48 protein-coding genes and 1 other RNA gene (1 of these 49 only partly in view) are annotated in these 57,671 nt (G+C 49.3%); 23 read left to right on the top strand and 26 right to left on the bottom strand.

Going from position 1 to position 57,671, the window contains the following annotated elements:
• The 3 genes in view from BLR73_RS01535 to lon are tightly spaced (each overlapping or abutting the next) and all read right to left on the bottom strand, a layout consistent with a single transcriptional unit that may run on beyond the window.
• Positions 1-257: the start of an LptF/LptG family permease gene (locus BLR73_RS01535; protein ID WP_091858191.1), read on the bottom strand. 925 nt of this gene lie to the left of the window's left edge; only the first 257 of its 1,182 coding nucleotides appear in the window; the start codon lies at positions 255-257; the stop codon falls past the left edge of the window.
• A complete protein-coding gene (gene tgt / locus BLR73_RS01540) occupies positions 254-1,396 on the bottom strand; it encodes a tRNA guanosine(34) transglycosylase Tgt (protein ID WP_013065073.1) in 1,143 nt (380 codons plus the stop codon). The genes BLR73_RS01535 and tgt overlap by 4 nt, the downstream gene beginning before the upstream one ends.
• Positions 1,397-3,853, bottom strand: coding sequence for an endopeptidase La (gene lon / locus BLR73_RS01545; RefSeq protein WP_073042425.1), 2,457 nt, complete (start codon positions 3,851-3,853; stop codon positions 1,397-1,399).
• A gap of 102 nt (positions 3,854-3,955) precedes the next feature.
• Here lon and BLR73_RS01550 point away from each other — a divergent pair, with 102 nt between their 5' ends.
• Complete coding sequence (locus BLR73_RS01550) at positions 3,956-4,666, top strand: tRNA1(Val) (adenine(37)-N6)-methyltransferase (RefSeq protein WP_091858194.1); 711 nt, start codon at positions 3,956-3,958, stop codon at positions 4,664-4,666.
• 269 nt (positions 4,667-4,935) lie between these two features.
• Here the strand turns inward: BLR73_RS01550 and BLR73_RS01555 are convergent, their stop codons facing one another.
• Positions 4,936-5,319: a DUF3127 domain-containing protein gene (locus BLR73_RS01555; protein WP_033150841.1), complete on the bottom strand. Its 384-nt coding sequence runs from the start codon at positions 5,317-5,319 to the stop codon at positions 4,936-4,938.
• Between the two features lie 167 nt (positions 5,320-5,486).
• Here BLR73_RS01555 and dnaN point away from each other — a divergent pair, with 167 nt between their 5' ends.
• From dnaN to BLR73_RS01580, 5 genes are read left to right on the top strand one after another with little or no spacing between them, the layout of a single operon-like run.
• Entirely contained in the window at positions 5,487-6,611 is a 1,125-nt protein-coding gene (gene dnaN / locus BLR73_RS01560; RefSeq protein WP_013064994.1) for a DNA polymerase III subunit beta, read from the top strand.
• Between the two features lie 18 nt (positions 6,612-6,629).
• On the top strand, positions 6,630-7,487 hold the full coding sequence (locus tag BLR73_RS01565) for a 3'-5' exonuclease (RefSeq protein ID WP_033150840.1): 858 nt from the start codon (positions 6,630-6,632) through the stop codon (positions 7,485-7,487).
• Positions 7,484-8,389 carry a type IX secretion system protein PorD gene (locus BLR73_RS01570; protein WP_073042418.1) on the top strand — a complete coding sequence of 302 codons (906 nt, stop codon included), beginning with the start codon at positions 7,484-7,486 and terminating at the stop codon, positions 8,387-8,389. Before BLR73_RS01565 ends, BLR73_RS01570 begins: the two co-directional genes overlap by 4 nt.
• 38 nt (positions 8,390-8,427) lie before the next feature.
• Positions 8,428-10,086, top strand: coding sequence for a DNA repair protein RecN (gene recN / locus BLR73_RS01575; protein WP_091858197.1), 1,659 nt, complete (start codon positions 8,428-8,430; stop codon positions 10,084-10,086).
• 51 nt (positions 10,087-10,137) lie between these two features.
• On the top strand, positions 10,138-11,799 hold the full coding sequence (locus BLR73_RS01580; RefSeq protein WP_073042413.1) for a serine protease: 1,662 nt from the start codon (positions 10,138-10,140) through the stop codon (positions 11,797-11,799).
• Between the two features lie 3 nt (positions 11,800-11,802).
• On the opposite strand, the gene dnaB is transcribed toward BLR73_RS01580, so the two are convergent.
• Genes dnaB through BLR73_RS01595 form a run of 3 tightly spaced genes read right to left on the bottom strand, consistent with a single transcriptional unit; the run spans position 11,803 to position 15,244 of the window.
• The gene (gene dnaB, locus BLR73_RS01585; protein WP_013065678.1) at positions 11,803-13,311 is read right to left on the bottom strand and encodes a replicative DNA helicase; all 1,509 of its coding nucleotides are present in this window, start codon (positions 13,309-13,311) and stop codon (positions 11,803-11,805) included.
• A 36-nt stretch (positions 13,312-13,347) separates the two neighbouring features.
• Positions 13,348-13,962, bottom strand: a complete 615-nt coding sequence (locus BLR73_RS01590; RefSeq protein WP_013063344.1) for a trimeric intracellular cation channel family protein — start codon at positions 13,960-13,962, stop codon at positions 13,348-13,350.
• Positions 13,963-13,969: 7 nt separating this feature from the next.
• Positions 13,970-15,244 carry a replication-associated recombination protein A gene (locus BLR73_RS01595; protein ID WP_013064723.1) on the bottom strand — a complete coding sequence of 425 codons (1,275 nt, stop codon included), beginning with the start codon at positions 15,242-15,244 and terminating at the stop codon, positions 13,970-13,972.
• A gap of 109 nt (positions 15,245-15,353) precedes the next feature.
• Between BLR73_RS01595 and BLR73_RS01600 the strand changes: the two genes are divergently transcribed.
• From BLR73_RS01600 to BLR73_RS01610, 3 genes are read left to right on the top strand one after another with little or no spacing between them, the layout of a single operon-like run.
• Complete coding sequence (locus tag BLR73_RS01600; protein ID WP_049769076.1) at positions 15,354-16,178, top strand: hypothetical protein; 825 nt, start codon at positions 15,354-15,356, stop codon at positions 16,176-16,178.
• Between the two features lie 45 nt (positions 16,179-16,223).
• The gene (locus BLR73_RS01605; RefSeq protein ID WP_091858200.1) at positions 16,224-18,413 is read left to right on the top strand and encodes a sodium-translocating pyrophosphatase; all 2,190 of its coding nucleotides are present in this window, start codon (positions 16,224-16,226) and stop codon (positions 18,411-18,413) included.
• Between the two features lie 9 nt (positions 18,414-18,422).
• Positions 18,423-19,070 carry a M15 family metallopeptidase gene (locus tag BLR73_RS01610; RefSeq protein ID WP_091858203.1) on the top strand — a complete coding sequence of 216 codons (648 nt, stop codon included), beginning with the start codon at positions 18,423-18,425 and terminating at the stop codon, positions 19,068-19,070.
• On the opposite strand, the gene BLR73_RS01615 is transcribed toward BLR73_RS01610, so the two are convergent.
• Positions 19,057-20,001, bottom strand: a complete 945-nt coding sequence (locus tag BLR73_RS01615; RefSeq protein WP_074832535.1) for a D-alanyl-D-alanine carboxypeptidase family protein — start codon at positions 19,999-20,001, stop codon at positions 19,057-19,059. The two genes, BLR73_RS01610 and BLR73_RS01615, sit on opposite strands and share 14 nt — an antisense overlap.
• 103 nt (positions 20,002-20,104) lie before the next feature.
• Here BLR73_RS01615 and ruvC point away from each other — a divergent pair, with 103 nt between their 5' ends.
• Together ruvC and BLR73_RS01625 are read left to right on the top strand one after the other, a co-directional pair.
• Positions 20,105-20,674, top strand: a complete 570-nt coding sequence (ruvC, locus tag BLR73_RS01620) for a crossover junction endodeoxyribonuclease RuvC (protein WP_013064900.1) — start codon at positions 20,105-20,107, stop codon at positions 20,672-20,674.
• Positions 20,671-22,107 (top strand): ATP-binding cassette domain-containing protein, encoded by a 1,437-nt coding sequence (locus tag BLR73_RS01625; RefSeq protein ID WP_091858206.1) that lies wholly within the window; start codon positions 20,671-20,673, stop codon positions 22,105-22,107. The genes ruvC and BLR73_RS01625 overlap by 4 nt, the downstream gene beginning before the upstream one ends.
• Before the next feature lie 12 nt (positions 22,108-22,119).
• Here the strand turns inward: BLR73_RS01625 and BLR73_RS01630 are convergent, their stop codons facing one another.
• Both BLR73_RS01630 and lepA read right to left on the bottom strand, forming a co-directional pair.
• Positions 22,120-22,719, bottom strand: coding sequence for a Crp/Fnr family transcriptional regulator (locus BLR73_RS01630; RefSeq protein ID WP_033150833.1), 600 nt, complete (start codon positions 22,717-22,719; stop codon positions 22,120-22,122).
• Between the two features lie 16 nt (positions 22,720-22,735).
• Positions 22,736-24,517 carry a translation elongation factor 4 gene (lepA, locus tag BLR73_RS01635; protein WP_013064625.1) on the bottom strand — a complete coding sequence of 594 codons (1,782 nt, stop codon included), beginning with the start codon at positions 24,515-24,517 and terminating at the stop codon, positions 22,736-22,738.
• Between the two features lie 102 nt (positions 24,518-24,619).
• Here lepA and BLR73_RS01640 point away from each other — a divergent pair, with 102 nt between their 5' ends.
• Complete coding sequence (locus BLR73_RS01640; protein ID WP_033150832.1) at positions 24,620-25,006, top strand: hypothetical protein; 387 nt, start codon at positions 24,620-24,622, stop codon at positions 25,004-25,006.
• Positions 25,007-25,045: 39 nt separating this feature from the next.
• Here BLR73_RS01640 and BLR73_RS01645 read toward each other — a convergent pair whose 3' ends face one another.
• The 4 genes from BLR73_RS01645 to BLR73_RS01660 form a co-directional block, all read right to left on the bottom strand.
• Positions 25,046-25,783, bottom strand: a complete 738-nt coding sequence (locus BLR73_RS01645) for a YebC/PmpR family DNA-binding transcriptional regulator (protein ID WP_013065643.1) — start codon at positions 25,781-25,783, stop codon at positions 25,046-25,048.
• A gap of 45 nt (positions 25,784-25,828) precedes the next feature.
• Positions 25,829-28,291, bottom strand: coding sequence for a phenylalanine--tRNA ligase subunit beta (gene pheT, locus BLR73_RS01650; protein ID WP_091858208.1), 2,463 nt, complete (start codon positions 28,289-28,291; stop codon positions 25,829-25,831).
• Positions 28,292-28,382: 91 nt separating this feature from the next.
• A complete protein-coding gene (locus BLR73_RS01655) occupies positions 28,383-29,003 on the bottom strand; it encodes a cytidylate kinase-like family protein (RefSeq protein ID WP_041385660.1) in 621 nt (206 codons plus the stop codon).
• Between the two features lie 148 nt (positions 29,004-29,151).
• The gene (locus BLR73_RS01660) at positions 29,152-30,810 is read right to left on the bottom strand and encodes an NAD(P)/FAD-dependent oxidoreductase (RefSeq protein WP_091858212.1); all 1,659 of its coding nucleotides are present in this window, start codon (positions 30,808-30,810) and stop codon (positions 29,152-29,154) included.
• Between the two features lie 106 nt (positions 30,811-30,916).
• Here BLR73_RS01660 and BLR73_RS01665 point away from each other — a divergent pair, with 106 nt between their 5' ends.
• Positions 30,917-32,107, top strand: coding sequence for a phosphotransferase (locus BLR73_RS01665; protein WP_176763587.1), 1,191 nt, complete (start codon positions 30,917-30,919; stop codon positions 32,105-32,107).
• Positions 32,108-32,120: 13 nt separating this feature from the next.
• On the opposite strand, the gene BLR73_RS01670 is transcribed toward BLR73_RS01665, so the two are convergent.
• The 4 genes from BLR73_RS01670 to BLR73_RS01690 all read right to left on the bottom strand — a co-directional run bounded on the left by BLR73_RS01670 (position 32,121) and on the right by BLR73_RS01690 (position 35,265).
• Positions 32,121-32,573, bottom strand: a complete 453-nt coding sequence (locus tag BLR73_RS01670; RefSeq protein ID WP_091858218.1) for a YcbK family protein — start codon at positions 32,571-32,573, stop codon at positions 32,121-32,123.
• Between the two features lie 446 nt (positions 32,574-33,019).
• Positions 33,020-33,697, bottom strand: coding sequence for a hypothetical protein (locus BLR73_RS01680; RefSeq protein WP_091858223.1), 678 nt, complete (start codon positions 33,695-33,697; stop codon positions 33,020-33,022).
• A 90-nt stretch (positions 33,698-33,787) separates the two neighbouring features.
• The gene (locus BLR73_RS01685) at positions 33,788-34,303 is read right to left on the bottom strand and encodes a hypothetical protein (RefSeq protein ID WP_091858225.1); all 516 of its coding nucleotides are present in this window, start codon (positions 34,301-34,303) and stop codon (positions 33,788-33,790) included.
• Between the two features lie 65 nt (positions 34,304-34,368).
• Positions 34,369-35,265 (bottom strand): WYL domain-containing protein, encoded by an 897-nt coding sequence (locus BLR73_RS01690; RefSeq protein ID WP_091858227.1) that lies wholly within the window; start codon positions 35,263-35,265, stop codon positions 34,369-34,371.
• Between the two features lie 732 nt (positions 35,266-35,997).
• On the opposite strand from BLR73_RS01690, the gene BLR73_RS01700 reads away from it, so the two are divergent.
• Together BLR73_RS01700 and BLR73_RS14275 are read left to right on the top strand one after the other, a co-directional pair.
• Positions 35,998-36,549 carry an HU family DNA-binding protein gene (locus tag BLR73_RS01700; RefSeq protein ID WP_091858231.1) on the top strand — a complete coding sequence of 184 codons (552 nt, stop codon included), beginning with the start codon at positions 35,998-36,000 and terminating at the stop codon, positions 36,547-36,549.
• Between the two features lie 129 nt (positions 36,550-36,678).
• Positions 36,679-36,783 carry a smalltalk protein gene (locus BLR73_RS14275; protein WP_176763588.1) on the top strand — a complete coding sequence of 35 codons (105 nt, stop codon included), beginning with the start codon at positions 36,679-36,681 and terminating at the stop codon, positions 36,781-36,783.
• A gap of 92 nt (positions 36,784-36,875) precedes the next feature.
• On the opposite strand, the gene BLR73_RS01705 is transcribed toward BLR73_RS14275, so the two are convergent.
• From BLR73_RS01705 to BLR73_RS01715, 3 genes are all read right to left on the bottom strand, one after another.
• Positions 36,876-38,420 (bottom strand): clostripain-related cysteine peptidase, encoded by a 1,545-nt coding sequence (locus tag BLR73_RS01705; protein WP_176763589.1) that lies wholly within the window; start codon positions 38,418-38,420, stop codon positions 36,876-36,878.
• A gap of 22 nt (positions 38,421-38,442) precedes the next feature.
• Complete coding sequence (locus tag BLR73_RS01710) at positions 38,443-41,112, bottom strand: mechanosensitive ion channel family protein (protein WP_091858236.1); 2,670 nt, start codon at positions 41,110-41,112, stop codon at positions 38,443-38,445.
• Between the two features lie 139 nt (positions 41,113-41,251).
• Positions 41,252-42,253 carry a hypothetical protein gene (locus BLR73_RS01715; RefSeq protein ID WP_091858239.1) on the bottom strand — a complete coding sequence of 334 codons (1,002 nt, stop codon included), beginning with the start codon at positions 42,251-42,253 and terminating at the stop codon, positions 41,252-41,254.
• Positions 42,254-42,383: 130 nt separating this feature from the next.
• Between BLR73_RS01715 and BLR73_RS01720 the strand changes: the two genes are divergently transcribed.
• The 5 genes from BLR73_RS01720 to thrC all read left to right on the top strand — a co-directional run bounded on the left by BLR73_RS01720 (position 42,384) and on the right by thrC (position 49,352).
• Positions 42,384-43,379 carry a TlpA disulfide reductase family protein gene (locus BLR73_RS01720; protein WP_013064074.1) on the top strand — a complete coding sequence of 332 codons (996 nt, stop codon included), beginning with the start codon at positions 42,384-42,386 and terminating at the stop codon, positions 43,377-43,379.
• Positions 43,380-43,390: 11 nt separating this feature from the next.
• Positions 43,391-44,137, top strand: coding sequence for a peptidoglycan editing factor PgeF (gene pgeF, locus BLR73_RS01725; protein ID WP_091858243.1), 747 nt, complete (start codon positions 43,391-43,393; stop codon positions 44,135-44,137).
• A 129-nt stretch (positions 44,138-44,266) separates the two neighbouring features.
• Positions 44,267-46,699 carry a bifunctional aspartate kinase/homoserine dehydrogenase I gene (thrA, locus tag BLR73_RS01730; RefSeq protein ID WP_091858246.1) on the top strand — a complete coding sequence of 811 codons (2,433 nt, stop codon included), beginning with the start codon at positions 44,267-44,269 and terminating at the stop codon, positions 46,697-46,699.
• 38 nt (positions 46,700-46,737) lie between these two features.
• The gene (locus BLR73_RS01735) at positions 46,738-47,982 is read left to right on the top strand and encodes a cofactor-independent phosphoglycerate mutase (protein WP_091858249.1); all 1,245 of its coding nucleotides are present in this window, start codon (positions 46,738-46,740) and stop codon (positions 47,980-47,982) included.
• Between the two features lie 65 nt (positions 47,983-48,047).
• Positions 48,048-49,352: a threonine synthase gene (gene thrC, locus BLR73_RS01740; RefSeq protein WP_091858252.1), complete on the top strand. Its 1,305-nt coding sequence runs from the start codon at positions 48,048-48,050 to the stop codon at positions 49,350-49,352.
• Positions 49,353-49,435: 83 nt separating this feature from the next.
• On the opposite strand, the gene BLR73_RS01745 is transcribed toward thrC, so the two are convergent.
• Together BLR73_RS01745 and rnpB are read right to left on the bottom strand one after the other, a co-directional pair.
• Positions 49,436-50,359 carry a YihY/virulence factor BrkB family protein gene (locus BLR73_RS01745; protein WP_091858255.1) on the bottom strand — a complete coding sequence of 308 codons (924 nt, stop codon included), beginning with the start codon at positions 50,357-50,359 and terminating at the stop codon, positions 49,436-49,438.
• 11 nt (positions 50,360-50,370) lie between these two features.
• Positions 50,371-50,745, bottom strand: an RNA gene (rnpB, locus tag BLR73_RS01750) — RNase P RNA component class A.
• Positions 50,746-51,044: 299 nt separating this feature from the next.
• Between rnpB and BLR73_RS01755 the strand changes: the two genes are divergently transcribed.
• The 3 genes from BLR73_RS01755 (at position 51,045) to BLR73_RS01765 (ending at position 53,949) form a co-directional block, all read left to right on the top strand.
• Positions 51,045-52,556: a trypsin-like peptidase domain-containing protein gene (locus BLR73_RS01755; protein WP_033150947.1), complete on the top strand. Its 1,512-nt coding sequence runs from the start codon at positions 51,045-51,047 to the stop codon at positions 52,554-52,556.
• 110 nt (positions 52,557-52,666) lie between these two features.
• Complete coding sequence (locus BLR73_RS01760) at positions 52,667-53,527, top strand: sigma-70 family RNA polymerase sigma factor (protein WP_013064942.1); 861 nt, start codon at positions 52,667-52,669, stop codon at positions 53,525-53,527.
• Entirely contained in the window at positions 53,527-53,949 is a 423-nt protein-coding gene (locus tag BLR73_RS01765; protein WP_033150909.1) for a hypothetical protein, read from the top strand. Before BLR73_RS01760 ends, BLR73_RS01765 begins: the two co-directional genes overlap by 1 nt.
• 37 nt (positions 53,950-53,986) lie before the next feature.
• Here BLR73_RS01765 and BLR73_RS01770 read toward each other — a convergent pair whose 3' ends face one another.
• The 3 genes from BLR73_RS01770 to BLR73_RS01780 form a co-directional block, all read right to left on the bottom strand.
• Positions 53,987-55,297, bottom strand: a complete 1,311-nt coding sequence (locus tag BLR73_RS01770; RefSeq protein ID WP_091858258.1) for a pyridoxal phosphate-dependent aminotransferase — start codon at positions 55,295-55,297, stop codon at positions 53,987-53,989.
• A 120-nt stretch (positions 55,298-55,417) separates the two neighbouring features.
• The gene (locus tag BLR73_RS01775) at positions 55,418-55,990 is read right to left on the bottom strand and encodes an indolepyruvate oxidoreductase subunit beta (RefSeq protein WP_013063028.1); all 573 of its coding nucleotides are present in this window, start codon (positions 55,988-55,990) and stop codon (positions 55,418-55,420) included.
• 26 nt (positions 55,991-56,016) lie between these two features.
• Positions 56,017-57,618, bottom strand: a complete 1,602-nt coding sequence (locus BLR73_RS01780; protein ID WP_091858261.1) for a thiamine pyrophosphate-dependent enzyme — start codon at positions 57,616-57,618, stop codon at positions 56,017-56,019.
• Positions 57,619-57,671: the final 53 nt, after the last annotated feature.

Here is a 57,671-nt window from a genome sequence, read left to right on the forward strand (position 1 = left end):
TAGTAATCAAATACAATCGCCTTGAGCGGTGCGTTATAGGTAGAGAACTTAGCCAGGTTCTCGTTCACATCAAACACTATCGAGATAGAGATGATGAGGATAATCGAGAAGATGTAAGTACCAATAAACTTGGCTATGATGTAGCGGTCGAGCCTTTTAAGGTAGCTGAACGGATTCAGCACCTTGAGGCATCTCAGGCATTTAAGCCAGCGCAGCCATCGCAGCCAATGTTTTATCTTACGAAATGCTTCTTTCATCGTCTTCTTCCTAATTGATCGATAACCGAACGTTTCCACTGTACAAAGTCGCCTGCAATGATGTGCTGTCGGGCGTCGCCCACCAAGCGCAGATAGAATGCCAGGTTATGAATCGAGGCTATCTGCATGGCCAGCAGCTCCTGAGCCTTGAACAGGTGGTGCAGGTAGGCCTTGCTATGTATGCGGTCGATCTCGCAGCCATCTGGATCGATAGGCGAGAAGTCGTTCTCCCATTTCTTGTTACGCATGTTCATCGTACCCTCGTAGGTAAAGAGCATGGCGTTACGACCGTTACGGGTAGGCATTACGCAGTCGAACATATCCACACCGCGCTCGATACCCTCCAGAATGTTCTGAGGTGTACCAACACCCATCAGGTAACGTGGACGATCCTTAGGCAGAATCTCGTTAACCACCTCGATCATCTCGTACATCACCTCGGTAGGCTCGCCCACGGCCAGTCCACCAATCGAGGCACCACCGCCGTCGTTCAGCTTGGCCAGCACATCGCACACGTGCTTGGCAGCATCCTGGCGCAGGTCCTTATAGGTACAGCCCTGCACGATGGGGAACAACGTCTGGTTGTAGCCATACAGGGGCTCGGTTTCGTTAAAACGCTTTACGCAGCGCTCCAGCCATCGCTGGGTGAGTCGCAAGCTGTTCTCGGCATACTTATAGTCGCTCTGTCCCGGTGGACACTCGTCGAACGCCATCATGATATCGGCACCAATCACACGCTCGGTGTCCATCACGTTCTCGGGGGTAAAAATATGCTTCGAACCATCGATATGACTACGGAACTCACAACCTTCCTCACGAAGCTTACGAATGCCTGTCAATGAAAACACCTGGAAACCACCCGAATCGGTAAGGATAGGGCGATCCCAAGTATTAAACTTATGCAAACCGCCAGCCTGGCGCAGAATGTCGAGACCGGGACGCAGATACAGGTGATAGGTGTTACCAAGGATAATCTGTGCCTTAACCTGCTCGCGCAGTTCGCTAAAGTGCACACCCTTTACGCTACCTACTGTGCCCACAGGCATGAAGATAGGGGTCTGGATCTGTCCGTGATCGGTGGTAATCAATCCCGCACGGGCGTCGCTGGCTGCATCGGTATGTTGTACTTCAAACTTCATTTATTTCTTTTCTTTTTCTTCGGGAATGGTGAAATCAAGCGGATTCTTTACAACCTCATCGGTGAGGGCAAAATCCCATACATCCTGCACGTTCTCCACATAGTGGAAGTTAACGCCCTTCAGGTACATATCAGGAATCTCCAGGATATCCTTCTCGTTCTCCTGACACATCACAATATCGGTGATACCGGCACGCTTAGCGGCCAGAATCTTCTCCTTAATACCACCCACGGGCAGCACTTTTCCGCGCAGGGTAATCTCACCGGTCATAGCGGTGTTCTTACGCACCTTACGCTGGGTGAGGGCAGAGGCGATAGAAGTGGCGATGGTGATACCTGCCGAAGGACCGTCCTTAGGTGTAGCACCCTCGGGTACATGGATGTGGATGTTCCAGTTGTCGAACACACGGTAGTCGATGTTGAGCGTCTCGGCATGGGCCTTTACGTACTCAACAGCCAGGATGGCCGACTCCTTCATCACATCGCCCAGGTTACCGGTAAGTGTGAGCTTAGAGCCCTTGCCCTTTGAGAGCGAGGTTTCGATAAACAGAATCTCGCCGCCAACCGCAGTCCAGGCCAGACCAGTTACCACACCGGCATAATCGTTGCCCTGGTAGATATCGCGATAGAATGGTGGCTTGCCAAGCAGTCCCTCCAACTCGTTGGGGGTAATCTTCTTGTACTCAGCACCGTCCTCAATCTGACGCTTGAAGGCAATTTTACGCAGGGCCTTGTTAATCTGCTTCTCGAGCTGGCGCACACCGCTCTCACGGGTATAACGCTCAATAATCATCTCGATGGCAGCCTTATTGAACGAAGGCTTCAGGCTTGAATTGATATTCAAACCGGTATTATCCAGCTCGCGTGGTATCAAGTGACGCTTTGCGATTTCAATCTTTTCCTCTGTGATATAGCCACTTACATCGATAACCTCCATACGGTCGAGTAGGGGACGAGGAATAGTGCTCAGGTTGTTGGCTGTTGCGATGAACAGTACCTTAGAGAGGTCGTAATCCACATCCAGATAGTTATCGTGGAAGGCATTGTTCTGCTCAGGATCGAGCACCTCGAGCAGGGCCGATGCAGGGTCGCCGTTATGGGTATTCTGTGTTACCTTGTCGATCTCGTCGAGAATAAACACAGGGTTGCTAGAGCCAGCCTTCTGGATGCTCTTGATGATACGTCCGGGCATGGCACCGATGTAGGTACGACGGTGACCGCGAATCTCAGCCTCGTCGTGTACACCACCAAGCGAAACACGTACATACTTACGCTTCATGGCAGCGGCAATCGACTTACCCAGCGATGTCTTACCAACGCCTGGAGGGCCATACAGACACAGGATAGGCGATTTCAGATCGCCACGCAGGGCCAGCACAGCCATGTACTCAAGGATACGCTCCTTAACCTTCTCCATACCGTAGTGGTCCTTATCCAGAATACGCTTGGCACGCTTCAGGTTCAGGTCGTCAACGGTATATTCGCCCCAAGGCAGGTTTACCAGTGTCTGCAGGTAAGTAAGCTGCACGTTATACTCAGGACTCTGTGGGTTCAGGTTATCCAGCTTATCGCACTCCTTACGGAAATACTTGGCCATCTCGTACTTCCACATCTTGTAGCGGCCTTTGGTAAGCAGCTCGTGCTTCTCAGGCGACTCACCGTTACCCATCTCGGCCTGCATATTCTTAATCTGCTGCTGCAGGAAGTAGTTACGCTGCTGCTCGTCGATATCCTCACGGGTCTTGTTACGGATATCAGCCTTCAGGTTCTGCAGGTTAATCTCGCGGTTCAGCATCTTCATGGTGGTAAACAGGCGCTCCTTTACGAGACCGATTTCCAGCAGTTTCTGCTTCTCCTTGTAGTTGAACGGCATGTTGGTGCATACAAAGTTGAGCATCATCACCGTGTTCGAGATATTCTTGATAGCAAAGCTGGCCTCGTCGGGGATCTCATCCGATACCGTAACGTATTTGCTAACCATATCGCGAAGATCGGCCACAGCCGTATTAAACTCACGATCCTTTGGGTCGGGCAGATCCTCCTCGAGAGCCGTAACATCACCCTCAAGATAAGGCGAGGTAGATACAATCTCGTTCAACTCAAAACGTCCCAGGCCCTGCAGAATGGCGGTAATATTGCCATTGGGTAGGGTGAGGAGCTTCATCACCTTGGCATAAACACCCACCTCATACAGGTCGTGTTTATCGGGATAGTCCACATCAGGATCGCGCTGGGCTACAACGCCAATTATCAAACCTTTCTTCTCAGCTTTTTCAACCAAAGCTTTGCTGGCCTGACGACCAATAAGAATCGGCGTTACCACACCGGGGAACAGAACCATATTGCGCAAAGCCAGAATGGGCACACGGTCGGGCGTGTGAACATTCAAAAAATCCTTCAAATCTCCATCTACATCAGCAATCATCTGAAATGCTGAATTGTTATTCTGATTACTCATTTTCAAATTTATTAAATCGGGGTGCAAAGTTACTAATAAAAATTAAGAAATACGTACGAAAGGGGCAAGAATTAACAAATTATTAGTAACTTTGCCGCGATTATGGCAAAAAACAGCTTTCAATTCAAACAATTCACTGTTTATCAGGACCGTTGCGCCATGAAGGTGGGTACTGATGGCACACTGCTTGGCGCATGGGCAAATGCACCCGTTGCAGCAGCACGTATTCTTGACATTGGAACGGGCACCGGACTGGTAGCCTTGATGATGGCTCAGCGCTTTCCCGAGGCGCAGGTTACAGGCATTGACATCGACGAAGATGCCGCCCAGCAAGCCCAGGAAAATGTAGTAGGTTCTCCATTTTCCGACCGGATTATGATAAATAGAGAAGATGCTACAAAAATAGACGACAAAGCAGGGTATGATGCCATCGTGTGTAATCCGCCATATTTCGTTGATTCTCTCACGTGTCCTCAGGATCAGCGCACACTGGCCCGTCACGCTGTAAGTTTAACGTACGAGAGCTTGATGCACGCTGCCAGCAAACTGCTGAAACCAGACGGCATTCTGTCGCTGGTTATTCCTGCCAATAATCAGGATAACGTAGAGTCTGCCGCAGCTTTCGAGGGATTATTCCTAACTAGAATCTGTCTGATTAAAACTACGCCCAATAAACTCCCGAAACGTCATCTCGTAGAATTCAGAAAGCATCCCGTAGAACAAGTTAATTTCGAGGAGCAAGTATTAGAATCATGCCCAGGTCAGCGCAGCGATTGGTATCATAATCTTACTAAGGATTTCTACATCAAATAATCTAACAATGCTTCAAAACTTCGATATTTTGAACCAACCTGGCCATCGGCCCGAAATATCGCAAAAATAAAGCGCCATTTCGTGCCCTAAATCATCTTTCAAATAAGGCGCCTCATTCAGGCCTCAAACGTTCCTCCAAATAGGGCATCCAATTCAAGCCATCAATTCCTCTCTCAAATCCCTATTTATCATAATGCCGATTCTCGTAAAATAAGGCGATAGTCCCCACAAACGTGAGGACTATCGCCTTATTTCTTGGAATAAATCTCTTAGAATGGCAGATCGTCAGACGAACCCTCGCTAGCGGGCTCCTGTGCTGGTGGAAATGGCGATGTAGCTGCTGAAGGAGCTGCTGCTACAGGAGCACCGGCTACAGGCTGCTGACCACGAATAACGTTGTAAGCACGTACATCGTTATACCAACGACCGTTATATTCGCGAGCATCAATATCAAACTGGATGGTAAGCTCGTCACCATTCTGAATATTGAACTGATTGATTCTGTCCTCACCAAATACGTTAAATACGCAACGCTTAGGATACTGACCAGGAACCTCCAAAACGTACTCCTGAGTCTTCCATGAGTTGCCTGTACGGGCCGAAACACCTCCGCGGGCTTCCATTACCGCAATGATTTTACCTGTTAATTCCATTATCTTTTTTGTTTTATTTTGTTGAATTTATCGTTTTCAGAGTGCGAAATTACTAAAAATAGTTTGAATAACGCACATTTCTGCTCTTTTTTTTGCTCATTACAACTTTTTTTTGTAATTTTGTAACCAATAATATAATATGTAGAATAATAAAATAACTATAAACTATGCGTTTTACATTATCAAGCACAGCACTGAGCTCTAAGCTCGTTGCACTCTCGAGAGTGATTAACAGTAAAAATGCTCTACCCATCCTGGGTGACTTTTTATTCGAGATCGAAAACAATGTTCTGCATCTGACAGCATCAGATTCAGAGAACGTGATGAAGACACAGTTGGAGCTGACCGAAAGCGATGGAAACTTCCGCTTTGCTATCGGCAATCACGACCTGCTTGAGGCCGTAAAAGGCTTCTCTGAGCAGCCCATCACATTCGACGTGGATCTGGAGCAGAATCTGGTAAAGATCACTTACCAAAACGGTTTGTTCTCTCTGCCTGTCGACAACGCCGACGAATTCCCTGTGGCACAGCCAGTTAGCGACTTTGCTAAGAGCATCGTTCTGCCTAATGCCATCCTGGCCGAGAATATCAACCGCAGCATCTTTGCTACCGCTCAGGACGAGCTTCGCCCTGTAATGAACGGTATCTACTTCGATCTTACTCCCGATCACCTGGCAGTAGTTGCTTCTGACGGACACAAGCTGGTTCGCAACAAGATATTCACCATTAAGAGCGAGGAGCCATCGGCATTTATCCTGCCTAAGAAACCCGCTAACCTGCTGAAGAACCTGCTGGGTAAAGATGGTGGCGATGTTACCATCCGCTTCGACGAGCGCAACGCCGAGGTTAACTACGGCGATGGTGTGCTGCTGTGCCGCCTGATCGAGGGTCGCTACCCCAACTATAACTCAGTAATCCCACAGAACAATCCCAACGAGGTTCGTCTGGATCGCCTGTCATTGCTGGCTGCCCTGCGCCGCGTACAGCCATTTGCTAACGATTCGAGCAACCTGGTACGCTTCCACGTTGAAGGCTCTACATTCCAGCTGGATGCCGAGGACTACGACTTCTCGAAGACCGCTACAGAGCGCATGACCTGTGAGTATAACGGTACACCAATGAGCATTGGTTTCAAGGGTAACGCCTTTATCGAGATCCTGGGCAACATCGAGTGTTCTGACGTGATTATCCAGTTGGCCGACTCAAGTCGTGCCGGTTTGGTTCTGCCTTCAGAGCAGCCTGAGAATCAGGAGGTTGTGATGCTGATGATGCCTATGCTTATTAACGACTAAAAAGCGGGAGAAGTAAAGGTGAAACTGAATTTAACTAAACCTCTGGTAATATTTGATCTGGAAACTACGGGCCTTGACTTGGTTAAGGACCGTATTATCCAGATCTCGTATATAAAAGTATATCCCGACGGACACGAAGAGCGTGGCAACGAGTTGGTAAACCCCGAAAAGCCCATCGAGCCGATGATTACCCAGCTTACAGGTATCTCGAACGACGATGTAAAGGATAAGCCCACATTCAAGCAGTTGGGCGCCGTGCTGGCCGAGAAGTTTACCGGCTGCGACTTTGCAGGCTTTAACTCAAACCACTTTGATATTCCCCTACTCGCTGAGGAATTCCTGCGTGCTGGCGTAGATTTTGATTTCAGCAAGTGCAAGATGATCGACGCACAGACCATCTTCCATAAGATGGAGCGCCGTAATCTGGCTGCTGCCTACAAGTTCTACTGCGGACGCAAGATGGAGGAAGACTTCGAAGCACACCGTGCCGACCAGGATACCGAAGCCACCTACCGTGTGCTGATGGGCGAGCTGGACAAGTATGCACCAGGTGCTAACGAGGATCCCGAGAAGGTGCTTGAGAACGATATGAACAAGTTGGCCGAATTCTCACGTGTAAACAACAACGTGGATTTTGCCGGTCGTATCGTTTGGGGCGAGATGAAGGACCGCAACGGTAACACCCTACTCGACGAACAGGGCAACCCACGCCTCACCGAGGTGTTCAACTTCGGTAAGCACAAGGGCATTCCTGTAGCCGACGTGCTGCATATCGACCCAGGCTACTACAGCTGGATTCTGTCGGGCGACTTCACGTATAACACCAAGCAAGTACTTACAAGAATTCGTCTTCGCGAGTCAAAACTTAACGGATGATCAGGAATACTTGTTTAACCATACTAGCGCTACTTGCAGTTCTTGGCGTACATGCCCAAGAGCTGCAAGTTAAGGTTAGTGTGAACCACAGTCAGATACAAGGCACCGATAACAGCGTGTTTGAGAACCTGCAGCAAACCATCGAGCAGTTTATGAACGAGCGCGCATGGACCGACCTGCAGTTTCAGAAAAACGAGCGTATCCAGTGCAACCTGAACCTGACCGTAAACAAGTATCTTCGCGATGAGAACCGCTTTGAGTGTACCGCCCTTATACAAGCCAACCGCCCTGTTTTTAATGCAGCCTATAACACTACATTATATAATAATAGGGATGCCAACTTTAACTTCGTGTTCCAGCAGTTCGACCAGTTGAACTTTGCCGAAGAGAACATCGACAACCAACTGACCGCTCTCCTAGCCTACTACGCCCTGCTGATGATTGGTTTAGACCTCGACAGCTTTGCGCCCATGGGTGGAACCGATGTGCTGCAGCGCTGCCTGGTGCTGGTAAACAACGCTCAGAACCTGGGCTTTACGGGTTGGAAATCGTTCGAGGACAACCGCAACCGCTTTGCCGTTATCAACGACTATATGGACGAAGGCATGAAGCCCTTCCGCCAGTTGCAATACGATTATTATCGCAAGGGACTGGACGAGATGACCAATAATGCCGAACGTGGCCGAACAGAAATATCGGCAGCACTCGAGAACGACCTGAAGCAGGCCCACGAAAACAAACCGCTGAGTTTGTTGCCGCAGATATGGACCGACTACAAGAAAGATGAGCTGGCCAATATCTACAAAGGTAAAGGTACACAAAAAGAGAAACAACGTATCTACGATATTCTGATGGGATTGAATGCATCCCAGAACAATAGTTGGGAAGCCATCAAACAATAACTGTCAAATCGTAAATTGTCAAATAGTAAAATAAGGCTATGCTTAAGCATTTATATATCAAGAACTTTACGCTGATCGACGAGCTGGATATCTCGCTCTACGAAGGTTTCTCGGTGATTACCGGTGAGACCGGAGCCGGAAAGAGTATTATCCTGGGCGCCATCGCCTTGCTATTAGGACAGCGTGCCGACTCGAAGACCATCAAACAGGGAGCCGAGAAATGTGTGATTGAGGCGCATTTTGATTTGTCGCGTTACAACATGCAGGCTTTCTTCGATGAGAACGATATCGAGTACGATGCCGACGACTGTATCATCCGTCGCGAACTGACAGCAGCCGGTAAGAGTCGTGCGTTTATCAACGACACGCCCGTGGCACTCTCGATGCTCAAGGAGTTAGGCGACCAGCTGATGGATGTTCACTCGCAGCACCAGAACCTGTTGCTTAACAAGCAGGACTTCCAGTTAGAGGTGGTAGATATCATTGCCGACGATGCCGCCCAGTTGGCCAAATACCAACAGACATACACTGCTTATCAGGCTGCCGAAAAGGAACTGGCAGAGCTGCAGGCAGCTATCGAGCGTAACCGCGAGAACCGCGATTTCCTGCAGTTCCAGTATGAGGAGCTGGAGAATGCGCACCTGGTTGAAGGCGAGCAGGAAGAGTTGGAACAGCGCAGCGACACGATGGAGCACTCCGAGGATATCAAGAGCGCCCTCTATACCACCGACAATGCCCTATCGGCCGATCAGAACGGTGTGATAGAACAGTTGCGCTCGTCGCTCTCGGCCTTACGCAGCATCGAGGCTGTTTATCCCGAGGTGGGCGATTTGATTCAGCGTATCGACAGCAGTTATATCGATCTGAAGGATGTGGCTCACGAAATCAGCAGCCTGTTAGAGTCGGTTGATTTCGATCCTGCCGAACTGGATCAGGTTAACAACCGCTTGGACCGCATCTACGAGTTAGAGAAGAAATACCACGTTGACGCTATCGAGGCGCTGATTGAGAAACGCGAAATGTTGCACCAGCAGCTGCAGGCCATCGAGAACGGTGACGAATCGCTCGACGAGGTAAAGGCACGCGTCAGCCAGTTGGAAGCCCAGGCCCGTAAGGAGGCCGAGGCACTTACCAAACTGCGCACCAAGGCTGCCAAGAAGATTGAGGACGAGATGCAGAAGCGCCTGGTACCACTGGGTATGCCACACGTAAGGTTCTGCATCCAACTTACCACTATCGAGCTGAGCGTAAATGGTTGCGACAGGGTTTCGTTCCTGTTCAGCGCCAACACATCTACCCCACTCCAGCCTGTCTCTCAGGTGGCTTCGGGTGGTGAGATTGCCCGTGTGATGCTGTCGCTCAAGGCGATGATCAGCGGTGCCGTGAAGCTGCCAACAATCATCTTCGACGAGATTGATACCGGTGTAAGCGGAAAGACTGCCGAGATGATGGCCCAGATTATGAAAGAGATGGGCGGTCATGGTCGCCAGGTTATCAGCATTACGCACCTGCCACAGATTGCAGCCTTAGGTTCGGTACATTATAAGGTTGAGAAGAACGAGACCGCCAATGGTACCACCAGTAAGATGCGCCAGCTTGATGCCGACGAACGTGTACGCGAGATTGCTCAGATGCTGAGTGGTAGCGACGTATCGGAAGCAGCGATACAGAATGCGAAAGCACTGCTTGGACATTAAACATTAAAGATTAAAGATTAAACATTAAAGATTAAAGATTAAACATTAGATATGAAAAAGAAAGTTTTATTGATATTACTGGCGGTGATGCCATTGCTGGCAGGTGCTCAGCCTAGCTGGGTAAAGAAAGCCACCAAGTCGGTTTTCACCCTGAAAACCTTTGCCGCTGACGGTTCGCTCATCGGCAGCAGTAATGGTTTCTTTACCAGCGCCAATGGCGACGCAGTCAGTAACTACACCCCATTCAAGGGTGCTACAAGAGCTGTAGTGATTGATGCTGCCGGTAAAGAAATGCCCGTAGTAAGCATCGTAGGTGTAAACGACATGTACGATGTAGTTAAGTTCCGTGTAAGCGGTAAAACCCAGCCTCTGGCCATCAGCAGCGCTTCGGCCACTGTAGGCAGTCAGGCTTGGCTGTTGCCTTATCACGAGGTAAAGAACGTGCCAGCAGGTACCGTTCGTAAGGCTGAGACCTTCCAGGGCGAGTACGATTACTATACCGTAGCACTCACCATGCCCGCCAACACCGTTAGCTGTCCGCTGATTAACCAGATGGGCGAAGTAATCGGTATGATGCAGCAGCCCGCTACCGATAAGGATACTCTCAACTATGCCGTAAGCGCCCGCTTTGCCGATTCGCTGAAGATTTCGGGCTTTGGTATGAACGAGGCTAGTCTGCAGGAGACCAAGATTAAGAAGGAGCTTCCGGATAACATCAAGGAGGCTGTTCTGGCACTCTACATGGCCCAGACACAGCAGGATTCTGCCGCTTATGCAGCCCTGATCGAGGACTTTATCCATAAGTTCCCCAACGCTGCCGATGGTTATATGTACCGTGCCCAGCTTGAGGCTGGTGCCAACGATTTTGCCGCTGCCGACCGCGATATGGAGATGGCCATCAAGAACGCTCAGCAGAAGGATGATGCGCATTACAACTATGCCCGACTGATCTACAACAAGAATATTTTCCAGACTGATGCGCCTTACGATAAGTGGACACTGGATAAGGCACTCGAAGAGGTTCGTACCGCCAACGCCGTTAACCCACAGCTGATGTATCGTCAGACTGAGGCTAACATCCTGTTTGCCCAGAAGAAATATGCCGAGGCCTACGATATCTACAACGAGCTCTCGAGCACCAACATGAAGAGTGCCGAGCTGTACTTCAGCGCTGCCCGTTGCAAGGAGATGCTGAAGGATACCACCTCGATGCTGGCTCTGATGGATAGCGCTATGAACATGTACAGCAAACCCTATCTGAAGGAGGCCGCTCCTTATCTGTGGTCGCGTGCCCAAGCCCGTTTGCAGGCTAAGAAGTTCCGCGAGGCTATCGCCGATATGAACGATTACGAGGAGCTGATGAAGGCCAACGTCAACGATAACTTCTACTACATCCGTCACCAGGCCGAAATCGAAGGTCGTTTGTATCAGCAGGCACTCAACGATATCACCCGCGCCATCGTTATGAATCCTAAGGAGACACTATATTACGCCGAGAAGGCCTCGCTCGAAATCCGTGTGGGTCTTTACGACAATGCGATTGCCACCGCCAAGGAGAGCCTGAGCGTTGATGCTAACGACAGCGACGGTTACCTGTTCTTAGGTGTGGCCCAGTGCCTGAAGGGCAACAAGAAAGAGGGAATACAAAACCTGCAGAAAGCCAAGGAAATGGGCAATCTGCAGGCAGATAACTTGATTGAGAAATACAAATAACCGTTAGAAAGGTAACGGTTCGTTTGGATCTGACGGAGGCAACGGTGGGTTGTCTCCGTTTATTTTTGATCCCAATATCTCGCCGCCTCCCATTGGGGCACGGTTCTCGATAGCTTTATCCTCGGGATTCTCGAAACGGGTGTACTCACCACGGAAGGTAAGCAGCACGTCGCCCGTAGCACCCTTACGGTGTTTAGCAATAATAATCTGCGCCATACCATGCAGGTCGCGTCCGTTATCATCCTGATAGATATGATAGTACTCAGGACGGTGTACGAACAGTACCATGTCGGCATCCTGCTCGATGGCTCCCGACTCACGCAGGTCGCTCAGCTGTGGGCGCTTTCCTTCCAATCCCTCACGGCTCTCAACACCACGGTTCAGCTGACTCAGTGCCAGGATGGGAATATTCAACTCCTTAGCCAAACCCTTGAGCGAACGAGAGATGGTTGACACCTCTTCCTGTCGGCTGCTGAATCGCATACCGTTGGCATTCATCAGCTGCAGGTAGTCGATCATAATCAGCTTCACACCATGCTCACGAACCAGTCGACGGGCCTTGGTACGCAACTCGAATACCGAAAGACCTGGGGTATCGTCGATATACAGCGGTGCACCCAGCAGTTTATTGATATTTTTATCCAGTCGCTCCCACTCGTCACGTTGCAGCTGTCCGTTCAGAATCTTCGAACCCTGAATCTCACAGGCATTCGAGATTAATCGGTTAACCAGCTGAACGTTCGACATCTCTAATGAGAAGAAAGCCATAGGTGTACGGATATCGGCGGCAATATTCTTGGCCATCGAGAGGGCAAACGATGTCTTACCCATCGCAGGACGTCCGGCGATAATCACCAAGTCGGAAGCCTGCCAACCACTGGTCAGGTCATCGAGCTTAAAGTAACCGGTTGAAACACCCGTCAAACCGTCGGTGTTCTTAGCGGCATCCTGGATACCCTTTACAGCCAGCGAGATAACGGGGTCGATCGAGGTATAGTCCTTCTTCATGTTGTGCTGCGACAACTCGAAGAGCGAACCCTCGGCCTCCTGCATCAGGTCCTCAACATCAATCGTCTCGTCGAAAGCCTTGGTCTGAATCATGCTCGAGAACGAGATGAGCTGACGGGCCAGCGACTTCTGGGCGATGATATTGGCGTGATACTCGATATTGGCCGATGATACCACGTTAGAGCTCAGCTCGGCCACATAACCGGGACCGCCCACCTGCTCCAGATTTCCCGACTTAGCCAACTGATCGGTAACCGTCAGGATATCAACTGGTTTCTCCTCCATACTCAAGTCGCGTATGGCGGCATAAACCATCTGGTTACGAGGCTCGTAGAAGCTCTCAGGACGCAGAATCTCGCACACTACCGCGTAGGCATCCTTATCAATCATCAGCGCACCCAGCACAGCCTTCTCAATCTCCAGAGCCTGTGGCTGAAGGTGTCCGTAGGTAGGATCTACGGGCTGGTTACTACTCTTTCTTCGTCTATTTGTTTGTTCTGCCATCTTATTTATTTGACAATTTGACTATTTACTATTTTTCTATTTTTCCTTTAATACGGGGAGTGAAAGGTGATAGCGTACAGCCAGGAAGCGAATCAGGCAGGTAACGATAAAGCTTACCACCGCGCTTATTTCGGCAGCTACACCCAGTTCGGCAAGTCCCCAATAGGCCACACCGCCTATCACACACGCCATCGCATATATCTCCTTATGGAATATCACGGGCTCGTTGTTCAGCAACACATCACGAATCACACCACCAGCCGAACCGGTGATACAGCCCATGATGATAGCCACCCAGAAAGGCTGATCGAAGGCTAAACTCTTCTGGATTCCGGCAATCGTAAAGAGTGCCAAACCCAAGGTATCGAACACAAACCAAGCGTTCTTCAAGGGCTCCATCCATTTGCCGAAGAGCACCACCGTAAGCAGCGCTACTGCCGTACAAATCAGATAGATAGCGTTGGTCATCCAGAATGGTGTGGTGCCTAACATCACATCGCGGATGGTACCGCCGCCGATAGCCACAGCCACACCGCACACATAACCGCCAAACCAGTCGAAGCGCTTAGCAGCAGCATGCCTGATGCCGGATATTGCAAAGGCAAATGTGCCTAATAACTCTATTAACTTGATAATCAATTCCTGATCCATATTCATTTTAGTCTTCGTATCTTTTTCCCCAATAGTTCACCATGCGCTGGTATAATTTCTCTTCGGTAGGATTATGCTGCCCGTGCCAGATGCGTTCGTCTTGCAGCGCATCGGGCATATACTGCTGCGGTGTAAAATGCCCCGCAAAGTCGTGCGGATACTTATAGCCGTCGTGATAGCCCAGATCCTTCATCAACTGTGTGGGCGCATTACGGATGGGCAGCGGCACTGGCTGATTACCCGTTCGGCGCACCAGGTCGAGCGCAGCATCCACGCCCAGATAAGCACTGTTACTCTTTGGCGATGTGGCCAGATAAACCGTAGCTTCGGCCAAAGGTATTCTACCCTCGGGCCAACCTATCTTCATCACCGCATCAAACGCGGCATTAGCCAGCAACAAGGCATTTGGATTGGCCAAACCTATATCTTCAGAAGCGCTGATCACCAGTCGACGGGCGATGAACTGCGGGTCCTCGCCGCCCTCAATCATACGTGCCAGCCAATACAAGGCGGCATCAGGATCGGAGCCTCGGATACTCTTGATAAACGCCGAGATGATATCGTAGTGCATCTCGCCATCCTTATCGTAAGCCAACGGATTCTGCTGCAGTCGGTTCACCACCTTCTCGTCGGTAATCACCACTTCATCCCCTGCTTCAGCTTCAACCACCAACTCTAAGATATTCAACAACTTACGAGCATCACCTCCGCTATATCTCAGCATCGCGCTGGTTTCCTGTAGTACGATGTTTCGCTCCTTCAGAATCGCATCGGTATGGATGGCGCGCTCCAGCAGTTTCTGCAGATCGTCCTTCTGTAACGACTTGAGCACATAGAGCTGACAACGCGACAGCAACGGACGTATCACCTCGAACGACGGGTTCTCGGTGGTAGCACCAATCAGGGTTACGATACCCTTCTCTACAGCCCCCAGCAGCGAGTCCTGCTGCGACTTTGAGAAACGGTGTATCTCGTCTATAAATAATATAGGTGATGCCTCGTTGAAGAACCTGCCCTTCTGAGCGCGCTCAATCACCTCGCGCACATCCTTCACACCACTCGTTACAGCCGAGAGCGTGTAGAAGGGTGTTTCTAACTTGTGGGCGATAATCTGGGCCAGGGTGGTTTTACCCACTCCAGGAGGGCCCCAAAGGATAAACGAAGGTATGCGTCCTGCGTCGATCATTTTACGCAGAACAGCTCCCTCACCCACCAGATGTTCTTGTCCGATATACTCATCTAAAGTGCGTGGACGCAGTCTTTCAGCTAATGGTTGTGCCATATTCGGGCACAAAGTTACGCTAAATTGCGATAATTACAAAAAATTATGGCCAAAAACTTGCGAATAAAAAATAAAGTGGTTACATTTGCACAAAAATTAGTAGAATAATATGGCAAGAACAAAACAACAACAACCGGAAAGTAATCCGTCATTATCAATTAAGAGTGTAACCAAGAGTAGTGTTTGGGACATCCAGGAGAATGATGTCTTCCGTATGTGGGAGGCCGCTTGCAAGGATGCCGAAGTAAAGGAAAACGTAAAGCACTATATCCAGATCTTTAAGAGTGCCTTCTTTATCGAGGATCTTCGCGACGATTCTGCCCCTATCCGCAAGAGCTACGAAGGTCGTGGTTATAAAGTGGCCACTATTAAGTTCGACGATAACATGAAATTCATCTGGGCCATCAAGAAGCGCCCCATCAGTCGTGTCACCGATTTAACTTACGAGAATATCCGTCACATCTCAGCAACCCAGTTGCTTGAGGTTATCGACCGCAACTTTGGTGGCGGTTGGGATTCGCTCTCACAGTCGATTCAGGACATTATCCAGAGCGGTTTCGATATCTCTACCACTACCCTGCCTAAGGACCGCTTGCACAAGAAAGGCGGCATGTACGACAAGAAGGTTGAGGATGGCTACGAGGTACTCGAGGTGCCCAAAGGTGGCTGGGTTGAGGCTATCTTTGCTAAGTTGAAGCCCGAGGAGATCAAGCTGCGCATGCAGTTGCGTAACGGCGAGGACGACGACTTTGATGAGGACGACGACTCTGACGTAATCGTTGAGGACAACTACAGCTCACATGACGAGGAAGATGAGGAGGTAGATGGACCAAACGACGAGGATATCACCGAGGACAACTACTCAACAATGATGGACCTTGGCGACGACTCTGACGAGGAGAGCTCTGAGCTCATCGATTTCTCTGAGGAATAATAAGTGCGCGTTCACTTAACAACAACCCAATAAAACTAAAACCTAATTATGATGATTCCTCAAGTATTCTGGCTGGTGCCCATCGCATCGATCGTGGCATTAGGCATGGCGTACTATTTCTTCACTCAGATGATGAAAGCCGATGAAGGTACGCCACGAATGAAAGAAATTGCGCTCTATGTGCGCAAAGGTGCTATGGCCTATCTAAAGCAGCAGTACAAAGTAGTAGGCATTGTGTTTGCGGTGCTCTGCGTGCTGTTTGCCTTTATGGCCTACGGACTGAATGTTCAGAACCCCTGGGTACCGTTTGCCTTCCTTACAGGCGGCTTCTTCTCGGGTCTGGCAGGTTTCTTTGGCATGAAGACAGCAACCTATGCTTCGGCGCGCACCGCAAATGCCGCCCGCGAGAGTCTGGATGCTGGTTTAAAGATTGCCTTCCGTTCGGGAGCTGTTATGGGACTCACCGTAGTTGGTCTTGGTTTGCTTGATATAGCCATCTGGTTCGTAGTGCTTAACCACTTCGATGCCGATGGCTTAATTTCTATCACCACAACGATGCTTACCTTTGGTATGGGTGCTTCAACCCAGGCGCTGTTTGCGCGTGTGGGTGGTGGTATCTACACCAAGGCTGCCGACGTAGGTGCCGATATCGTAGGTAAGGTTGAGGCCGATATCCCTGAGGACGATCCGCGCAACCCCGCTACCATTGCCGATAACGTAGGCGATAACGTGGGCGACGTGGCTGGTATGGGTGCCGACCTGTACGAGAGCTATTGCGGCTCGGTACTCTCTACTGCCGCACTGGGTGCAGCTGCCTTTGGTGTGGCTGGCTTGGAGATTCAGCTCAAGGCGGTTATCGCTCCTATGCTGATTGCTGCCGTAGGCGTGTTCCTCTCGCTGCTGGGCATCTTCCTGGTTCGTACCAAGGAGGGCGCTACCATGAAGGATCTGTTACGTTCGCTCTCGGTGGGCACCAACGTAAGTGCCATCCTGATTGCCGCCGCTACCTTCTGCATCCTGTATCTGCTGGATATCCAGAACTGGCTGGGCCTTTCGTTCTCGGTTATCGCAGGTTTGGCAGCAGGCGTTATCATCGGTCAGGCTACCGAGTATTACACCTCGCACAGCTACAAGCCTACCCAGAAGATTTCGGAAGCCGGACAGACAGGTGCCGCAACGGTTATCATCAAGGGTATCGGTACAGGTATGATTTCTACCTGCATCCCCGTTATCACCATTGGTGTAGCCATCATGCTCAGCTATCTGTGCGCTAACGGATTCGACCTCTCTATGTCGTCAGAATCACTGGCTCATGGTCTTTACGGTATCGGTATCGCTGCCGTGGGCATGCTCTCTACACTGGGCATCACCCTGGCTACCGACGCTTACGGACCTATTGCCGATAACGCAGGCGGAAACGCAGAGATGTCGAGCTTAGGCGAAGAGGTTCGTCACCGTACCGACGCGCTCGATGCACTGGGTAACACCACTGCTGCCACCGGTAAGGGCTTTGCCATCGGTTCGGCTGCACTCACCGCTTTGGCGCTGCTGGCATCTTATATCGAAGAAATAAAGATTGCGATGACCCGCGCTGGCGTGATGATGGAGAACGTAAAGGGCGAGCTGATTTCGGCTGCCGATGCCAATATCCCCGACTTCATGAACTTCTTCCAGGTAAACCTGATGAACCCCAAGGTGATTGTGGGCGCCTTTGTTGGTGCGATGGCCGCCTTTCTGTTCTGCGGTATGACGATGGAGGCTGTGGGTCGTGCTGCCGAGAAAATGGTGCAGGAAGTTCGTCGTCAGTTCCGCGAGATAGCAGGTATCCTCGAAGGTACAGGCACGCCCGATTACGGTCGTTGTGTTGAAATCTCTACCCGTGCTGCTCAGCACGAGATGGTTATCCCATCCGTTCTGGCCATCCTTATCCCTATCATCGTAGGCTGCGTGCTGGGTGTTGCCGGCGTGCTCGGACTGCTGGTAGGCGGACTGGCTGGCGGCTTTACCTTGGCCGTATTCATGGCTAATGCCGGTGGCGCTTGGGATAATGCTAAGAAGAATATCGAAGAGGGCGCCTTTGGTGGTAAGGGCTCGTTTGCCCATAAGGCCTGTATCGTAGGCGATACCGTTGGCGATCCCTTCAAGGATACCAGTGGTCCGTCGCTCAACATCCTGATCAAGCTTATGTCGATGGTCAGCATTGTGATGGCGGGACTCACCGTAGCATTTATGTAACACGTAAAAATGAAGCAACTACTCACAACATTCGTATTCTGGCTTTGCTGCACTTTAGGTGCGCAAAGCCAGATTTTCACCTCTACAGCTATTCCCGATAGCGTATGGCAAACCATGCAGGGCAAAACCTGGCACGATAATCCTTACATCAAGCGTAGCGACTTGCGCTACCTGAGGATTTCGCATGTAGATTTGGAAGGACGCACCCATGTGGGCGAGATGATTTGTAACAAGCTGATAGCCGATAAGCTGTTGACCATATTCCGCGAGCTGTACAAGGCCCACTACCCCATCCAGCAGATGCGCCTGCCCGATGTGTACGATGCCGACGACGAGCGCCAGATGCGTGCCAACAACACCAGCTGTTTCTGTTATCGCAACATCTCAGGTTCCAAGAACCTGTCGAAACATGCCCGTGGCTTGGCCGTAGATATCAATACGCTATACAACCCCTACGTACGCTATAGCAAAAAAGATGGCAGCCAGATTGTAGAACCTGCAACTGCCAAGAAGTATGTTAACCGCGCGGCTGATTTCCCGTACAAGATTACCCGTAACGATTTGTGTTACAAACTATTCACAAAATACGGCTTTAGCTGGGGCGGTGCATGGAAAAACAAAAAGGATTACCAGCACTTTGAGTTTATTGGGCGTTGATGCGCTGGGTGTAAGCATCCATCACACGGAACCCATAATCCAGTAATGCGGCCGATTCGGTGAATCGTGTCGCATGTCGTCTGCTGTTCAGCAACACCAGATACAGCGTGTGTCCGTTGCGGGTAGCCGATGAGGCCAGACAGTAACCAGCCTGACGCGTATAACCCGTTTTAATGCCGATACAGCCCTCGTAAGTGTGCAGCAGGGCATTTGAGTTCCTACAGTCCATATGGCGCCCATCGGTCAGCGGGACGGCTTTCTCGGCGGTGCCCACAATGCTGGCAAACATGGTGTCGCGCATGGCGTAACGGGCCAGCTTTACCAAGTCGGCAGCGCTACTGAAGTTATTATCGTTAGGCATACCGTTAGGGTTGGCAAAGTGCGTGCTGTCCATCCCTAAATACTGCGCCTTCTGGTTCATCAGGTCGTAGAATCGCAGCGTGTCGCCACCCACATGCTTGGCCAGCGCGTAGGCTGCATCGTTATCGCTTATCATCATCATCTCGTAAATCAGGTCTAACATCACGTAGCCCTGTCCCAATCGTACACGCGAATCGCGATTGATAAACACATCCTCGGTGATATCGATACTGTCGCTCAGATTACCCTTCTCAAGCGCAATCAGGGCGGTCATCATCTTGGTGATCGAGGCCATATAGCGACGCTCAAAACCACATTTCTCGCTAATCACAATGCCCGTAGAGTCATCTACCAGCATCCACGCATCAGCGGTGAGCGAATCCAGCTTGGTGCGACCCTCAATCGAGTCGGGATTCAGTACCGCACGCAGCGAAGTGGTATCGATTCTGCTTATTTTTTCCAGTCGCATCTGCTCTGGTGTGAGCTCTATTTTCTCGTCGCCCCTACCAAAACGACACGATGCCAGCACCACTGCCAGCATCATTGTTATAGTGATATATCTCTTTTTCATTGGTATATTCTTACAGTTTTTACTATTTTTGCCCGCAAAGGTACACATTTTTTCGATAAAATAGCCATTTTCCGAACAATTTTAGTTAACTTTGCACTCGGAAATGGAAAAGATCATACTTGGGATTGACCCCGGAACCAATTTAATGGGTTACGGACTGCTGAAGGTGGTGGATGGAAAGGCGCAGATGATGACGATGGGTGTTATCGATTTGCGCAAGTTTCCTGATGCCTATCTCAAGCTGGGTCATATCTTCGAACGTGTTACCGGCATCATCGATGGGTTCCTACCCGACGAGATGGCTATCGAGGCCCCGTTCTTTGGTAAGAACGTGCAGTCGATGCTGAAGCTGGGACGTGCTCAGGGCACTGCGATAGCTGCTGCTGTGCACCACGGCGTTCCCATACACGAGTATGCCCCCATGAAAATCAAGATGGCGCTTACCGGTAATGGTGGTGCCTCGAAAGAACAGGTGGCAGGTATGTTACAACGCCTGCTGAAGATTCCCAACGACGAGATGGGTAAGTATATGGACGCTACTGATGCGCTTGCTGCTGCCTATTGCCATTTCCTGCAGATGGGGCGCCCCGAAAGCGACGTAAAATACCGTGGCTGGAAGGATTTCATCAACAAGAACCAGGATAAAGTATCTAAGAGAAAAGAGAAAGCATGAAGACGATTGAACTAAAGAATGCAACCGCACGTAAGCCAGAATGGCGTTTGGCCGAGCCTGTAAACTTCCACCTCGACAAGGGCGAGCACGTGGCTATTGTGGGCCGTAACGGCGGCGGTAAGAGTATGTTGGTAGATATGATTACCGGCAAGCATCCCGTATACCCCGACCAGATAAGCTATTCGTTCACCGAACCATATAACAACTTGAAACACATTACGTTCCGTGATACCTACGGTGGTGACAACGATCGTACATACTTTCTGCAGCAGCGTTGGAACCAGATGGAGATCGACGAGGAAACACCTACCGTTGGCAGCAAGCTCGAAGAGGCTTTCCTGCTGTCGGGCCCCGACACCCCAAAGCGTCGTGACTTCCAGAAGCATCTGTACGAGTTGTTCCACCTTAACGAACTGCTCGACAAATATATTATCCTGCTGAGTAGCGGCGAACTGCGCAAATACAAGTTGGCATCAAACCTGTTTACCAAACCCAAGGTGCTGATTATCGAGAACCCGTTTATCGGTCTTGATGCCGAGACCCGCGACCAGGTAAAACAGCTGCTCACCACGCTGGCTGCCGAACAGGACATGCAGATGATTTTAGTGCTCTCGAAGATGGACGAGATACCCGAGTTTGTAAACCGTGTAATTAAAATGGTTGATCTGCGCTTTGTGCAGGACATCCAGGTAAAGACCAGCTTCCCCATCGAGCACTGTCCGCACGCCATTCTCCTGAAAAAGCCTGAGGTAATTCCCCCAATGCCACAGGAAATTATCAAGTTCAACAACGTTACCATCCAATACGGCGAGCGTACCATCCTGAAGGATTTGAACTGGGTGGTGCTCAAAGGCGAGCACTGGTCGCTGTCGGGTCAGAACGGTGCCGGTAAATCTACCCTACTCTCGCTGGTTTGTGCCGATAATCCTCAGGCTTATGCCAATGATATCTCACTGTTTGGCCACAGGCGTGGCAGCGGCGAGAGTATCTGGGATATCAAGAAACATATCGGTTACATTTCGCCCGAGATGCACCGCAGCTATAAGCAGAACATCCCCGCCATACAGATTGTGGCCAGCGGCCTGAAAGATACCGTAGGCCTGTATGCCCGCCCCACCAAGCAGGAAAAGGATTTGTGTATTGAGTGGATGAACCTGTTTGGCATTAAGCACCTGGCCGACCGCAAGTTCCTTGAGATGTCGAGCGGCGAACAGCGCCTGGTACTGCTGGCACGTGCCTTTGTAAAGAGTCCCGACCTGTTGATTCTCGACGAGCCCCTACACGGTTTGGATCTGTGCAACCGCAATCTGGTTAAGACGATTGTGGACCGTTATATGTTCGAGAATCCCGAGCGCACGCTCATCTACGTAACACATTACGAAAATGAGTTACCAAAATGTATTGATAACTCATTGTATTTAACTAAGCATTAATTTATAACTTACTTATTTTTCCATCAGAGCCGCTGTACGCACACGCGACAGTGTCTCTGGTGTCATCTGCAGGTAGCTGGCGATATATACCAGCGGTGCACGCAGTACCAGCTGTGGCTGATTCTTTACCAGCTTCTGGTAGCGGTCCTGTGCACTCTCAAAGCGCAGCATATCAGCGTGGTGCTGACTCAGGATAAGGCTCTCCTCCAGAATCTTACGATACAGAATCTGGATGTTCACGCTCTTCATAGCCACAGCCTCCAGGTCAGCCTTAGGCAGCGCAATCAGGATAGTAGGTTCCAGGGCCTTGATCTGCAACTGCGAAGGCTGCTCACGGAACAAGCTCTCGATACACATCACGATCGAGTTCTCGGTGGCCATATATTCGGTCAGTTCCTTGTCATTCTTGAAATAAAACTGGCGCACCAGTCCACGTACCACCCAGTAGATATTGGTACATACCTCGCCCTCCTTCAGGATGAGTTCGTTCTTAGCGAACTTCATCGGTACGAGAATGCTCTCCAGCAGGTCGAGCTCTTCGTGCGTCATTGTACTGTATCGACGGGCCAGTTCTCGTGCCACGTCTCGGGTTGTCAAGCTAACATTTGCCATAGATTATTGTTTGTTTTTAGTCCAATTTCAATACTGCGAGGAAGGCCTTCTGTGGCACCTCCACGTTACCAATCTGCTTCATACGCTTCTTGCCTCGCTTCTGTTTCTCCAGCAGTTTACGCTTACGACTCACGTCGCCACCATAACACTTGGCGGTAACATCCTTACGCACCTGCTTAACGGTTTCGCGGGCAATAATCTTAGCACCGATGGCAGCCTGGATGGCGATGTCGAACTGCTGACGTGGAATCAGCTCCTTCAGCTTCTCACACATACGGCGACCAAAGGTCACAGCGTTGTCCTGGTGTGTCAGGGTGCTCAGGGCATCCACAGGCTCACCATTCAACAGAATATCGAGCTTAGCCAGTTTCGAGGGACGGAAACCGTCGATGTGGTAATCGAACGAAGCGTATCCCTTTGATACCGACTTAAGTTTATCATAGAAGTCGATCACGATTTCGCCCAGAGGCAGCATAAAGTGCAGCTCAATGCGGTTACCGCTCACGTACTGCTGATCCAGCAGCTCGCCGCGCTTATCCAGACACAGCGTCATGATCGGACCGATATAATCGGCAGCGGTAATGATCGATGCACGGATATATGGCTCCTCAATATGGTCGATCATCGTCTGATCGGGCAGTCCGCTTGGGTTGTGAACCTCTTTCACCTCACCCTGCTTGGTGTAGCACATATAGCTTACGTTGGGCACGGTGGTAATCACGTCCATATCAAACTCGCGGTCCAGTCGCTCCTGGATAATCTCCATGTGCAACAGTCCGAGGAATCCGCAACGGAAACCGAATCCCAAGGCTACCGAGCTCTCGGGCATGAATGTGAGCGATGCATCGTTAAGCTGCAGCTTTTCGAGCGATGCACGCAGGTTCTCGTAATCGGTAGGATCGATAGGATAAACACCAGCAAACACCATAGGTTTAACCTCCTGGAAGCCCTCGATGGCCTTGTCGCAAGGGGTAGCCACGTGTGTGATGGTATCACCCACCTTTACCTCTCTCGAGTTCTTGATACCGCTGATGATGTAACCCACATCGCCTGTCTTCAGCTCTTTGCGGGGAATCATATCCATCTTCAGCACACCAATCTCGTCGGCATCGTACTCCATACCGGTATTAAAGAACTTCACGTGGTCGCCGCTCTTGATAGAGCCGTTCACAATCTTGAAGTAAGCGATGATACCGCGGAACGAGTTGAATACCGAGTCGAAAATGAGCGCCTGCAGCGGAGCCTTCTCGTCGCCCACTGGGTGCGGAATCTTCTCAACAACAGCGTTCAGTATCTCTTCAACGCCTTCGCCGGTCTTACCCGAAGCACGGATAATATCCTCGCGATCGCAGCCAATCAGGTCGATAATCTCATCTTCCACCTCATCGGGCATGGCGCTGGGCATATCAATCTTATTGATTACAGGGATAATCTCCAGGTTATGGTCGATGGCCATATAGAGATTCGAGATAGTCTGTGCCTGTACACCCTGTGTGGCATCCACCACCAGCAGCGCACCCTCGCAGGCAGCGATAGAACGGCTCACCTCGTACGAAAAGTCGACGTGTCCCGGAGTGTCAATCAGGTTCAGTATGTATTTCTCTCCCTTGTAAGTGTATTCCATCTGGATAGCGTGACTCTTAATCGTAATACCACGTTCACGCTCCAAGTCCATATCGTCGAGCATCTGTCCCTCGGTCACCTGTATAGTCTTAGTGTACTCCAGCAGTCTGTCAGCCAGAGTAGATTTGCCGTGATCGATGTGGGCGATGATGCAGAAATTTCTTATATGATTCATTGTAGATTCTATGCTTTAGACTGCAAAATTACAAAAAAACTCTCAGAAATCACATAATTTTGCTTTTTTTTGTATCTTTGCAGGCAAAAAATAGCATTCGTTATGAAAAAGTTTTGGATATTGGGTATGATAGCCCTGTTATTTAGCGCTTGTCAGGAGAGTTTGGAGGACCGCTGCGAGCGCGATGCCAAGGAGTACACGCGCAAGCATTGCCCCACAGCCATCGATGAGAACACAGTGATCGACAGTCTGGTTTTCGAACGCGCTACGCACACCATACATTATTATTATAAGCTTACGGGCGTGGCCGACGAGGAGCAGGCATTGAAGGATGTTGATGCCGTTAACGTGCTTAAGCAGGGCCTTAAGAACGCTACAGCCGTTAAGGTGTATAAAGATGCCAAGTACCGCTTTGCATACACCTACCGCTCCAGCAAGGATCCTAAGAAGATTCTGCTTGATGTGGTTTTCACAGAAAAGGATTATTAAAATAAAATTCCCCCGCCAGTTGGCGAGGGAATTCTTTTTTTATTCAGCAACCTCTTCAGGTTTCATGTTTGTGTAAACGGTCTGAACGTCGTCAAAGTCCTCCAGCTTCTCAACCATCTTGTCGATAGTCTCACGCTGCTCGGCTGTAACGTCCTTCAGGTCGTTAGGAATGCGGGTGAACTCAGCACCAGTAACCTCGAAACCGTTCTCCTCAAGGTGCTTCTGCACAGCGCTGAAGCTTGAAGGATCGGCATAGATAGTGATGCTGTTCTCCTCCTCGTCCTCGTCGTACTCATCCTCTACGCCGTAGTCGATCAGGTCCAGGATCATCTCGTCCATATCCAGACCGTCCTTCTTCTTAAAGGTAAATACGCTCTTGTGGTCGAACAGGAATGAGAGCGAACCCTGTGTACCCAGGTTACCGTTGAACTTGTTGAATACCGAACGAACGTCACCTACAGTACGTGTGGTGTTGTCGGTCAGTGTCTCAACAAAGATAGCGATTCCGTGAGGTCCGTATCCCTCGTAAGTTACTTCCTTGTAATCGCTCTGGTCCTTACCCATAGCGTTCTTGATAGCACGCTCAATGTTGTCCTTTGGCATGTTCTCGCGCTTAGCGTTGGCAATGATAGCACGCAGCGCGGGGTTGTTCTCTGGCTCTGGACCGCCTGCCTTCACGGCAATAGCAATCTGCTTACCAATCTTTGTAAATGTCTTGGCCATGTGGCCCCATCGCTTCAGCTTTGTAGCTTTACGATATTCAAATGCTCTTCCCATATACTTATTTAAATTTAAAAATTCAAAAATGTAAAAATGTAAATATTAGCGCAGTTCTGCATTCAGCTGCTTTTTCAGCTGTGCGATGAGCTTGTTCATGATGGCCTCGATCTGTTTGTCGCCCATGGTCTTCTCCTCATCCTGAAGGATAAAGTTCACGGCGTAGCTCTTCTTGCCAGCAGGCAGCTTGTCGCCCTCGTAAACGTCAAACAACTCAACCTTCTTCAGCAGCTTCTTCTCTGTTGCGCGGGCAATCTGCTCAATCTGGGCAAACTCTACGCTGTTGTCAACCAACAGGGCCAGGTCGCGACTAACGGCTGGGAACTTGGGCACCTCAGTGTAAAGTACCTCGTTCTTCTTAATCACCTTCATCAGCGCGGTCCAGTTCAGCTCGGCATAGAATACAGGTGCATCCAGTCCGAACTGCTTCAGCAGCTTCTTGGTAATGATACCCATCTCGATGAGCTTCTTACCACCACGGTTCTCGATGGTGAGACCGGCAGAGAAGATATCGTTCTCGCTTTTCTTGCGAACAATCATACCGGGCTTAACACCGATACGGCGCAGAATATTCTCAACGTAGGCGCTCAACTCGTAGAAGCTGCTCTCCTCGTTAGCGTGCGCCCAGCTGCCCTCTACGCGCTTACCTGTGAGCCACAGGGCAGCATGATACTGCTCCTTGTAAGCCTGCATAGGATCGTCGAGGTTAGCCTTCTCGGGATCAAATGTATATACGTTACCGAACTCGAAGAAACGCAGGTTAGCACGCTTGCGGTTCACATTGTGCTGTACGCTCTCAAGTCCACCGAACAGCAGTGTCTGGCGCATCACGTTCAGGTCGGTACTCAGTGGATTCATAATCTTTACGCAGTTCTCGGCAGCGTAGGCATTACGTCCCTCGTAGTAAGCACCCTTGGTGAGCGAGTTGTTCAGGATTTCGTTGAATCCCTCGCCTACCAGCTGCTCGCTTACGATGTTAGCCAGCTTATGCTTCTGGTCCTCATCGCCCTTAATCACGAGGCTTCCCTTCAGCTGGGTTGGAATCTCTACATTATTATATCCGTAGATACGCAGGATATCCTCTACTACATCGCAAGGACGGGTAACGTCCACACGGTAAGCAGGAATCTCCAGCTTCAGGCCCTCGGCAGTCTCCTCGAGCACCTTCATCTCCAGACTCTCACAGATAGCCTTGATCTTATCGGTAGGAATCTCCTTACCAACCAGGTCGTGAACATACTGATATGAGAGATCTACTACGGCGTTCTCCATCTTCTCGGGATATACGTCCACAATCTCCATGCTCACCTTACCGCCAGCCAGCTCCTTACACAGGATAGCAGCCTGCTGCAGGGCGTAGATGGTACCATTGGGATCAACACCACGCTCAAAACGGAAGCTGGCATCGGTGCTCAGTCCGTGGCGGCGTGCGCTCTTACGGATCCATGTTGGGTGGAAGTAGGCACTCTCAAGCACTACGTTCTTGGTGGTCTCGTAAGTACCGCTACCCTTACCGCCGAATACACCGGCAATACACATGGGGTCCTCGGCATTGCAGATAGCCAGATCGCGGTCGCTCAGCTTGTGCTCCTCGCCATCCAGTGTCTGGAATGGAGTGCCCTCGGGCATGGTCTTTACTACTATCTGATGACCCTTTACCATGTCGGCATCAAAGGTATGCAGAGGCTGTCCGTAAGCCATCATCACGTAGTTGGTGATATCCACGATATTGTTGATGGGGCGCAGTCCGATGGTGTTCAGCTTGTTCTTCAGCCAGTCGGGACTCTCCTTTACCTCACAGTCGCTGATGCTTACGCAGGCATAGCGCTTGCAGGCCTCAGTGTTCTCAATTTTAACCTCGATGGGCAGGTCGTGATTGTCAACAGTAAACTTCGAGCAGTCGGGACGGTGCATCTTGGTCTCGTAGCCATTGCTCTTCAGCCAGGCATACAAGTCGCGTGCCACACCCCAGTGGCTCAGTCCATCAGCGCGGTTGGCGGTGATATCAACCTCAATCAGCCAGTCACTCTCCAGGTTGTAGTACTCTGCAGCAGGTGTGCCCACTACAGCATCCTCGGGCAATACGATAATACCGTCGTGACTGGTACCTACGCCAATCTCGTCCTCGGCACAGATCATACCGTTGCTCTCTACGCCGCGCAGCTTGCTCTTCTTAATCACAAACTCCTTATCGCCATCGTAAAGCACGCAGCCCAAATCGGCCACAATCACCTTCTGACCAGCGGCTACGTTAGGCGCACCGCACACAATCTGCGATGGCTCACCCTTGCCCAGGTCAACCGTTGTTACATGCAGATGGTCTGAGTTAGGATGAGCCTCGCAGGTAAGCACCTTACCCACGTACAGGCCCTTCAGACCGCCTTTAATACTCTGTACTTCTTCCAATGCGTCGACTTCCAAACCTGTCGATGTCAGAGCATCGGCCACCTGCTGTGCAGTCAGGTCGAAATCAACGTATTCCTTCAACCATTTGTAGGAAATATTCATTATACCAATTCTTTAGTAATTACTATCTTCGAAATTTCAAGGTGCAAAGGTAGTAAAAAATTGGTATTTACACAAATTTTTCCTGCAAAATCTACTCAATACACTTCATTAAAAAATCTACAGCGCCGTTTATACCGAATTTTCGCACATCCAGGCTGATGTCGTAGTTGCGCGCGTCGAACCATTCGCAGCCTGTATATGTCTTAGTATATAACTCACGACTATAGTCGTTATCCACCACCATGGCGGCGGCATCGCGCAGGTCAAGTCCGTATTTTTCGGCTATGCGGCGCTTACGACAATCCTCCGAGCTGTGCACAAAAATCTTGAGTGCATTGGGGTGATCCTTGAAGATGTAGAATCCGCAGCGACCCACAATCACACAACTCTCTTTCTGGGCTATCTGCTTAATGGCGGCGCACTGGGCATCAAACAGCTCATGACTGGTCTGATCCTGCTCAGCTCCGTCGTACTCTGCCTTAGCCATGTAGTTGCGATAAAAATTGGTAAAATCGTCGCGCCACAAGGGATTGCGTGCCTCAATCTTTTCCATGGCATCCTCTACTACAGGTATGCGTTTAGCCACCTCGTTCAAAATCTGCTTATCGAGCAACTTAACACCTAACCTACGGGCAATCTCAGCTCCGATCTCGTGTCCGCCGGTACCAAACTGGCGACTGATCGTAATCACAAATTTCTCATCCTTATTCATATCGTTCCAAATTTTTAGTTAATAGATTCATTCTTATTTTATGCTGCAAATATAAAAAAAAGATTTGGAAGTTCCAAACCTTTTTACGTTTTTTTTGCAACGGATTACACGACTTAAGGATGTTTTCCCTCAATCATCTCCTTCAGTCCTATTGTCCGTTGCTAGAAATATATTGAGCAGCAGCTTCGGCGCAGCGCTCGCCATCCACACCGGCGCTCACAATACCGCCTGCATAACCGGCACCTTCGCCACATGGGAAAAGTCCCTGAATCTGAACATGTTGCAGCGTTTCCTTATCGCGAACAATTCGCACCGGACTCGATGTACGTGTCTCAACAGCAATCATCACCGCCTCGTTGGTCAGGAATCCGTGCGCACTCTTTCCGAATGCCTTAAAGCCCTGCTGCAGTCGGTGCGAAATCATCTTAGGCAACCAGAAGTGCAGCGGACTCGATATCAATCCTGGCGCGTACGACGATTTTGGCAGATCGTAGCTCAGCTTGCCGTTCACAAAGTCGACCATACGCTGTGCCGGTGCCGTCTGCTTCATATTGCCCTGCTGCCAGCACATCTTCTCCAGCTGCTCCTGAAACGCCATCACCTGTAATGCCTTATTTTCAATTTTTACATTGTTAAATTCTTCCATTTTTACATTTTCCAGATCCTCTGGGCGCACTTCCACTACCATACCAGAGTTACTCCAGGCTGTTCCTCGGTTGGCAGGACTCATACCGTTCACCACAATCTGCTCCTTATCGGTAGCCGCAGGAATCACGAATCCACCAGGGCACATGCAGAACGAGTAAACGCCTCGCCCATCCACCTGTGTCACCATCGAGTACTCGGCAGCAGGCAACCATCGGCCCCTACCTTGTTTATTATGATACTGTATCTGGTCAATCAGCATGCTTGGGTGCTCCAGTCGCACGCCTACGGCAATACCCTTGGCCTCAATCTCAATCTTAGCTTCAGCCAGATAGCGGTAAACATCACGTGCCGAGTGTCCCGTAGCAAGAATTACAGGTCCACGGAATTCTAATTGTCCGTTCGCAGATACAGCTTCCACACCTACCACTCTATCCAAATGGTCAATGGTCCGCTCCAGCTTTGCTGGCTTGCAAGGCAAGAACGGTCCATGTTCAATGATCAAACGCGTCATCTTGGTCTGGAAGTGCACCTCGCCACCGCAGTTAATGATGGTATTTCGCATCGCTTCGATCACTTTTGGCAATCGGTCGGTACCAATATGCGGATGCGTATCGGCCAGGATAGCCGTCGAGGCACCATGCTGACAGAACACATTCAGAATTTTCTCGATATTACCACGCTTTTTGCTGCGTGTGTACAGTTTACCGTCGCTATAGGCACCAGCACCACCCTCACCAAAGCAGTAGTTACTCTCACCGTCAACCTGCTGCGTGCGGCTGATGTTGGCCAAATCCTTCTTACGGTCGTGCACGTTCTTACCGCGCTCCAATACAATCGGGCGCAAACCCAACTCTATCAGGCGCAGGGCAGCAAACAGTCCTCCAGGACCTGCTCCAACCACTATTACCTGTGGCTTACCCTCAACGTTTGGATATTCCGTGTGCTGGTATTCGTCGTCGGTAGGCAGTTCGTTCACATATGTGCGCACCTTCAGGTTCACGTATATCTGTCGCTGGCGCGCATCAATGCTGCGTTTCAGTATGCGTACACCCTTAATATCGCCTGGGTTCAGTCCATACTCATCGCCCAGATACGCTTTCAGTCTATCCTCCTGCGCCGCTACCTCCGGCTTTACTCTAATCTGATATTCGTTAATCATTATATAATGTATTTGGGTGCAAAGGTACTCACTTTTTTCGAAAATGCTTGGATGTTTATACTTTTTTTTCTATCTTTGCAAAGTGATAACTAAAAACATAAACAATATGACGCTACAATTTACCAATAACGAAGGTCACGCCATTATTACACTTTGTGGACGACTCGACACCTCGAGTGCCATGCAGACACAAACCGAAATCAATCAGTTTTTGTCAGCCCAAAGCCCCATCCTTAGTGTTACAGTTAATGCCGCGGAGCTCGAATACGTGTCGAGTTCGGGCTTGCGCATCCTGCTTTCGCTAACCAAACAATATAAGAATTTCAAACTCGTTGAGGTTAATGCCGACGTTTACGACGTGCTTAACATGACTGGTTTTGTAAAGATAATGTGCGTAGAACGCGCCCTACGCCAGATGAGTATCGAGGGTTGTGAGATCCTCGGTGTGGGCGGTGTAGGCACCGTTTATCGTTACAACGACGACACCATCATCAAGGTGTTCCGCGATGGCACCACCATCGACGAGGTGCGCAACGAGATTACCATGTCGAAAGAGGCCTTTGTGATGGGTATGCCTACCGCCATTTCGTTCGATATTGTCAAGGTGGGCGCGCAGTACGGTCTGGTTTACGAGTTGCTCCATGCCGACACCCTCAGTTCGCTCATCATGCACCATCCCGAGCGTATCCACGAGTATGCCCGCATGTATGCCAACCTGTTCCGCCAACTGCACGCCATCCAGGTGCCAGCCGATAGCTGTGTGCCCAATGCCCTCGAGCACGAACGCAAACAAGTTCTACATATCCGTCGGTATTTTTCGCAAGAAAACATCGACCTGTTACTCCAGATTCTCGATGCCGTGCCCGCAGGCAATCGCTTGCTGCATCTCGACCTGCAGGCCAAGAATGCCATGGTACAGGGCGACGAACTCATGCTCATCGATATGGGCGAAGTAGGCTACGGCCATCCTGTGCTCGACCTGGCACACGCCTATTCGTCGCTGATTCTGTTTGTTGGCGATTACGAGGCCGTCATCGGCATGCCACGCAAGTTAGGCGAACAGTTGTTCGATCTGACTATCGACTATTATTTCGAGGGCCAGCCTGCTGATATCATTGCCCTTCGCAAGCAGCAGATAGCCGCTGTGGCAAACGTCCGCAACTACAGTTGGCTTGCCCTCAGCGACTCCTTCCCCGAGGCTGTTATCCAGCAGTGCCAGCAGCTCTTCAACGAGCGCGTCATCCCCCACCGCGATCACATCCTCAACGTCATCAGCACCCTAAAAGAATGGTGCTGATAACGTTACTTATCTACGCTTGTATAAATGCTACCTTTCTTCTGTTTTCTTTAGGTCGCACTGCAAAGTGCAGCCAGATGGCACCATAGCGATTCTTTTCTATCAACAGTTCGTCATAGTCCTGTGCTGATTCTTTAGCGTAGGCTATCAAAATAGCAGCATATTCTATTGCCTGTTCCATACCATTGGTGCGGATATCTACTGCACAGCCCGTTAAGTGATTACTGGTGGGTGCTCCACCAACCTTACGATTTAACTGCGGTGATCGATAACCAGAGTTGATAATAATCGAGTGCCCTACACGCTCTCTTAATACTTCAAGCCAAACACACAATCGCTTCATATTAGCAATCGCCTCATGGCTTGGGATGTTATACACTTCAGGATACTTGCTCCTGGTGAACTCCCCGAGCAAGAAGTGCTCGGAGAGGTTTGCTTTACTGTTTAACTGTACTATCTGTTCCATTTTCGTAATGTTAGTTTGTTAGGATGTTAGGACGTTAGATCATGAGCAGACCGGTTTTACGATATCGCACCTTGGCGCAACCATCTTCAACATAGTAACTGGCGAACGCTAAACCAGTTTCTCAGTAATCGATTTACAGGGGTGACATCACCTGAAGCGATGCTAAATGAAGCACTAGCCACGCTCCGCCAAACATACTATTCCTTGGCAAATATGCTCATTATCAGCGATTTTATCTTCAAACAACCAAGCACAACCACAATAGAATTCATAAACAAAGCCCACAAAAACGGAGCTCGTTTCTATGGGCTTATGATTGGCAATCACTCTTCTGCTTGTGAATCGTTCCTAACAAAGATGTGGAAAATCACTATATAATATAGTTCATAACTATGAAGGCTCCATAATTCGTGATGCCAAATCGTTCTTTAATTGTACCCTGCATATTAATATAGTGTTTTTTCCCACCCATCATCAATAAATTTTGCAATAGTTTGGATATCAACAAACCTGAGTTCTCTTTCTTTAGGAACAGGAATACCAAACATATCTTTATGTTGACGGTATTGAAGGAAGAAGGTGCCAACAAGATTTGTGTTATGAACAAAGCGATTTACACCTGTTGGCTCTATTCCTGTTATTTGAAACAATTTCCATCGTTTTCTCTCTCCATCCAAAGGTGTTTTGACTTTATTGAATGTATAGCCCATCCATTCTTTTCGAAATCCCCAATAATAATTTGCAGAATTTGCGAATATTATCAAACGCGGTTGTAATTCTTCAATATAATCTCTTGTATGTGCAAGAAGTCTGCCATGATATCTGTTTTTTAAATCATTATCAATATGTATCTGGACCTGCCTGCCATTTCTTACAGGTAAAAGGTCTATGTATCCGCATTTCTTGTCATAAATCCCCATCATATTATGCTTTGGATCCCAAAAATCACTTTTGCAGCAAATATAATTATGGATTTCATCTCCTTCCCCAGAAGGATTTAATCCTGCCAATAGTATCCCTCCAACTTGTGCTTGGGGATTCGTTATGAGCCCTAGACCACCGTTCATACCTTCTTCTTCGCGGACTTTTTTATAATGTCCCATCAATTCTGTTGCAGTCATCATTTCTTTTAGTTATTAGTTATACATAATTCGTTTTTAGGAAATCTGATGCAAAGATAATAATTGTTTCTCGAAAATAAGATAAATTATTCACTAAAATATTAGTACCGCATTAAGCAAGAACCAATTCAATAGCAGTTTATTGCTACAGAATATGTGGCTTGAAACTATATCGAATGGGTAGGTACAGAACATTACTCTTTCAATCATTGTGTCCTGTGAAAAACCTCGTGCAATAAACATTCGTTGCAAATTATCCTCAACTGTACATTCAGAAATCCATTTCATTCCAAACAACTTCGCAGGGTCGTGTTCCTGCAAATGGCTGCCGTCTGGGAATACGTATTGAATAACCTGAAACCGCTCAAAGAAAGGATCCTTCAGTAAATCCTCGTCGTACACCACGTAATAGCAATAAGTGAGAACATCCATGTACTTACCTTTCGGACCAGGGAAATCTCCAAATAGTCTTTTTAGATACTTGAAATCTACATCCTCGTTTCTTTCTTTTTGCGTGACAACCAGAATTTTCGCATTAGGATTGCCACAACCAACATTCTTATTGGGGAACCTTTCACCCAGTCTTTTAAGCTCATCAATATTTGCCATATCTTTTCTTTTTTGATGGCAAAGATATGGGGGTAATATGCAACACCATTGCATATCAGAAGAAATTATTCATAAAAATCGTGCATTTCTTCAATAATTGCCTTGATTTGCTGACGGAATATTTCTGGCGAGAGCACTTCCAGCTGGTTGCCATGGCTCAGAATCTCTTGAATAAAATCGTAGGTTGGTGCTATCTTGTATTCAAAGATGGTATATTCAGCTTTTGACTCTATCTCACGCTGGCTATGATGCAGAGGGAGTGAGCGCAGATAGTTTGGTTTCTCACGATAGACCTTCAATCTTATTGTCATAGGCTTTGCATCATGGAATACACCATAATAATCCGTGTAATAATCTTGGGGTGAGAAATCCTTTGGATAGTTAAACTTAGAATCCAAAACTTCCACACGCTTTATACGGTCTAGCCCAAAGCGGCGAATCTCTTTTCCAGGCAATACAAGTGCCATCACATACCAACGACGTTTGAACAGTCTGATGAAATACGGATTAACCTTTAGTCCCTGAATGGTATTGCCAAAGAAATCCTCATAATCAATCACTATCTGATAATTGTCACGCATCGCAGACGTGATAATCTCGAGATAGTACCTACCAGATGGTACATCTTCCAGCATTATTCTTTCGCTTATACTTCGATTATCAATCAATAGATTGCTGACAGCAAAAGAATCAAGCAGCCATTGGTTGATAGAATCATTCTCCAGCGCATCAGGATTATCTATATAATATAGGTTAGAACCCCTCTGGCACTCTATCACAACACCAAACTGCATCAGTATCGCATTTCGATGATTATGGAAGGTACGCAGTTTCAGAGGCTGGTGCAGATCATTGATATACGCATCGTCCCATTTGCGGGCAATGTCTTCAAACGAAATCTTGCCAGCATCATAGATAGTGGAAATCAGCCACATATATTTTGCATATAGCCTGTCTGTCATACATCAAACGATTAGATGCCACAAATATATAAAAAAGTTGGGAAAGATATTCTTTTTTTCAAAAAAAATCTGATTTGAAGAAAAAATGGTGATTGTATCTTTAAGGCACGTCCTTCCGCTATTGAAGTATTGTACTATTTTGCGGTCACAAAATGCAACCGCAAATCCCTGATTATCACAATTTGCGATAACCTTATTGGAGGTGTCTAGGGACGGGCCCATGGCATTCTCTTTTTCAGCAAAAAACATACACCATTTCAACGAATATCCTAACCATCTAACCACCTAACAAACTAACATTTGGTATTTTGTTAGGTAGTAACTAACGTGCTTATTAGAATATATATTATATATTATATATTATAATATATAATATATAATATATATTTATAGATAGTATTGATGGGTGATGGGGATAATAGAAAACTCGTAATGTTAGAACGTTAGGACGTTAGGTACTCGGTAGTGGTAAATCTATGTAGAAATAAATTAAAAATAAAATGAATAAACGCTTGTGTATGTGCTGATTTTTTCGTACCTTTGCATTGTCAAATTGAGAGAGTAAGAGCAGCGGCATTAAGGCTAAAAATTGTGAGAATTAAATCTAGAAATTGCGCGCATTAATAGTAACAATTGATAGTATTAATAGTGGTTGAAACCTGCACACCAAGGCGACAAAACGAGAATAAGTAAAATATTTAACAAACAAACTATTTAAAAACTAATTGAATTATGGCGATTAAAGTAATTGCTCAGCGCCGAGAGCTTAAAATCGGCAACAAACCTGGTAAGCGATTCATTATGCGTCCTGAGCTGTATAGCCCTATCCAGGAGAAGAAAGTGTTCGCAGAGGCAGCCACCCACTCGGGTATCTCTGCAGGTGTTATTAAGGCAGCTTGGGATGCTGCAGGCGAAGTAATCCGTACGTGGGCCACCGAAGGTCACTCTGTGCCACTGCCTGGTCTGGGTACCATGCGATTCGGAGTTCGCAGTAAGGCTGTTGAGAACCTGGAGGACGTAAAGTCTGGATTGATCAGTGTTCGTCGCATTATCTTTACCCCTAACGTGGATGTAAAGGACGAGCTGAAGAATACCAGCATCCAGATTACCTGTCTGGACGAGGATGGTAAGGTTCTGAAGCGCGTGACCAGCGGTGATAGCGGCGATATCGAGGATCCCGACCAGCCATCGAACGGTGGTAATACCGGTGGAAACACTGGTGGCAATACCGGAGGCGGCAATACCGGTGGCGGCGGAAATCATAACGAGCCGATTGGAGACTAAGGGGTAAGGGCTTGGGGCTTAGGCCCCACCCTTCCTATTAAAAATGAAACATGAGACATTAAACATTAAACATTCTTGGCGATGCCAAGCGTACTAAAGAAACGATTAAAACATGAAACATTAAAGATTATGAGTAAGAAGGAAACATTGAAATTCATCGTGCAGATGATTGCGTCGATCGCTACGGCGATTGTGACGGCATTGGGAGCCACGAGCTGCGTTGCAACAATGTAAAAATGCAACAATGTAAAAATGTAAAAATGTAAAAACCCTCAGGTTTCTATGCGAAGCCTGAGGGTTTTTGTATTCCTGATAAGGTAAATGCATTATTCGATAGCAAAATGCATCTCTACGGGACTGTTATTGCATGGCAGCTGTTTGTTGAGTTTGATCCAGCGGCTCCAGCCGGTTGCCTTGTCGAATGACAACTGCTCGTAGGTATCTGCCAATGTGGATGGCCAGGTGGTTACTTCTGGCTCTGCTACGCCACTCTTGTAAGTTTCAAGTTTGCCGTCGGCATGGTAAATTTTGTATCCTTTCAGAATCTCAGGTTTTTCCCTATCATAGTCGTAAAAATAGTAGCTACCCTCTACGCCTAACATGATGCTGCAATCTACCGACAGACCTTTGTTCATCAGGAAATCGCTGCAATACTGACTTACCAGACAGTTGTTGAAAGCTGTTCCTATCTCGAGAGCGAAATGATCATCGTAAACGTCGGGCAGTGCATCTACTATGCTCTTGGCGTAATCTACCAGATCGTAGCCCGGACGCTCGTTGTTAACCTTGAAGGCGTATTTGGTGATGGTATCAATCTTTGCCTTATGGCTTTCGTCGGCGTAAGCGGCCACGAGTTTATCGGTAAACTCCTTGAACTTTGCACCAAAGGCATCGAGGGCGCTGGTGCGGGTAACGGTCATGTCGTGATAGTCCCACTTGGAATCTGTACTTCCCTGTGCAGCTTGTACGGCAGCATCCTTGTCCCACTTATCGACACTGGCTTTGTTGAAGTTCTTCAGGGCTGTTTCTATGTCGCCAGTGTTCTTTGCCAGCTCGTCGATCAGTACCGAATAGCTGCCGCCAGCTCCAGGCACTGTGAATGATGACAGGATAAAGTAGTTGGCAAGTTCCTTGAGTTCGAACTGATACTCGATGGTATTCATGAGGCAGGCATCGAGATAAATCACGTCCATGTGAGCATTAGCACGACCGATGGCATACTTTAATGACGATGCGGTGAAGTTTTCGTTAGGTTTGTGGCTTTGGTCGTAAAGCACGCCTCTGGTTTGTGACGGCGCATTAAATGGCAGGTCGTCGTGTGGCTGATAGCCGCCACCATGGTCGCTCACAATCAGAATGTAATGCTTGGCAGGACAGGCTTTGGTGGCCCAGTTGATGAAGTTGGTGAGCGAATCGACATTGGCCACGTAGTTGTCCTTGGGGCCATAAATATACTCCTTGTTCAACAGAACATTTTCATCGGGGGCATTTACGGTATTGTCGACGACGAAACGTACGGTCTGCAGTTCCATATCCTTAATAGCCTTTACGGTCTCGTCGGGCAGTTTTTCGTCAAGCATGTCGAACCAATACTTCTGCATATCTTCGGCCGACGAGTACTTGTACTGGCAGGCTATCTTTACCTTACCGTAGCTTTCGGACTTGGCTTTGTAGAAATCCATCATGTTGCCGATGATACCAATGTCGAGATTGCGACCTCCATAACCATATAACAGGATGGCATACTCGGTTTGCCCTGATGGACGGTCGGAACCAGCAGAATTATCATCATTTACACAAGCGGTCATCACCGTCATAGTCATTACGCAGCAAAGAACGGCTGCAAGGGTTAATAGGTACTTTTTAGTCATAATCATAAAAGGTTAGTTAAACTTATTTTTCTTCGTTTGAAATCAAGTGTACATCGCACTGAGGGAAGGCAATGGTGATGCCCGCGGCGTTGAGGGCCTCGTAGATCACCTCCTTGGCACGATCACGATAACCAATCTGCTCGGCCACCAACACATACTGCTTCACATTGATGTCAACAGCACTGTCGCTCATATTTCCCACAACCACATAAACACCGTACTTGGGATCCACAATATCCCGTCCGTATTTATCCTTGTTACACATCTTCTGCATCGCCTCAACCAACACCTCACGCACATGCTGCACCGAGGTTCCGTAAGCCACACCCACGGTGATAATCGTCAACTCATACGAGTTGTTACGCGTCAGGTTGTTGAAGTTCTTACCAAACAGCGACGAGTTGAGGAACGACATCTCCGTGCCCTCGATAGTCTCGGCCTGTACACACTGGTAATTGATGGCCGTTACCTTACCACGGATACCATCGCACTCTATCCAGTCGCCTACACGCAGTCGTCCACCCATCAGCTGTATGCCGTAAATAAAGTTGTTGATCACATCCTTGAGCGCCAGACCGACACCAGCCGACAGACCTCCCGCTATCAGTCCTAACGACCCCGTAGGAATCTGCCATTCCGTGATAACCACCAAAGCAAACACCATCCAGATAAACACACTGATGATACTGTTGCCCAACGACAGGTTGATTTCGTTCGGACGGATGGAATCACGGTTATGCTTACGCATAAAAGTAACGTAACGGGCATACTGCCAGATGGCGTGTACGGCCCTGCTGATGTAACGCAAGACGTAGAAGAGTATCAGCAGATAGATGATACTCTGGGCCGATATGCTCAACGTCTCCACATCGTTCATGTCGGTGAGATGGATAAACGGTCGTTCGTAGAAGCGTACAAACAGATCGTCGAAGTCGAAGATGCCCAACGACAGGCGCACACACAACGGCAACGAGAGCAGCACAATGCAGGGGATGGCCACCTGACGGATCAGGTCGTAGAACCACGTAGCACCAAACAACAGCTGTTCGCGGTCGTCGCCCGATACGTAGGTGATACGATTGCGCAGACTGTCAACCCGCTTGTCGATCCAGCGTTCCTTGTAGCGGCTCATCAGATCGCGTATGCACACCACGGTGAGCCAGGCTGCCAACAGGAAATACCACCACACCAGGATGAGCAATGCCACAAAGGTATAGCCCATAAACGCGAAACCAAAGGACACCAGATAAACGGCCAATGCCCACCAGCCCAAGGTGCGGTCGATTGATGTGGCCTTACTGCCCAACCAGATACAGCAGCACAACTGCCAGATAACAATTAGCAGCAGGATGGGTGGAAACAGCAGCACCATCAGCTTGTCGGGCATAAAGGTGATACGGCACGAGATAATCATCAGTACCACCAGGAAGGTGGCAGAATAGAGCATGATGCCCTGTCGGAACTGCTCGGGCCTTACGCGCAGCAACAACGAGCCCGTGATGGCAATCAGCAGCCACAGGAAGGTGTTGATATGCGCCACACCCAGATTGATATATTCGTCGCCATACAGCGAGAATCCGAACACCACGAAGTAAATAAAGGTGCCTAGCAGTATCGAGATGATAGACAGCTTGCGCTTCGGCACATAGCGTTTCAGCCTTGTATAACGGTAGAGCAGCCATAGTACGAGCAGGGCCAACGCCCAGAACAATACCAGTCCCACCAGCTGTACGATACATACGACGACCAGCATGGTATTCTCGGCCTTACTCGAAAAGTGTTGTAAGAACGCGATATCATCCTCGTCGTCGTCATCCAAATCGCTTTCATCCAGCCCGTCGCTCAGTTCCTTCAGGCTGTACTGTCCCCGCAAGTCAACTTTGGTTTTATTCCAATAATAACCAGGGTTGGCCATAATGTCCAAAAACGGCGTCTGTCCGTCCACAAAGATATAGCGTTCCAGTGCCTGATAGCGCTGCTCGGCATAGTCGTAGGTCTCCTTCAGTCGCAGGTATGCCTCCTGATAGTGCGTACTGTCGGCCACTATGGTAGCACGGTTACTGGCGTTCATCTTCAGTATCTCTGACACGAAGAAGATACACGAGTCGCGATATGCCTCGCCTATCGAATCCAGCACAAAGGGGGCAGATAGCGAATCCTTGAAGGCAATCCTGATAACCTCTTTTTCCAGCAATGAGAGCGAGTCGGAAAGATGCACATCGAGCGAGTCGTTACGGTACAACAAGCTGTCGGGCAGTATCTCCATCTCTATCTCCTTCATCATCGGCGGCAGTCGTCGCAGGGCCTCAATCAGTCGGGCATTGCGGTCAATCTCGTAGTTCAAACCGTTCACAATCCGGTCGTACGGGCGTCGGTCCTTGCTGAAGTCCTTGTAGTTGGCCGTCACCTTCTTCAGCGCGTAGGCCAGATCGAACGTCATCTCCTGTTCCTGGGTGTAGAGCAGGATCGAGAGCTCGTTCGACTCGGTAATCACGTTGATCATCCGCTTATGCTGACGATCAAAATCCTCGTTAAAGCGCTTCTGCGCATCCGAGCGCTGCATAAAGGTTGCCTGCAGCTCCGTACAAAGGTCTTTCAGCGTGTTGGTCAACGACCTTCCGCTCACCACAGCCATCAGCGGCAGCGAGCACACGCACAGAGCTAGAATGATTGTGAACAGTTGTTTTTTCATTGTCAGAGATATTATTCTAATTTACCGCCTCCAGTTATTAGTATCACGCCGCAAATATAAAGAATTAATTCTAAAGTTCCAAGTTTTTGTGGATAAAAATATTGCTGCCAGGAGCTGATGCCTGACATCAAAAAAAACATCACCGCTTCAGGGCGGTGATGATATTCTGGATGAGTTGGGGTGAGTTATAGGGAGTGGCTGGGTTGATGCCTCGGACGACTGCATACGAGAAGTTATCGGCCATGCACTCCTCGGGAGAGATGACATATTCGGTGTTGTGGCCTACAACAGTCCAGAAATCGCTGGCTTCGGTGACATCGTAAACCTTGCTCATATCGTCGAGTGGCACAAGGCCTGGCTTTACAAATTGGAAGAATACAATCTGGTTACCCTTTTCGGCGCTGGCTTCGGCCCATGATTTATCGTAAAGCAGTATGAGCTCGCAGCGGCGCTTGGTGCCGTTGATAGTAAAATAGGCATAGTTGTCGAGGTGCTCAACATCGGGGTTGATACCCATGCGCTGTGTGATGGCATCGGGGAACGTGATGTCGTGATCCATCACCGTAAAGCCTATCAGGGCATACATCTTCTGACGGAATGCTGGTGAGTTGCGTGTTACGCAGTGGAACAACTCGTGGGCCACCAACTCGGTAAAACGCATCAGCGCAATCTTATTTATTTCGGCTGTTCTTTCGGCGTTAGGCAGGCACATGCCCAAATACGTCTCGTTCAGGAATATGATGTTCTTGATGGTATATCCTGCCGAACCGCCTTCTTCGGCCTGGGTGGTTTTGGCGAATACAATCTCGGAGGGTACGGGCAGTTGGCAACCGATGCTGTTCAGGCTGTCGGTAATCATACCTACGATGGTAGCCATAAATTCACGTTCGGCATCGGTCCAGTCGCGCGTCTGCTGCCAGGCCATCGTCTGCAGTTCGGCGAGTGTACTACCCTCTTTTCTTACTCGCCAGTCGATATCCATCTGATTCATCTTGGCGTAGTACTCGGTGTTGCTCTGCATCAGTTTACGTGTCTCGTCGGCCGAGGCTAAGCGGTAGTTAATGGTGGTACCCTCAGCAAACACATGGATGCTGTAGATACTAAGGATGGCGATTAACGCCGATTTAAAAATCTTATTCATATTTATTATGGTTATAAAATTAATTTGCGTGCAAAAATAGTAAAAAAAGTTGGAATGATGTCATGTTATTACGATTTTTTGTATCTTTGCAGGCAAAAATTAGATTAGTAGTATTAACAAGACATAAGTTATGAAAAAGGTATTATTTGCAGCGGCTATCATGATGGCTGCAGGGGCTAAGGCCCAACAGGTTAACTACACCATCAGTGGTGTGAGTAAGGATAATGGCGCCAAGGTGGTAGTGATTGACGCTCAGGCGCGTAAGATGGAGAACGCTACGGTTGAGAACGGCAAGTTCAGCATTAGCGGTTCGGCCGAGAAGAATGCGTTGCTGATAATCAGAAACAGCAGCGTTAGCTGGATGATGCCCATTATCAACGATGGTACACCTATCACTGTGAACCTGAACGACACTACCGTAACTGGATCGGCCCAGAACGAGCGACTGGTGCGCTACGATATCGACATGAATGCGGCCTACGGCAAACTGGGTGTAAAGGCTGGTCTGGAGAAGATTTATACCGACGAGGTGAACACCATGATTCCTGTGGCTTTTGTGGAGCAGTATCTGGAGGAATTCGGACTGGAGAAGCTGCAGAAGACGATGGCTACCAAGCCTGTTTGGGCTAATCACCCCGCCGTGCAGAGTGCTATCAAGGAGTATGAGTTTGAGCAGGCCGACAGAGCCAAGAAGGCTGCCTACATTGGTAAGCAGTTTACCGACCTGGAGGAGCCCGATACCGACGGCAACATGCACAAGCTGAGCGAGTATGTGGGTAAAGGCAAATGGGTGCTGGTTGACTTCTGGGCTTCGTGGTGCGCTCCTTGTCGCGCTGAGATGCCTAACGTGGTAAAGGCTTACGAGAAGTATCACGATAAGGGATTTGATATCGTAGGACTCTCGTTCGACAACAGAAAGGAGCCTTGGGTAAAAGCTATCACCGACCTGAAGATGCCTTGGACACATCTGTCGGACCTGAAGGGCTGGAAGACTGTGGCTTCGGGACTGTACGAGGTGAACAGTATTCCCGATAACCTGCTGATCGACCCACAGGGTAAGATTGTGGCTCGCGGCTTGCGTGCACAGGGACTGCAGGACAAACTGAAGGAGATTTTCGGCGAATAAAAACCAACGGCATGCTACATCTGCAGAAAGAACACGACATCATTGCCTTCTCGACTGAGCGAGGCTTTGTGGATATGGACGAACCTTACCAGGGGTTTAACATTACCTGGTATACCGACGACGATGCGCAGCACGTAGCCGATTGCCGACGCGACATGTGCCAGATGCTGGAGATAGACGACCAGCATCTGGTGCTGCCACGCCAGGTACACGACACCAAGGTGGCTGAGGTAACAGCCGGGAACCTGGGCGACCGCTTTGAGGGTATCGATGCCCTGATTACTACCCTGCCCCGCACCTGCATTGGTGTATCAACAGCCGACTGTGTGCCTATACTTATGTATGATGCACGCACGCGCGCGATAGCAGCTGCCCACGCGGGATGGCGAGGCACTGTGGCACGTATCGGCCGCAAAACCATCGAGGCCATGCAGCAGCAATACGGCACCAAACCTGAAGACCTGAAGATAGTGATAGGCCCCAGCATCGGTCCTGATGCCTTTGAGGTGGGCGACGAGGTGTACGACGCCTTTGCGCAGGCGGATTTTGACATGAACCGCATAGCCTTTAAGCGTAACGGCAAGTGGCACATCGACCTTTGGCAGGCCAACGCGCTGGATATGCAGCTGACGGGCGTAGATGAAAAACACATTGAAACAGCCGCCGTTTGTACCTACGAGCACTACGACCAATTTTTCTCGGCCAGGCGCCTGGGTATAAAAAGTGGAAGAATTTATACGGGAATTATGATAAAATGAAAGTAAATGGCTAAAAATTCTTTCAGAAATTTGGCCATTTGCTTAAAAACACTTACCTTTGCAGCGCCGGTGGATGAAGCCCTGCTTGTTTAAGGGTACCGCTAAAGGCAAGATAAATTGCATAGGAATATGAAAGTATTGAAATTCGGCGGAACGTCCGTAGGTTCCGTAAAAAGCATTCTTAGCTTGAAAAAAATCGTTGAGACAGAGGCTCGGACGCAACCTGTCGTAGTAGTAGTTAGTGCGCTGGGCGGTATCACCGATAAGTTGATTGCCACATCGCAGATGGCCCTGAAGGGTGACGATAAGTGGCGCGAGGAATTCGACGCTATGGTGACACGACATCACCAAATGATCGACACCATCATTACCGATGACAAAAAGCGCGTAGATTTATTCAACAAAGTGGATCAGCTGTTCGACCAGTTGAAGAGTATTTATTATGGCGTATATCTGATTCACGATCTCTCGAAAAAGACCGAAGATGCGATTGTAAGTTACGGCGAGCGTTTATCGTCGAACATCGTGGCCACACTCATTAAGGGTGGCAAGCGCATGAACAGTCGCGACTTTATCCGTACAGAAAAAAAGAACGGCAAGCACCGTCTGGTGGCCGATTTGACCAACCAGCTGGTTCGCGAGGCGTTTAAAGATATGCCCGAGGTGGCTGTGGTGCCAGGCTTTATCAGTAGAGATAAGGACACCAGCGAGACCACAAACCTGGGACGTGGCGGTAGCGATTACACAGCCGCCATCATTGCTGCAGCACTGGATGCCGAGGTGCTGGAGATCTGGACCGACGTGGATGGCTTTATGACGGCCGACCCACGTGTGATTAAGACTGCCTACACCATTAACGAACTGAGCTACATCGAGGCGATGGAGCTGTGTAACTTTGGTGCCAAGGTAATCTATCCCCCAACCATCTACCCCGTTTGCGTAAAAAACATTCCCATTAAGGTTAAGAATACATTCAACCCCGAACACCCGGGCACGCTGATTAAGGATCATATTGAAAACGACCAGAAGCCTATTAAGGGTATCAGCAGCATTAAGGGTACCACGCTGATTACGGTTACCGGACTGTCGATGGTGGGTGTGATTGGTGTGAACCGACGCATTTTTACCACGCTGGCCAACAAGGGTATCAGTGTGTTCATGGTATCGCAGGCATCATCAGAGAACTCAACCTCAATCGGTGTGCGCGACGAGGATGCAAACGATGCTGTAGAGGTGCTGAACGACGAGTTTGCCAAGGAGATTGAGACGGGCGCCATGTTCCCCATGCATGCCGAGAGCGGACTGGCCACCATTGCTATCGTGGGCGAGAACATGAAGCATACACCAGGTATCGCCGGTAAACTGTTTGGCACACTGGGCCGTAGTGGTATCAGCGTGATTGCCTGTGCACAGGGTGCTTCGGAGACCAACATCTCGTTTGTAGTGGATGGCAAGTTCCTGCGTAAGTCGCTGAACGTGCTGCACGACTCGTTCTTCCTTTCTGAGTACAAGGTGCTCAACCTGTTTATCTGCGGTGTGGGTACCGTGGGTGGCAAGCTGATTGAACAGATTCGCAGTCAGTACGAAACGCTGATGCAGCGTAACGGACTGAAGTTGAATGTGGTGGGTATCGCCTCGTCGAAGGCTGGTATCTACGACCGCGATGGCATCGACCTGGAGAACTACCGCGAACTGCTGAAGGCACCCGAGGCGCAGGGCAAGAACCTACGCGACGAGGTGATTGGCATGAACATTTTTAATAGCGTGTTTGTGGATTGTACCGCCAGCAAGGATATTGCAGCGCTGTACCAATCGTTCCTGGAGCATAACATCAGCGTGATTGCAGCCAATAAACTGGCGGCTTCGAGCGATTACGCTAACTATATGAAGTTGAAGAAGACGGCTCGCGACCGTGGTGTGTGGTTCCGTTACGAGACCAACGTGGGCGCTGGTCTGCCTATCATCGGCACCATCAACGACCTGCGTAACTCGGGTGATAAGATCCTGAAAATCGAGGCTGTACTGAGTGGTACGCTGAACTTTATATTTAACGAGATAGCTGCCGACGTGCCTTTCTCGGAGACCGTACGACGCGCCAAGGAGCAGGGCTACAGCGAGCCCGACCCACGTATCGACCTGAGTGGTACCGACGTGGTTCGTAAGCTGGTGATCCTGACCCGTGAGGCTGGCTACAAGGTGGAACAGGCCGACGTAGAGAAGCACCTGTTTGTGCCTAACGAGTACTTTGAGGGCAGCGTGGATGACTTCTGGAAGAAGTTGCCTGCACTGGATGCCGACTTTGAGGCTCGTAGAAAGAAGTTGGAGGCCGAGGGTAAGCGTTGGCGTTTTGTGGCCACGATGGAGAATGGCGTGACGAATGTGGCGCTGCGCGAGGTGGATATCAACCATCCGTTCTATCGCCTGGAGGGCAGCAATAACATCGTACTGCTAACCACCGAGCGCTACAAGGAGTACCCGATGCTGATACAAGGATACGGCGCCGGCGCCAGCGTAACAGCAGCCGGAGTGTTCGCCAACATCATGAGCATCGCAAATATTTAATTTAGGCACGGATTACACGGATTAACACGGATTTATATATGAAACACATAGTTATTTTGGGAGATGGAATGGCTGACCTGCCGGTTGAAAGATTGGGCGGGAAGACATTACTACAATATGCGGCGAAGCCGATGATGGACCAACTGGCTAAGGAGGGACGCTGCGGGCGACTGATTACGGTGCCCGAGGGATTTCCTCCAGGTAGCGAGGTGGCTAATACAGCGATTCTGGGTTACGACCTGAATAAGGTGTACGAGGGGCGCGGACCACTGGAGGCAGCCTCGATAGGTTACGAGATGGCCGACGACGATCTGGCACTTCGCTGTAACATTATCAACCTGCAGGACGGTAAGATTATTACGCATAACGGTGGTAATCTGGAAACAGAGGATGCCCGCCTGCTGATTGACTATCTGAACGAAACCCTGGCCAAGCCCATCAATGAAAGGGAGGGCTGCGAGCGCGTAAAATTTATTACGGGCATACAATATCGCCACCTGCTGGTAATCAAGGGCGGCAACAAGCATATTACTTGCGCCCCACCCCATGATCATCCTAACGAAGAGTGGCGCCCACTGCTGGTAAAGGCTGATATACCCGAGGCACAGGAGACTGCCGAACTGCTGAACGAGCTGATTCTGAAATCGCAGGAGCTGCTGCCTAAGCACCCTTATAATCAGGCTAAGGCCGCTAAGGGCGAGCGACAGGCTAACAGCATCTGGCCTTGGAGCGGTGGTTATCGTCCGTCGATGGAAACGCTGATGCAGCAGTACCCTGAGATTAAATCGGGTACAGTGATTTCGGCTGTGGATTTGATTCGCGGCATTGGTCACTACGCTGGCTTGAAGATTGTGGAAGTGGAAGGTGCTACCGGTTTGGCCGATACCAATTACGAGGGAAAGGCGCAGGCAGCAATTGAGGCGCTGGAGCACGACGACTTTGTGTTTGTACACGTTGAAGCCAGCGACGAAGCCGGACATGATGGCGACCTGGAACTGAAGTTGAAAACCATCGAGTATCTGGACCAGCGACTCATCAAGCCCATCTACGAGCACATCCTTAATATGAACGAGCCCGTATGCCTGGCAGTACTGCCCGACCATCTGACACCCGTTGAGATGCGCATACACGTGGGACAGCCCGTACCATTCCTGATTTGGCACAAAGGTATCGCGCCCGACGAGGTGCAGCAATACGATGAAGTTAGCTGCGTCAGTGGTTCATTCGGTTTGCTAAAACTCCAAGAGTTTATGCAAACCTTCATGAACATTGATAAAATGTAAAAATGATAAAATGCAAAAATTAATTTTTACATTATTAAATTTTTAAATTGTTACATTAAGAAAATATGAAGTACTATAGCACCAACGGCAAGGCTCCTATTGCCGACCTGCACAAAGCAGTAGTTAAGGGACTGGCTGAGGATCGCGGACTGTATATGCCCGAGCGTATCAACAAGTTGCCCCAGGAGTTTTTCGATAACATCGAGAAAATGAGTTTTCAGGAGATTGCCTACACCGTAGCCAGCGCTTTCTTTGGCGAGGATGTAGATCCTGATGCCCTGCATGATATTGTGTATGACACCTTGGCATTCGACTGCCCAGTGGTGAACGTAAAAGACAATATTTACACCTTGGAGCTGTTCCACGGTCCTACCCTCGCCTTTAAGGATGTGGGTGCCCGTTTTATGGCGCGCTTGCTGCAGTACTTCATCAAGCAAGAGTCAGGTCATAAGCAGGTGAACGTACTCGTTGCTACCAGCGGCGATACCGGTTCGGCTGTGGCCAACGGATTCTTGGGTGTTGAGGGTATCCACGTGTATGTGCTGTATCCCAAGGGCAAGGTAAGTCCTATCCAGGAGTGCCAGTTTACCACACTGGGTAAGAACATCACCGCTATCGAGGTGGATGGTGTGTTCGACGATTGTCAGGCGCTGGTAAAGAATGCCTTTATGGATGACGAACTGAACGAGCACATGAAGCTGACATCGGCCAACTCAATCAACGTGGCCCGTTTCCTGCCCCAGGCATTCTACTACTTTAATGCCTACGCCCGCATGAAGGAACAGGGCAAGGCTGACAATCTGGTGATGTGCGTGCCATCAGGAAACTTCGGTAATATCTGTGCAGCGCTGTTCGGCCATGAGATGGGACTGCCCATCAAGCGATTCATCGCAGCCAACAATGCCAACGATATCTTCTACAAGTATCTGCAGACTGGCAAATACGAGCCCAAACCATCGAAGCAGACTCTGGCTAATGCGATGGACGTAGGCGATCCTTCGAACTTTGCCCGTATCTACGACCTGTACGATAAGAGTCACGAGAAGATTAGCGCGCTGATTAGCGGTGCTACCTATAGCGACGAACAGATTCGCGAAACCATGCGCGAGTGCTACAAAGCTTCGGGTTATATCCTGGATCCTCACGGTGCTTGCGGCTATCAGGCTTTGGCCGACGGACTACAGGCAGGCGAGTTTGGTGTGTTCTGCGAAACAGCCCACCCTGCTAAGTTTAAGGAGAAGGTAGATGAGATTCTGGGTATCGACGTAGAAATACCTGAGCGCTTGGCTGCCTTTATGCGTGGCGAAAAGCAAAGCGTGGCCATGAGTAAGGACTTTGCAGACTTTAAAGCCTACTTAATGAAACAGTAGTTTAGCAACGGACAACAGGACTAACAGGTTGGATTTATCCTAAGAAAAAAAATCCTAAAGTCGTGTAGTCCGTTGCCAAAAAATCAAAGTGAATCGAGGCGGTCGGAGTATAATGCTCTGGCCGCTTCGTCTGTTTCGTCATCGGTCATATCAACCAGCGGATGCATGTTGATCTCATCGAGGTTGATACCAATACGATCCATATTCTGGTTGGTAAACGTGAGCTGTGCACCAAACAAACAGATGGTCCACGATATCTGCAGCCACAACATAAACAATGGCAGGGCGGCAAACGATCCGTAGATGGCGTTGTAACCCGTCACCCAAATCTGCGAGTGGATGTAGAACAACTGCAGCAGCTGCATGGCCACACCCGACAGAATGCCTGGCACAATGGCGCTCTTAATCTTTACGTCGGTATTGGGCATATATACGTAAAGACCTACAAACAGCAGCGAGAGCAGCAGATAAGGTGAGAAATCGAGCAGATAGCGTACAGCGCGACCCAAGATAACCACACCATCGGTATGCTGTGCGATAGTGGCCATGAAGATAGAAAGACCCATCGACACCACAATGATGATGGGGAATACAAAGAACATGGCCATATAGTTGGTAAGCGATCGCATAATGGGGCGCGCATTGCTTACCTGCCATATCTCGTTAAACGTTTCCTCAACATTGTTTACCAGCATCAGTACCGTGTAGAGCATAAACAGCAAGCCCACACCCAGGAAGATACCACTCTGCGTGTGGATGAGGTAACTGTTGACAAAGTCGGTCAGGATATCGGCCACCTGCGGCTGCGACGATAAGGCATCGCGAAACCATATCTCGATATACTTATTATAACCAAAGCCGCGGGCAATGGCAAAGATAACCGCCAGGATGGGTACGATGGCCAGCAAGGTGCTGTAAGTAAGAGCCGACGCCTGCGTCATCACTCGTTTCGTAGTAAAGAAACGAATGGTGAGAACAAGTGTACGGTATATCTTTTTGAGTGTCATAATTATCAAAAAAAAGCACTGCCCCTATAAGCCGGGTTCTGTACCATGCAGGCATGGCGTTTGTCATTTATCTAGTCCATGAGTCACCCCATGGCTCAAGCGTTCTACCCTCCATCGTGACTTGCGTCGTTGGGCAGGCAACCCTCAGACGATGGTATACATGAACTTGCAGCCTCCAGTCGACACAGCCCAACGATCACCCGCTGGCTGGTGGTCTCTTACACCACCTTCTCACCCTTACCTCAAAAAACTGAGGCGGTCGTTCTCTTCTGCCGGCACCTACTGTCACCAATAGCTTCTACTTTCAGAAGTGGAGCGCCTTATGCTGCCCGGACTTTCCTCTCGCGCGACCTTTCAGAAGCGCCAGCGACAAACCGTTGCAGTGCGTTTTCTGCGTGCAAAGTTAGCAATAAAATTCATAAATCACGAATAATATGCACAAAATTATACTCATAATTAAAAATAAGCAATTAAAATCGTAATAAATACTTAAATTTGTCAGTTATTTAAGATTTTAAGTGTTAATCGCAAATGCTCGTTAAGCTTTTATGCCTAATTGTTAAATTGGGACAAATCTTTGCGTCAAATTGTCAGTATTTAAAATAATGCACTTATTTTTGCACCATCAAAACGTGAAAGGAAACCTGAATGTAGAATTTAAAACATTAAAAAAATGAATGAGAATATGAAAAAGATCGTAAATGCAGCAACTCCCGCCGTATGCGCTGTTGCTTTGACTCTTTCAGTAGTAGCATTCGCTAACTCTAACGCAGCTACTGCTCCAGCTCCTATCGTTACATCGGCTCCAGCAGCACCAGCTGGTCAGCCAGTAGACCTTACCTATGCAGCCGAGAAAGCGCTGCCAGCGGTGGTTTACATCAAGAACACCCAGAACTCAAAGATTGAGACCGTTGAGTATAGCGATCCGTTTGAGGATTTCTTCTCTGATCCATTCGGCGGTTTCTTTGGTCGTGGTCAGGGCAACGGTGGCCGTCGCCAGCGCCAGGTTCAGACCCCAAAGCGTGTAGCAGCAGGTTCTGGTGTGATCATCTCGGCTGATGGTTATATCGTGACCAACAACCATGTGGTGGATGGTGCCGACGAACTGATGGTTACCCTCAACGACAATAAAGAATATTCAGCCCGCATCATCGGCGCTGATGCCACAACCGACTTGGCACTCATTAAGATTGATGCCAAGAACCTGCCTGCCATTGTCATCGCTAATAGCGACAACGTGAAGGTTGGAGAATGGGTACTTGCCGTAGGTAACCCACTCGGACTGAACAATACTGTCACTGCAGGAATCGTCTCTGCAAAGGCACGTTCAATGAACGACCCACGCGACAAGCGTACTGCCAATCTCGTGTCGTCGATGATTCAGACCGATGCTGCCATCAACCAGGGTAACTCTGGTGGTGCACTGGTAAATACCCGTGGCGAACTGATTGGTATCAACGCCATGCTCGCTTCACCTACAGGTTCTAACATCGGTTATGGCTTCGCTATTCCTACCTCGATCATGAACAAGGTTGTTGACGACCTGAAGAAATATGGAAACGTACAGCGTGGTATGATTGGTATCCAGGGTGGCGACGTGAAAGATTATGTTGACGCTCAGAAAGAGGAAGGCAAGGATGTCGATCTGGGCACCATGGAAGGAATCTATATCGGAAAGGTAGTAGAAGATGGCGCTGCCGAGGATGCCGGCCTGAAGGAAGGCGACGTGATCACCCACATCGACGGACAGAAGGTGACCAAGTTTGGTGAGCTGACAGGCATCATCGCCCAGAAGCGTCCTGGCGACAAGATTACCGTCACCTATCTGCGCAACAAGTCTAAGAAGACTGCCACACTGACCCTGAAGAACGAGAAGGGCAACACGAAGGTGGTGAAGGATGCTGATATCGACGTGCTTGGCGGACAGTTCCGTGCCGTCACCGACTCACAGAAAGAGCAGCTCAACATCGGCTACGGTCTCCAGGTGCTCAAGGTCAGCGGCGGCCGACTGAAGGAGGCTGGTGTGCCTCAGGGCTTCATCATCCAGCGTGTCAACGACCACAGCGTGAAGAGCATCGCCGACCTGCAGGAAGTAGTGAAGGCAGCCTCGAAGTCGAAGGAGCCCGTGCTCTACATCCAGGGTATCTATCCTACAGGCAAAAAAGGCTATTTCGCAGTACCTTTGGAAGACGAATAAGCACAAATAGATAAAAAAGAGCCACGAATGATTAAAATTCGTGGCTTTTTTTTGGTTGTTTCAGGAAAAAGTCTTACTTTTGCGGCCAACTTAAACATATTATTACCACGATGAGACAACTAAAGATCACTAAATCTATAACCAACCGTGAGAGTGCGGCTCTGGAAAAGTATCTACAAGAGATTAGTAAGGAGACCATGATCTCGGCTGAGGAAGAGGTTGAATTGGCACAGCGCATAAAAAAAGGAGACACTAAAGCGTTGGAGCGATTAACGAAGGCTAACCTTCGTTTCGTGGTATCTGTGGCTAAGCAATATCAGAATCAGGGATTGTCGCTGCCCGATCTGATTAACGAAGGCAATTTAGGATTGCTGAAAGCGGCCGAACGTTTCGACGAGACACGCGGCTTCAAGTTCATCTCGTATGCCGTATGGTGGATACGTCAGAGCATTCTGCAGGCCATCTCAGAGCAGAGTCGTATCGTACGACTGCCCCTGAACCAGGTGGGATCGGTAAACAAGATCAATCGTGAGATAAACCGATTTGAGCAGCTTAACGAGCGCCGCCCATCGGTAGATGAGATAGCCGAGAAAGTGGATTTGCCACAAGAAAAGATTGACGAGGCGATGGCCATTAACGGGCACCAGATTAGTGTGGATGCACCGTTTGTTGAGGGCGAAGACAACAGCTTGCTCGACGTGATGGCCAACAGCGATGCCCCACTGGCCGATAACCAGTTGGTTGAAGAGTCGCTGAAATCGGAGATACAAAACGCCCTGAGTGCCCTGAACGAGCGCGAGCGCAACGTGGTAGAGGCATCGTACGGCATTAACCAGCCCGAGCTGACACTCGAGGAGATTGGTACCAAGTTTGGATTAACCCGTGAACGCGTACGTCAGATAAAAGAAAAGGCTATCCGCAAGCTAAGAAACAGCAAAGCGAATAAATTTTTAAAGACATATTTAGGATAATGAGATTATTTAAACAGCTTACACTTGCCATCGTGCTGATGGCTGCCGGCACCGCTAACGTGCAGGCACAAAATGTGAAGGTTCCACATGCGTATATGTTCGGATTCGTTGCTTCGTTCAACGATTCTACCGTATATTTTACTAATATCCAGAAGGTTGACAGCGTTTGGGTTACCAAGAAAAAGCAGATGCTGGCTGGCAGACATAACTACAGCTATCAGCTGCGCGAGTTTTTTGCCAATCAGCGCAACCTGCCCAACCGTACTTGTGTGGTAGTGGCCAACGTTGACCGCAAGAAGGTTGAGAAAAAGTACACCAAGATGAAGAACAAATATCTGGTTAAGAGCAAGAAACCCTACGATGTGCGCAACGTAGCCGAAACGGACTTTAAGTTCACCGCCGTAGATATGAGTAACGATTAAATAAAAAAGCCCTCGCAAATTTGCGGGGGCCTTTTTGTTATCGGGGATTATTGATTTCGAACACCTTCATGCGTTCCTCGAGTTGCGCGTATTGGTGATCCTCGATAAACGAGGTGCAAACACGCAAGCCTTCCTGTTCGGAACCGCAGGTTATCAAGCAGATAGCCGATACACCATAGTACATCAACTCCTTAGCCAACTGGCCGGATGTCATGCCGGGATAACCAATGGTAAAGTAGAATCCGTCGGCAATAGGTTCGTCGAGATCCTTATCGTATACCACATAGAAATTGTGGCGACAGAAGATTTCCTTCAGTTTCTTGGCACGCTCGCCATATACGCTAATCTCCTTGCGGAAATCGTACTTACCCTCGTAAGCGGCCTTGAGCATAGCGGCCATTGCATATTGGGCGCTATGACTGGTACCCGAACTCAACGCATACAGCATACGGGTTGAGAATACAGGACCGAAGGGCAGGCCCTGATAGCGGGCAGCCAGATCGGCAAAATGGCGATGGAACAGCTTATTGCTGATGCAAACCACACCAATACGCTCGCCAGCATAGCTGAATGCCTTTGAACCTGAGATGAGCAGCATATAATTATCGGTATAACGGGCTACTGTGGCCTGATAAGGGGCCTCGAAGGGTTTCGAGAGATCCTTACGGAAGTCCATAGCAAAGTAAGCCAGATCCTCCATCACGATGGCGTCGTACTTGGTGGCCAGCTCGCCGATAATCTGCAACTCCTCTTCGCGCAAACAAATCCACGAGGGGTTGTTGGGGTTTGAATATACGATAGCGCAGATGTTACCATTGCTCATGTAGCTCTCGAGCTTGCCACGCAGCTTGTCGCCACGATAGTTATACACGTCGAAAGTCTCGTACTTCACGCCCATCACCTGCAGCTGCATCTTCTGTACAGGGAATCCTGGGTCGATAAACAGCACTGTATCCTTCTGTTTGTCGCACTGCGAGCAGGTGAGGAACGAGGCGAAAGTGCCCTGCATCGAACCTGTTACAGGTACGCAGCCTTCGGGTTTGATATCTACGCCGATAAAGGCTTTTACAAACTGCGAAGCAGCCTCCTTGAGTACGGGCGCACCCTGGATGTCGGGATACGAATGGGCAATGCCACCTTCGAGGGCTTTTATCTGGGCATCAACGCCTACCTGAGCGGCGGGCAAACCAGGAATACCCATCTCCATCTTGATGAACTCTACCCCACTCGCTTTCTCGGCCTTAGCAGCTACCTGCTTCACCTCGCGGATGGTAGCCTTGGCAAAATCCTCAATGCCAAGCTCCGCTACCAGCGAGTCAACTATTTCTCTTTTAATTGGAGTTTCCATAAAAATTATTTTTTGGCACGGATTAACACGGCTCTTTTTCAAAGAGACACTGCTGTTTTTATCGCAGTAAATCCGTGTCTTTTAATTTATTAAAAGCCGCGTTAATCCGTGCCTAATTAATCATTTTTGCGCTACTTTACCGATGGCGAGGGCTTTGATGTTAGCCTCTACGATGGCATCGCCTTTGCGGGCGAAGACACGACGGATGGCATCCTCTAACTTATCGTACTCGATACCCAAGGCCTTCTGGGCTGCACCCAGCAGAATCACGTTGGCCGAACGGGGCACACCATTATCCTTGGCAGCCTGCTCGATATCCAGCACAATCACATTCTTTACACTCTCCAAATCCTGCTTAATCTTCTCGATATCAGGATAGTTTGGAATATTTACGAAAGGAGCACTCGAAGTGATAATCCAACCATCCTTAGCCAAGAATGGCAGATAACGCAGAGCCTCCATGGGCTCCATCGAGATGATCACATCGGCACCACCCAGCGGAATCAGATCGCTGCTGATGGGGTTGCTCGAGATGCGCAGATTCGACTGTACGTCGCCACCACGCTGACTCATACCGTGTACCTCGGCCTGCTTGATATAGAGGTTCTCCTTCATGGCAGCCTCGCCTATGATGGTAGCAATCGAGAGGATACCCTGACCGCCTACTCCACAAAGAATTATATCGGTTTTCATCGTTTTATTTTTATTTTCTGCTATTATTATTTATTGGCTTTCTTTTGCTTAAGGTGGCGCTGCAGCGTTTGCATGCACTCACGACGAGGAATAATCACGCTCACACCGTGATAGTTAATCTCCTCGCGGATGGCTGCTGTAATCTCGGGCATGTTCTTGGGGATGGGGTTAACCACCTTGAGGTGATCCTCTGAGAGGCCCAGACCCTTACAGATAGCCTCGAACTTGTTGGTACCAGCCGAATCCTGTCCGCCTGTCATAGCGGTGGTCAGGTTGTCGCTGATAATCACAGTGATGTCGGCATTCTCGTTGATAGCATCCAGCAGACCGGTCATGCCGCTGTGGGTGAAAGTAGAGTCGCCGATGATGGCTACTGCAGGCCACTGACCAGCGTCGCTGGCACCCTTGGCCATTGTGATAGATGCACCCATATCTACGCAGCTGTGGATGGCTTTGTAAGGAGGCAGGAATCCGAGTGTGTAGCAACCGATATCACCAAACACGCGGGCGTTGGGATACTCCTTCAGTACTTCGTTCAGGGCGGTGTAAACATCGCGGTGACCGCAACCCTGACACAGTGCAGGTGGACGTGGAGTTACATCCTCGCATGGTGCATAGCTCTCGCTGCTCTCAAGACCCAGTGCCTTCTTCAGGAAGTCGGGATTCAACTCGCCTGTACGAGGCAGTTCGCCTGTTAAGCGACCCTTGATGACAGCGTTGCCGGGCATCACACCACGAACCTGATCCTCGATGAATGGCTGACCCTCTTCGGCTATCAGTACCTGCTCGCAATCGTCGGTCATACGTCGGATGAGCTTCTTGGGAATAGGATACTGCGAAATCTTGAGTACGGGGAAAGGACAACCCTCGGGATAGCACTCCATCAGGTAGTTGTAGGCAATACCGCTGGCGATGATACCCAACTTGTGGTCGGCGCCATCGATATACTTGTTATATTTGCTCTCAACAGCCATCTGCTCCAGCAAAGGTTGCTGACCGGTTACTACTACATTACGCTTGCGGGCAAAGGCGGGCAAAAGTACCCAGTTACTGGCCTGGGCATTGTAGTTAAGCTCGTTCTGTGGGCGGGCCTCGTCCTTCACCTCAACTACGGCACGACTGTGAGCCATACGGGTGGTAACACGCATCAGGATGGGCAGGTGCAGATTCTCCGACATATCGAAAGCCTCCTGCATCATATCGTAGGCCTCCTGCTGCGAGCTGGGCTCCAAGGTGGGAATCATGGCAAACTTAGCGTAGAAACGTGAGTCCTGCTCGTCCTGCGATGAGTGCATCGATGGGTCGTCGGCTACCAGAACCACAACACCACCGTTGGTACCCGTCATAGCCGAGTTAACAAACGGATCGGCACAAACGTTCAAACCTACATGTTTCATACACACCAGCGCCCTCTTGCCCATATACGACATACCGAGTGCAGCCTCCATTGCCGTCTTCTCGTTGGTGCTCCAACGGCGGTGGATGTTGCGCTCTTTGGCAATGGCCGACTCCTGGATATACTCAGTAATCTCCGTTGATGGAGTGCCGGGATAGGCATATACACCGCTCAGACCAGCATCGATAGCGCCCTGAGCAATAGCCTCGTCTCCCAATAAAAGCTTTTTCATCTGACTAATTTATATTTTACAATTTTACGATTTTCAATTATGTGATATTATCT

The organism is Prevotella sp. khp1 (assembly GCF_900102205.1).
GTDB lineage: Bacteria > Bacteroidota > Bacteroidia > Bacteroidales > Bacteroidaceae > Prevotella > Prevotella ruminicola.

What these genes read in the sequence shown, in the direction of transcription:
- BLR73_RS01615 (WP_074832535.1), bottom strand. Translation starts at nt 20,001, where the DNA reads ATGAAAAAGAGATATATCACTATAACAATGATGCTGGCAGTGGTGCTG.
- BLR73_RS01705 (WP_176763589.1), bottom strand. Translation starts at nt 38,420, where the DNA reads ATGACTAAAAAGTACCTATTAACCCTTGCAGCCGTTCTTTGCTGCGTA.
- dnaN (WP_013064994.1), top strand. Translation starts at nt 5,487, where the DNA reads ATGCGTTTTACATTATCAAGCACAGCACTGAGCTCTAAGCTCGTTGCA.
- BLR73_RS01775 (WP_013063028.1), bottom strand. Translation starts at nt 55,990, where the DNA reads ATGAAAACCGATATAATTCTTTGTGGAGTAGGCGGTCAGGGTATCCTC.
- lon (WP_073042425.1), bottom strand. Translation starts at nt 3,853, where the DNA reads ATGAGTAATCAGAATAACAATTCAGCATTTCAGATGATTGCTGATGTA.
- BLR73_RS01745 (WP_091858255.1), bottom strand. Translation starts at nt 50,359, where the DNA reads ATGACACTCAAAAAGATATACCGTACACTTGTTCTCACCATTCGTTTC.
- BLR73_RS01685 (WP_091858225.1), bottom strand. Translation starts at nt 34,303, where the DNA reads ATGGCAAATATTGATGAGCTTAAAAGACTGGGTGAAAGGTTCCCCAAT.
- thrC (WP_091858252.1), top strand. Translation starts at nt 48,048, where the DNA reads ATGAAGTACTATAGCACCAACGGCAAGGCTCCTATTGCCGACCTGCAC.
- BLR73_RS01665 (WP_176763587.1), top strand. Translation starts at nt 30,917, where the DNA reads ATGACGCTACAATTTACCAATAACGAAGGTCACGCCATTATTACACTT.
- BLR73_RS01690 (WP_091858227.1), bottom strand. Translation starts at nt 35,265, where the DNA reads ATGACAGACAGGCTATATGCAAAATATATGTGGCTGATTTCCACTATC.
- pheT (WP_091858208.1), bottom strand. Translation starts at nt 28,291, where the DNA reads ATGAATATTTCCTACAAATGGTTGAAGGAATACGTTGATTTCGACCTG.
- BLR73_RS01670 (WP_091858218.1), bottom strand. Translation starts at nt 32,573, where the DNA reads ATGGAACAGATAGTACAGTTAAACAGTAAAGCAAACCTCTCCGAGCAC.
- BLR73_RS01735 (WP_091858249.1), top strand. Translation starts at nt 46,738, where the DNA reads ATGAAACACATAGTTATTTTGGGAGATGGAATGGCTGACCTGCCGGTT.
- BLR73_RS01770 (WP_091858258.1), bottom strand. Translation starts at nt 55,297, where the DNA reads ATGGAAACTCCAATTAAAAGAGAAATAGTTGACTCGCTGGTAGCGGAG.
- BLR73_RS01590 (WP_013063344.1), bottom strand. Translation starts at nt 13,962, where the DNA reads ATGGATCAGGAATTGATTATCAAGTTAATAGAGTTATTAGGCACATTT.
- BLR73_RS01710 (WP_091858236.1), bottom strand. Translation starts at nt 41,112, where the DNA reads ATGAAAAAACAACTGTTCACAATCATTCTAGCTCTGTGCGTGTGCTCG.
- BLR73_RS14275 (WP_176763588.1), top strand. Translation starts at nt 36,679, where the DNA reads ATGAGTAAGAAGGAAACATTGAAATTCATCGTGCAGATGATTGCGTCG.
- BLR73_RS01640 (WP_033150832.1), top strand. Translation starts at nt 24,620, where the DNA reads ATGAAAAAGTTTTGGATATTGGGTATGATAGCCCTGTTATTTAGCGCT.
- BLR73_RS01660 (WP_091858212.1), bottom strand. Translation starts at nt 30,810, where the DNA reads ATGATTAACGAATATCAGATTAGAGTAAAGCCGGAGGTAGCGGCGCAG.
- dnaB (WP_013065678.1), bottom strand. Translation starts at nt 13,311, where the DNA reads ATGGCAGAACAAACAAATAGACGAAGAAAGAGTAGTAACCAGCCCGTA.
- BLR73_RS01610 (WP_091858203.1), top strand. Translation starts at nt 18,423, where the DNA reads ATGAAGCAACTACTCACAACATTCGTATTCTGGCTTTGCTGCACTTTA.
- pgeF (WP_091858243.1), top strand. Translation starts at nt 43,391, where the DNA reads ATGCTACATCTGCAGAAAGAACACGACATCATTGCCTTCTCGACTGAG.
- BLR73_RS01600 (WP_049769076.1), top strand. Translation starts at nt 15,354, where the DNA reads ATGGCAAGAACAAAACAACAACAACCGGAAAGTAATCCGTCATTATCA.
- BLR73_RS01720 (WP_013064074.1), top strand. Translation starts at nt 42,384, where the DNA reads ATGAAAAAGGTATTATTTGCAGCGGCTATCATGATGGCTGCAGGGGCT.
- BLR73_RS01680 (WP_091858223.1), bottom strand. Translation starts at nt 33,697, where the DNA reads ATGATGACTGCAACAGAATTGATGGGACATTATAAAAAAGTCCGCGAA.
- BLR73_RS01715 (WP_091858239.1), bottom strand. Translation starts at nt 42,253, where the DNA reads ATGAATAAGATTTTTAAATCGGCGTTAATCGCCATCCTTAGTATCTAC.
- BLR73_RS01580 (WP_073042413.1), top strand. Translation starts at nt 10,138, where the DNA reads ATGAAAAAGAAAGTTTTATTGATATTACTGGCGGTGATGCCATTGCTG.
- BLR73_RS01755 (WP_033150947.1), top strand. Translation starts at nt 51,045, where the DNA reads ATGAAAAAGATCGTAAATGCAGCAACTCCCGCCGTATGCGCTGTTGCT.
- ruvC (WP_013064900.1), top strand. Translation starts at nt 20,105, where the DNA reads ATGGAAAAGATCATACTTGGGATTGACCCCGGAACCAATTTAATGGGT.
- BLR73_RS01550 (WP_091858194.1), top strand. Translation starts at nt 3,956, where the DNA reads ATGGCAAAAAACAGCTTTCAATTCAAACAATTCACTGTTTATCAGGAC.
- BLR73_RS01625 (WP_091858206.1), top strand. Translation starts at nt 20,671, where the DNA reads ATGAAGACGATTGAACTAAAGAATGCAACCGCACGTAAGCCAGAATGG.
- tgt (WP_013065073.1), bottom strand. Translation starts at nt 1,396, where the DNA reads ATGAAGTTTGAAGTACAACATACCGATGCAGCCAGCGACGCCCGTGCG.
- BLR73_RS01595 (WP_013064723.1), bottom strand. Translation starts at nt 15,244, where the DNA reads ATGGCACAACCATTAGCTGAAAGACTGCGTCCACGCACTTTAGATGAG.
- thrA (WP_091858246.1), top strand. Translation starts at nt 44,267, where the DNA reads ATGAAAGTATTGAAATTCGGCGGAACGTCCGTAGGTTCCGTAAAAAGC.
- recN (WP_091858197.1), top strand. Translation starts at nt 8,428, where the DNA reads ATGCTTAAGCATTTATATATCAAGAACTTTACGCTGATCGACGAGCTG.
- BLR73_RS01780 (WP_091858261.1), bottom strand. Translation starts at nt 57,618, where the DNA reads ATGAAAAAGCTTTTATTGGGAGACGAGGCTATTGCTCAGGGCGCTATC.
- BLR73_RS01765 (WP_033150909.1), top strand. Translation starts at nt 53,527, where the DNA reads ATGAGATTATTTAAACAGCTTACACTTGCCATCGTGCTGATGGCTGCC.
- BLR73_RS01630 (WP_033150833.1), bottom strand. Translation starts at nt 22,719, where the DNA reads ATGGCAAATGTTAGCTTGACAACCCGAGACGTGGCACGAGAACTGGCC.
- BLR73_RS01700 (WP_091858231.1), top strand. Translation starts at nt 35,998, where the DNA reads ATGGCGATTAAAGTAATTGCTCAGCGCCGAGAGCTTAAAATCGGCAAC.
- BLR73_RS01570 (WP_073042418.1), top strand. Translation starts at nt 7,484, where the DNA reads ATGATCAGGAATACTTGTTTAACCATACTAGCGCTACTTGCAGTTCTT.
- BLR73_RS01655 (WP_041385660.1), bottom strand. Translation starts at nt 29,003, where the DNA reads ATGAATAAGGATGAGAAATTTGTGATTACGATCAGTCGCCAGTTTGGT.
- BLR73_RS01760 (WP_013064942.1), top strand. Translation starts at nt 52,667, where the DNA reads ATGAGACAACTAAAGATCACTAAATCTATAACCAACCGTGAGAGTGCG.
- BLR73_RS01645 (WP_013065643.1), bottom strand. Translation starts at nt 25,783, where the DNA reads ATGGGAAGAGCATTTGAATATCGTAAAGCTACAAAGCTGAAGCGATGG.
- lepA (WP_013064625.1), bottom strand. Translation starts at nt 24,517, where the DNA reads ATGAATCATATAAGAAATTTCTGCATCATCGCCCACATCGATCACGGC.
- BLR73_RS01555 (WP_033150841.1), bottom strand. Translation starts at nt 5,319, where the DNA reads ATGGAATTAACAGGTAAAATCATTGCGGTAATGGAAGCCCGCGGAGGT.